General features: G+C 30.3%; 45 protein-coding genes and 3 tRNA genes (2 of these 48 running past the window's edge). 31 read left to right on the forward strand and 17 right to left on the reverse strand.

Going from position 1 to position 57,671, the window contains the following annotated elements; all coding sequences use genetic code 11:
• Together Lupro_RS12140 and Lupro_RS12145 are read right to left on the reverse strand one after the other, a co-directional pair.
• Positions 1 to 461: the 5' portion of an acyl-CoA dehydrogenase gene (locus Lupro_RS12140; RefSeq protein ID WP_068210755.1), read on the reverse strand. 682 nt of this gene lie to the left of the window's left edge; 461 of the gene's 1,143 nt are visible here — the first part of the coding sequence; its start codon is at positions 459 to 461; its stop codon lies beyond the left edge, outside the window.
• A gap of 118 nt (positions 462 to 579) precedes the next feature.
• A complete protein-coding gene (locus tag Lupro_RS12145) occupies positions 580 to 1,911 on the reverse strand; it encodes an aminotransferase class I/II-fold pyridoxal phosphate-dependent enzyme (RefSeq protein ID WP_068210758.1) in 1,332 nt (443 codons plus the stop codon).
• A gap of 206 nt (positions 1,912 to 2,117) precedes the next feature.
• Between Lupro_RS12145 and nhaD the strand changes: the two genes are divergently transcribed.
• The 6 genes from nhaD (at position 2,118) to Lupro_RS12175 (ending at position 7,032) form a co-directional block, all read left to right on the forward strand.
• A complete protein-coding gene (gene nhaD / locus Lupro_RS12150; RefSeq protein ID WP_068210761.1) occupies positions 2,118 to 3,509 on the forward strand; it encodes a sodium:proton antiporter NhaD in 1,392 nt (463 codons plus the stop codon).
• A 77-nt stretch (positions 3,510 to 3,586) separates the two neighbouring features.
• Positions 3,587 to 4,288: a MotA/TolQ/ExbB proton channel family protein gene (locus tag Lupro_RS12155; RefSeq protein ID WP_082703915.1), complete on the forward strand. Its 702-nt coding sequence runs from the start codon at positions 3,587 to 3,589 to the stop codon at positions 4,286 to 4,288.
• 96 nt (positions 4,289 to 4,384) lie between these two features.
• Positions 4,385 to 4,777 (forward strand): ExbD/TolR family protein, encoded by a 393-nt coding sequence (locus Lupro_RS12160; RefSeq protein ID WP_068210764.1) that lies wholly within the window; start codon positions 4,385 to 4,387, stop codon positions 4,775 to 4,777.
• A 2-nt stretch (positions 4,778 to 4,779) separates the two neighbouring features.
• Positions 4,780 to 5,661, forward strand: coding sequence for a hypothetical protein (locus tag Lupro_RS12165; RefSeq protein WP_068210768.1), 882 nt, complete (start codon positions 4,780 to 4,782; stop codon positions 5,659 to 5,661).
• A 4-nt stretch (positions 5,662 to 5,665) separates the two neighbouring features.
• Entirely contained in the window at positions 5,666 to 6,883 is a 1,218-nt protein-coding gene (locus Lupro_RS12170) for a bifunctional folylpolyglutamate synthase/dihydrofolate synthase (protein ID WP_068210771.1), read from the forward strand.
• 71 nt (positions 6,884 to 6,954) lie between these two features.
• Positions 6,955 to 7,032, forward strand: a tRNA-Val gene (locus Lupro_RS12175).
• Between the two features lie 345 nt (positions 7,033 to 7,377).
• Here Lupro_RS12175 and Lupro_RS12180 read toward each other — a convergent pair.
• Positions 7,378 to 7,569, reverse strand: a complete 192-nt coding sequence (locus Lupro_RS12180; RefSeq protein ID WP_068210774.1) for a cold-shock protein — start codon at positions 7,567 to 7,569, stop codon at positions 7,378 to 7,380.
• Positions 7,570 to 7,849: 280 nt separating this feature from the next.
• Here Lupro_RS12180 and Lupro_RS12185 point away from each other — a divergent pair, with 280 nt between their 5' ends.
• From Lupro_RS12185 to Lupro_RS12195, 3 genes are all read left to right on the forward strand, one after another.
• On the forward strand, positions 7,850 to 8,572 hold the full coding sequence (locus Lupro_RS12185) for a hypothetical protein (RefSeq protein WP_068210777.1): 723 nt from the start codon (positions 7,850 to 7,852) through the stop codon (positions 8,570 to 8,572).
• 80 nt (positions 8,573 to 8,652) lie between these two features.
• A complete protein-coding gene (locus tag Lupro_RS12190; protein WP_068210778.1) occupies positions 8,653 to 9,027 on the forward strand; it encodes a hypothetical protein in 375 nt (124 codons plus the stop codon).
• A gap of 21 nt (positions 9,028 to 9,048) precedes the next feature.
• Positions 9,049 to 9,840 (forward strand): serine aminopeptidase domain-containing protein, encoded by a 792-nt coding sequence (locus tag Lupro_RS12195; protein WP_068210781.1) that lies wholly within the window; start codon positions 9,049 to 9,051, stop codon positions 9,838 to 9,840.
• Between the two features lie 21 nt (positions 9,841 to 9,861).
• Here Lupro_RS12195 and Lupro_RS12200 read toward each other — a convergent pair whose 3' ends face one another.
• The 5 genes from Lupro_RS12200 to Lupro_RS12220 all read right to left on the reverse strand — a co-directional run bounded on the left by Lupro_RS12200 (position 9,862) and on the right by Lupro_RS12220 (position 20,102).
• Positions 9,862 to 10,563: a fibronectin type III domain-containing protein gene (locus tag Lupro_RS12200; protein WP_068210784.1), complete on the reverse strand. Its 702-nt coding sequence runs from the start codon at positions 10,561 to 10,563 to the stop codon at positions 9,862 to 9,864.
• 2 nt (positions 10,564 to 10,565) lie between these two features.
• Entirely contained in the window at positions 10,566 to 13,838 is a 3,273-nt protein-coding gene (locus tag Lupro_RS12205; protein WP_068210787.1) for an alpha-amylase family glycosyl hydrolase, read from the reverse strand.
• A 102-nt stretch (positions 13,839 to 13,940) separates the two neighbouring features.
• The gene (locus tag Lupro_RS12210) at positions 13,941 to 15,230 is read right to left on the reverse strand and encodes a SusE domain-containing protein (RefSeq protein WP_158499573.1); all 1,290 of its coding nucleotides are present in this window, start codon (positions 15,228 to 15,230) and stop codon (positions 13,941 to 13,943) included.
• 16 nt (positions 15,231 to 15,246) lie between these two features.
• Positions 15,247 to 17,133, reverse strand: a complete 1,887-nt coding sequence (locus Lupro_RS12215) for a RagB/SusD family nutrient uptake outer membrane protein (protein ID WP_068210792.1) — start codon at positions 17,131 to 17,133, stop codon at positions 15,247 to 15,249.
• Positions 17,134 to 17,144: 11 nt separating this feature from the next.
• Positions 17,145 to 20,102 carry a SusC/RagA family TonB-linked outer membrane protein gene (locus Lupro_RS12220; RefSeq protein ID WP_068210795.1) on the reverse strand — a complete coding sequence of 986 codons (2,958 nt, stop codon included), beginning with the start codon at positions 20,100 to 20,102 and terminating at the stop codon, positions 17,145 to 17,147.
• 398 nt (positions 20,103 to 20,500) lie between these two features.
• On the opposite strand from Lupro_RS12220, the gene Lupro_RS12225 reads away from it, so the two are divergent.
• From Lupro_RS12225 to Lupro_RS12275, 11 genes are all read left to right on the forward strand, one after another.
• A complete protein-coding gene (locus Lupro_RS12225; RefSeq protein ID WP_068210799.1) occupies positions 20,501 to 21,526 on the forward strand; it encodes a LacI family DNA-binding transcriptional regulator in 1,026 nt (341 codons plus the stop codon).
• Positions 21,527 to 21,740: 214 nt separating this feature from the next.
• Positions 21,741 to 23,105 (forward strand): MFS transporter, encoded by a 1,365-nt coding sequence (locus Lupro_RS12230; protein ID WP_068210803.1) that lies wholly within the window; start codon positions 21,741 to 21,743, stop codon positions 23,103 to 23,105.
• The gene (gene pgmB / locus Lupro_RS12235) at positions 23,106 to 23,762 is read left to right on the forward strand and encodes a beta-phosphoglucomutase (RefSeq protein WP_068210806.1); all 657 of its coding nucleotides are present in this window, start codon (positions 23,106 to 23,108) and stop codon (positions 23,760 to 23,762) included.
• Between the two features lie 4 nt (positions 23,763 to 23,766).
• Positions 23,767 to 26,073, forward strand: a complete 2,307-nt coding sequence (locus Lupro_RS12240; RefSeq protein ID WP_068210809.1) for a family 65 glycosyl hydrolase domain-containing protein — start codon at positions 23,767 to 23,769, stop codon at positions 26,071 to 26,073.
• A 10-nt stretch (positions 26,074 to 26,083) separates the two neighbouring features.
• Positions 26,084 to 27,937: a glycoside hydrolase family 13 protein gene (locus Lupro_RS12245; protein ID WP_068210812.1), complete on the forward strand. Its 1,854-nt coding sequence runs from the start codon at positions 26,084 to 26,086 to the stop codon at positions 27,935 to 27,937.
• 7 nt (positions 27,938 to 27,944) lie between these two features.
• Positions 27,945 to 28,913, forward strand: coding sequence for an alpha/beta hydrolase (locus tag Lupro_RS12250; RefSeq protein ID WP_068210815.1), 969 nt, complete (start codon positions 27,945 to 27,947; stop codon positions 28,911 to 28,913).
• A 3-nt stretch (positions 28,914 to 28,916) separates the two neighbouring features.
• Positions 28,917 to 31,319, forward strand: coding sequence for a glycoside hydrolase family 31 protein (locus Lupro_RS12255; protein WP_068210818.1), 2,403 nt, complete (start codon positions 28,917 to 28,919; stop codon positions 31,317 to 31,319).
• Between the two features lie 11 nt (positions 31,320 to 31,330).
• Positions 31,331 to 32,689: an alpha-amylase family glycosyl hydrolase gene (locus Lupro_RS12260; protein ID WP_068210822.1), complete on the forward strand. Its 1,359-nt coding sequence runs from the start codon at positions 31,331 to 31,333 to the stop codon at positions 32,687 to 32,689.
• 160 nt (positions 32,690 to 32,849) lie between these two features.
• A complete protein-coding gene (pfkA, locus tag Lupro_RS12265) occupies positions 32,850 to 33,836 on the forward strand; it encodes a 6-phosphofructokinase (protein WP_068210825.1) in 987 nt (328 codons plus the stop codon).
• A 30-nt stretch (positions 33,837 to 33,866) separates the two neighbouring features.
• Positions 33,867 to 34,868 (forward strand): type I glyceraldehyde-3-phosphate dehydrogenase, encoded by a 1,002-nt coding sequence (gene gap, locus Lupro_RS12270; RefSeq protein ID WP_068210828.1) that lies wholly within the window; start codon positions 33,867 to 33,869, stop codon positions 34,866 to 34,868.
• A 19-nt stretch (positions 34,869 to 34,887) separates the two neighbouring features.
• Positions 34,888 to 35,748, forward strand: a complete 861-nt coding sequence (locus tag Lupro_RS12275; RefSeq protein WP_068210831.1) for an N-acetylglucosamine kinase — start codon at positions 34,888 to 34,890, stop codon at positions 35,746 to 35,748.
• Here the strand turns inward: Lupro_RS12275 and Lupro_RS12280 are convergent.
• Together Lupro_RS12280 and gldJ are read right to left on the reverse strand one after the other, a co-directional pair.
• Complete coding sequence (locus Lupro_RS12280; RefSeq protein WP_068210834.1) at positions 35,734 to 36,996, reverse strand: UDP-N-acetylmuramoyl-tripeptide--D-alanyl-D-alanine ligase; 1,263 nt, start codon at positions 36,994 to 36,996, stop codon at positions 35,734 to 35,736. The two genes, Lupro_RS12275 and Lupro_RS12280, sit on opposite strands and share 15 nt — an antisense overlap.
• A 63-nt stretch (positions 36,997 to 37,059) precedes the next feature.
• Positions 37,060 to 38,766 carry a gliding motility lipoprotein GldJ gene (gene gldJ, locus Lupro_RS12285; protein WP_068210837.1) on the reverse strand — a complete coding sequence of 569 codons (1,707 nt, stop codon included), beginning with the start codon at positions 38,764 to 38,766 and terminating at the stop codon, positions 37,060 to 37,062.
• 171 nt (positions 38,767 to 38,937) lie between these two features.
• Here gldJ and porU point away from each other — a divergent pair, with 171 nt between their 5' ends.
• Genes porU through Lupro_RS12310 form a run of 5 tightly spaced genes read left to right on the forward strand, consistent with a single transcriptional unit; the run spans position 38,938 to position 45,920 of the window.
• Positions 38,938 to 42,741: a type IX secretion system sortase PorU gene (porU, locus tag Lupro_RS12290; protein ID WP_227807448.1), complete on the forward strand. Its 3,804-nt coding sequence runs from the start codon at positions 38,938 to 38,940 to the stop codon at positions 42,739 to 42,741.
• Between the two features lie 38 nt (positions 42,742 to 42,779).
• Entirely contained in the window at positions 42,780 to 43,919 is a 1,140-nt protein-coding gene (gene porV, locus Lupro_RS12295) for a type IX secretion system outer membrane channel protein PorV (protein WP_068210840.1), read from the forward strand.
• Between the two features lie 18 nt (positions 43,920 to 43,937).
• Positions 43,938 to 44,420, forward strand: a complete 483-nt coding sequence (cdd, locus tag Lupro_RS12300) for a cytidine deaminase (RefSeq protein WP_068210843.1) — start codon at positions 43,938 to 43,940, stop codon at positions 44,418 to 44,420.
• 10 nt (positions 44,421 to 44,430) lie between these two features.
• A complete protein-coding gene (locus Lupro_RS12305) occupies positions 44,431 to 44,814 on the forward strand; it encodes a group III truncated hemoglobin (protein ID WP_144439148.1) in 384 nt (127 codons plus the stop codon).
• Between the two features lie 32 nt (positions 44,815 to 44,846).
• The gene (locus tag Lupro_RS12310; RefSeq protein WP_068210849.1) at positions 44,847 to 45,920 is read left to right on the forward strand and encodes a 3-oxoacyl-ACP synthase III family protein; all 1,074 of its coding nucleotides are present in this window, start codon (positions 44,847 to 44,849) and stop codon (positions 45,918 to 45,920) included.
• 189 nt (positions 45,921 to 46,109) lie between these two features.
• Here the strand turns inward: Lupro_RS12310 and pafA are convergent, their stop codons facing one another.
• Positions 46,110 to 47,786, reverse strand: a complete 1,677-nt coding sequence (pafA, locus tag Lupro_RS12315) for an alkaline phosphatase PafA (RefSeq protein ID WP_068210852.1) — start codon at positions 47,784 to 47,786, stop codon at positions 46,110 to 46,112.
• A 129-nt stretch (positions 47,787 to 47,915) separates the two neighbouring features.
• Between pafA and Lupro_RS12320 the strand changes: the two genes are divergently transcribed.
• The 4 genes from Lupro_RS12320 (at position 47,916) to Lupro_RS12335 (ending at position 49,748) form a co-directional block, all read left to right on the forward strand.
• A complete protein-coding gene (locus Lupro_RS12320) occupies positions 47,916 to 48,656 on the forward strand; it encodes an MlaE family ABC transporter permease (RefSeq protein ID WP_068210855.1) in 741 nt (246 codons plus the stop codon).
• Positions 48,657 to 49,424, forward strand: coding sequence for an ABC transporter ATP-binding protein (locus tag Lupro_RS12325; RefSeq protein WP_068210858.1), 768 nt, complete (start codon positions 48,657 to 48,659; stop codon positions 49,422 to 49,424).
• Positions 49,425 to 49,486: 62 nt separating this feature from the next.
• Positions 49,487 to 49,559: transfer RNA gene (locus Lupro_RS12330), tRNA-Lys, on the forward strand.
• Between the two features lie 108 nt (positions 49,560 to 49,667).
• Positions 49,668 to 49,748: transfer RNA gene (locus tag Lupro_RS12335), tRNA-Tyr, on the forward strand.
• Positions 49,749 to 49,789: 41 nt separating this feature from the next.
• Here Lupro_RS12335 and Lupro_RS12340 read toward each other — a convergent pair.
• From Lupro_RS12340 to Lupro_RS12355, 4 genes are read right to left on the reverse strand one after another with little or no spacing between them, the layout of a single operon-like run.
• The gene (locus Lupro_RS12340; RefSeq protein ID WP_068210862.1) at positions 49,790 to 51,223 is read right to left on the reverse strand and encodes a DUF389 domain-containing protein; all 1,434 of its coding nucleotides are present in this window, start codon (positions 51,221 to 51,223) and stop codon (positions 49,790 to 49,792) included.
• 10 nt (positions 51,224 to 51,233) lie between these two features.
• On the reverse strand, positions 51,234 to 52,310 hold the full coding sequence (locus tag Lupro_RS12345) for a mannose-1-phosphate guanylyltransferase (protein WP_068210865.1): 1,077 nt from the start codon (positions 52,308 to 52,310) through the stop codon (positions 51,234 to 51,236).
• Between the two features lie 4 nt (positions 52,311 to 52,314).
• Positions 52,315 to 52,905 carry a SprT-like domain-containing protein gene (locus Lupro_RS12350; RefSeq protein WP_068210868.1) on the reverse strand — a complete coding sequence of 197 codons (591 nt, stop codon included), beginning with the start codon at positions 52,903 to 52,905 and terminating at the stop codon, positions 52,315 to 52,317.
• 3 nt (positions 52,906 to 52,908) lie between these two features.
• The gene (locus Lupro_RS12355) at positions 52,909 to 53,589 is read right to left on the reverse strand and encodes an SDR family NAD(P)-dependent oxidoreductase (RefSeq protein ID WP_068210871.1); all 681 of its coding nucleotides are present in this window, start codon (positions 53,587 to 53,589) and stop codon (positions 52,909 to 52,911) included.
• Between the two features lie 79 nt (positions 53,590 to 53,668).
• On the opposite strand from Lupro_RS12355, the gene Lupro_RS12360 reads away from it, so the two are divergent.
• On the forward strand, positions 53,669 to 54,949 hold the full coding sequence (locus Lupro_RS12360; RefSeq protein WP_068210874.1) for a metal-dependent hydrolase family protein: 1,281 nt from the start codon (positions 53,669 to 53,671) through the stop codon (positions 54,947 to 54,949).
• 33 nt (positions 54,950 to 54,982) lie between these two features.
• A complete protein-coding gene (locus tag Lupro_RS12365; protein WP_068210877.1) occupies positions 54,983 to 55,528 on the forward strand; it encodes a GNAT family N-acetyltransferase in 546 nt (181 codons plus the stop codon).
• A 14-nt stretch (positions 55,529 to 55,542) separates the two neighbouring features.
• Here Lupro_RS12365 and Lupro_RS12370 read toward each other — a convergent pair whose 3' ends face one another.
• Positions 55,543 to 57,060 (reverse strand): hypothetical protein, encoded by a 1,518-nt coding sequence (locus tag Lupro_RS12370; RefSeq protein ID WP_068210880.1) that lies wholly within the window; start codon positions 57,058 to 57,060, stop codon positions 55,543 to 55,545.
• A gap of 40 nt (positions 57,061 to 57,100) precedes the next feature.
• A protein-coding gene (locus Lupro_RS12375; RefSeq protein WP_068210883.1) for a glutaminyl-peptide cyclotransferase crosses the window boundary here: on the reverse strand, positions 57,101 to 57,671 show its 3' portion. The gene runs 464 nt beyond the window's last position; the window shows 571 of its 1,035 coding nt (coding positions 465-1,035); the start codon falls outside the window, past its right edge; its stop codon occupies positions 57,101 to 57,103.

Consider the following 57,671-nt stretch of genomic DNA (forward strand, 5'->3'; position numbering starts at 1 on the left):
TTTGTTCCGTTAATTAAGTAAAGGTCTCCTTTATCAATAGCTGTTGTACGTTGTGAAGTAGCGTCAGATCCTGCTTCAGGTTCACTTAAACAAAAAGCTCCAATTATTTCACCTTTTGCTAGTGGTACTAAATATTTTTGTTTTTGTTCTTCAGTGCCAAAAGTTTCAAGTCCCCAGCAAACGAGTGAATTATTTACAGACATTACAACTGAAGCAGATGCATCAATTTTAGAAATTTCTTCCATAGCTAAAACGTATGAAACAGTATCTAAACCGCTTCCTCCGTATTTAGGGTCAACCATCATCCCTAAGAATCCAAGTTCTCCCATTTTTTTGACTTGTTCGGTAGGGAATTGTTGTTTTTCGTCTCGTTCAATTACTCCTGGTAATAGTTCATTTTGTGCAAAATCGCGAGCGGCATCGCGAATCATTATGTGTTCTTCAGTTAAATTAAAATCCATAATTACTAACAGGTTTAAATAATAATTTAATTTTTTTCAAATATAAGCCTTTTATGACTTAAATTTTGCTAAATATGTAAAATCTTAAAGGTTATTGTAATTGGTTAAAATAGCCATTTTAGTTGGGGTAATGTTTGTGAAACTGTTTTAGCCTAAATTCTAAATCTTTAAACTGGGATGGTTTTGTTTGGGAAACACAAGCGCGTAAACCTTCAGTATGCTCACTTCCTGTAATAGCCAAGGAAATAGCTGAAATACCATAGTATAACAGCCTTTCTAACAATTCATCTCCATTCATGTTTTTATATGAAAATGTGAAATAAAATCCATCAGCTAGAGGTTTGTCTTCATCTTTATCATATACAATTGTAAACCCATTTTCAATAAATATTTTTTTCATAACCTTAGCTCTTCTTCCATATTCTTTTACTTGTTCAACAAAATTAAAAGAACCAATATTAACGGCATTCAACATTGCGGCTAAACCGTATTGAGCAGAGTGAGTTACACCAGAAGATAAAGCATATAATACTTTGTAAATGAGGTTATAACCAAACAGAGGGTTTCCTAGTTTTTTTTCTAACTGAGAGTATTTTTTATTAAATAGTTGGTCGCTTATAACCATCATACCAACGCGTTGCCCTGCGTAAGAAAATATTTTTGAACTTGAAATTAATAAAATCCAATTATTGGTGTAATTAGCTACTGATGGCTGATAAGGTGGTTTTCCTGGTTTTGAATAATCTTTTCTAAAATCCATGGCGAGATAAGCCAAATCTTCAATAACAATGATATTGTATTTAATAGCTAAATCAGCAATTATTTTTAGTTCTTTTTCTGAGAAACAAATCCAAGAAGGGTTATTAGGATTTGAATAAATAATTGAAGAGATATTTCCTTTCTTTAAATAGGATTCTAACTTTTCTTTTAATGCTTCACCACGAAAATTATACACATCAAAAGTTTCATATTTTTGTTCTAAAATTTCTAATTGCTGTTTTTGTACTGGAAATCCAGGGTCAATAAATAAAACAGTATCCTTTTTTTTATTTAATTTGTTTATCATTAAAAAGGAAGCAAAGCCACCTTGCATAGATCCAACCGTTGGAATACAACCCTTTCTATCTACATCAATATTTAAAAAGTTTTTAACAAAAAGAGAAATTTCATCTTTCAAATGTGCAATTCCATCAATCATAGGGTATTTAGAAGCAACGCCATTTTTTAAAGCCGTTATTTCGGCATTTGTGCCAATTGTGGGAGATGCTAAACCAGGGACCCCCATTTCCATTCTTATAAATTTTTCATTAGAGTTGTCTTCAATATTATTAACTAATCTAACTAGCTCTCTTATAGATGATTTGCCAATATTTTTAATCCCAGATATTTCAATTTCAGCTTTTACAATATCATAATTTATAGGTGTATATTTGTTTTTTATAAGAGTCATTTCAGCTTGATTTAAAGAGAGTGTTAATGCTTTGTAAACTTTTAGTGTAAGTTTAAGGAATTAACTTTATATTTTCAATCTTTTACTGAATTATTTAATAAATAATATACAGTTAACAAGTATTAGATTATTTATGGAATATAGAAAAATTATAAAGGTTCTTTTCTCTAAAATTTTATATATTTATCGAAATTTAAATTTAAATTATGACATCAATAATTATACTTGTTTTTGTATTGGGTTATTTATCCATTACATTAGAGCATCCTTTGAAATTAGATAAAACGGTTCCAGCATTATTTATGGCAGCCTTTATGTGGGCTTTATTAGCAATTGGTTTTCATCAGGGTTGGTTAACTTTAATAGATGGGCATGAGGAAACTTTTAAAGCCGTAAATGGTGTTATTGATGAACATGCAGAGGAAGGGTTTGCTAATTTATTATTGCATCATTTAGGAAAAACAGCTGAGATTTTAGTGTTTTTAATTGGAGCAATGACTATAGTTGAAATTATTGATTTACATAGAGGTTTTGAAATTTTAAAAGGTTGGGTTACTACCAAAAGTAAAACAAGGTTACTATGGATAATTGCTGTATTAGCTTTTTTCCTTTCAGCTGTTATAGATAACTTAACATCCACAATTGTTCTTGTAACCCTACTAAGAAAACTAATACCAAACAAACAAGATCGTCTTTGGTTTGCAGGTTTAATAGTTATTGCTGCAAATGCAGGTGGAGCCTGGTCTCCTATTGGTGATGTTACTACAACAATGCTTTGGATTGGAAAACGCACTTCGGCATTACATTTAGTTGAACGGTTATTTTTACCATCATTAGTAAACCTTATTGTGCCAGTAGCATTAGCAACTATGTTTATACCTGCATTTAAAGGGAAAATAAAAGAAGTAAAAATTAGTGAAGAGGAAAAAGCATCAGAAAATTTATTGAGTAGTAAAACTATGTTATTTCTTGGAATAGGAATGATATTATTTGTACCTGTTTTTAAAACTGTTACACATTTACCACCATATTTAGGAATGATGTTGGGATTAAGTGTTGTTTGGCTTGTTTCTGAATTTATACATCCTGAGGAGGATTTTTCTAAAGAAAGAAGACATTTATATTCTGCACATAAGGCGTTATCACGTATTGAAATGTCAAGTATTTTATTTTTCTTAGGAATTTTAATGGCAGTAGCGGCTTTAGAATCATTAGTTTATGGAACTGTTATGATTGATGGGCAACTTACTTCTGTTGGCACATTACGCTATTTGGCCGAAATGCTTAATCAAGCTATTCCAAATCAAGCTATTGTGATATCTATTTTAGGAGTTCTTTCAGCAATTATAGATAACGTACCCTTGGTAGCAGCTTCTATGGGTATGTATGATGCGCCAATGGACGCAAGTGTTTGGCATTTAATAGCTTATGCTGCTGGTACAGGTGGTAGTATGTTAATAATTGGTTCTGCAGCAGGTGTAGCTGCAATGGGAATGGAGAAAATTGACTTTATTTGGTATATGAAAAAAATATCTTGGTTGGCAGTTGTGGGTTACGTTCTAGGCTATATATTGTTATTATTTATGGAGTCCTTATAAATTTAACTTTAAATAGATTGTACAATTTTCGAAAGAATCTATCGTTTCATACTTTATAGAATTTAAAAAATTATTATATGCTTATTGGTATTCAGCAGATGGCTAATTCTTCACAAAATATTGTTGAAGATGAAACATCTCAAGAGAAAACATTGTCTATTTACAACCTAATAATGGATGGAGGTTTAGGAGGTCAAATTATTATTGCGTTATTAGTTGTTTTATTAGTTGTTGCACTTTACATTTATTTTGAACGCTTTTTTACTATAAAAGCAGCTTCAAAAACCGATAGCAATTTTATGAACAAGATTAGAGATTATGTTATTCACGGAAAATTAGATGCAGCAAAAGTTCTATGTGCACAGGTAAATTCACCCGCTTCTCGTTTAATTGAAAAAGGTATAACACGAATTGGAAAACCTTTGGCCGATATTCATACCGCCATTGAAAATGCAGGGCGATTAGAAATTTATAAATTAGAAAAAAATGTAAGTGTATTAGCAACAATTGCAGGAGCAGCTCCTATGATAGGTTTTTTAGGAACGGTAATTGGAATGATTGTTGCCATTCATGAAATTGCGAATGCTGGAGGACAAATAGATATTAAAATGTTATCTGATGGGTTATACACAGCAATGACTACAACTGTTGCGGGACTTGTTGTAGGGATTATTTCATATGTTCAATATAACCATTTGGTGGTAAGAACCAATAAAGTTGTTTATGAAATGGAAGCTAAATCGGTTGAATTTCTAGATTTATTGAATGAACCTATTTAATTTATGTGTAATTGTTTAAAAGTTGAAATGTTTAACAAGCAATTCAGCAGTTATATTTAAACGATTAAACAAATAAACACTTCAACAAAAATAAGTATGGATATTAGAGGTAGAAATAAAATAAATCCAAATTTTAATATGTCGTCTATGACGGATATTGTGTTTTTGCTACTCATATTTTTTATGATTACTTCAACGTTGGTTACAACAAGCGCATTAGATATTTTATTGCCTAAGGCAAGTGGTAAAACAGAAAATAAAAAATCTGTTTCAGTAAGTATAACCAAAAAATTATTGTATTATATTGATAATAAAAAAGTTAAAGAATCTAAATTGGAGCAAAACTTGTTGAAGTTATTATCAAAGAAACAAAATCCAACCATAGTTTTAAGAGCTGAAGAAGGTGTGCCCATTGAAAAAGCAGTAAAAATTATGGATATAGCAAACCGTAATAGATATAAAATAATATTGGCAGTTCGTCCTAAATAAAAATGAATCGATTTTTAAATACAAAAAATAAAAGAAAATCAGCAGCACTTACAAGTGTAATAATGAGTTTATTATTAGTTTCTATTTTTTTTCTTGGGATGACTTATTTAGATCCTCCAGAAGAATATGGTATTGCTATAAACTTTGGAACATCAAATGTGGGTATGGGAAATGTTCAACCTAAAGAGCCTTTAAAAAAAGTTTCAGAAGAAAAAATAATTGAGGTAGCGGAAAAACAAGAAAAAATAATTGAATCTGAAGCTACAGAAAAGGAGCCTGAAGTATCAGAAGAAGTAGTAACTCAAAATAATGAAGAAGCAATTGCTATAAAGAAAGCAAAGGAAGCAAAAAAAAAGGCTGATGCAATTGCAAAAAAAGTCCAATTCGAAAAAGAAAGAGTTGAAAGAATTAAGCAAGCAGCTATTGCTAAAAAGAAAGCTGAAGAAGATGCCAAAAGAAAAAAATTAGATGCTCTAATAGGAGGAATTAACAATTCTAATGGAACAGCAACAGGAGGAGAAGGAAATGATAATAAAGCTGGAGATAAAGGCAACAGTAATGGAGCTCTAAATGCCAATGGATATTATGGAAATGGCGGCGGTGGTGGAAATGGAGATTACAATCTAGGAAATAGAAAACCTATAAATCGTCCAAAGCCTAACTATATTTGTAATGAAGAAGGTTTGGTAGTAGTTAGAATAGAAGTTAATACTTACGGGAAAGTTATAAAAGCAACACCAGGAGTTAAAGGATCTACAAATACAGCTCAATGTTTATTAATTCAGGCTAAAGAAGCAGCTTTAAAAACAACATGGCAGCCAGATACCAATGCGCCTTCAAAACAAGTAGGTACCATAAAATACAGGTTTTCACTTTCTCAATAATTTTATGAAATATATAGAAACTATTGATTGGATGTTTTCACAATTGCCAATGTTTCAAAGGCAAGGTAAAACAGCATTTAAAAAAGATTTAACCAATAGTTTAGCTTTTTCAAAACATCTTAATTATCCTGAAAAAAAGTTTAAGTCAATTCACGTGGCAGGAACTAACGGAAAAGGATCTACAAGTCATATGATAGCTTCTGTACTACAAGAAGCAGGTTATAAAGTAGGTTTATATACTTCACCTCATTTAAAAGATTTTAGAGAGCGTATTAAAATTAATGGAAAAGTAATTCGAAAAATTGATGTTATAAATTTTATCAAAAAGAATAAATCTTTTTTAAAAAGTAACAAACTTTCTTTTTTTGAAATGACTGTGGGTTTAGCATTTGATTATTTTGCAAAACAAAAGGTTGATATAGCACTAATTGAAGTAGGGTTAGGAGGAAGGTTAGACTCTACAAACATTATTACTCCAGAAGTATCTGTTATTACAAATATAGGGTTAGATCATACACAGTTTTTAGGGGAAACATTACCTGAAATTGCTTTTGAAAAAGCAGGTATTATTAAACAAAAAATTCCTGTTGTAATAGGAGAGTTTCATAAAGAAACATTTCCTGTTTTTAAAAAAATTGCACAAGAAAAAAAGGCATCTTTATTTTTGGCTTCTTCTACAATTAAAAAGATATATCCATCTGATTTAAAAGGAATTTATCAAATTCATAATATTAAAACAGCTATCAAAACTTTAAATATTATGAAGGATAAAGGATATATTATTTCTGAAGAAAATATTAAAAATGGGATGCAAAATATTACTGTAAACACTGGACTTTTAGGTAGGTGGCAACAATTAAGAGCACACCCAAAAGTAATATGTGATACAGGACATAATAAAGAAGGGTTACTATATGTTTTTAGACAGTTAAAACAAGAAATATTTGAAAAACTTCACATTGTTTTAGGAGTTGTAAATGATAAAGATTTAACTACAATATTACCTTTATTCCCAAAAAATGCAATGTACTATTTTTGCAAACCAAACATACCACGAGGATTTGATGCTGAAACATTAAAAAGGGAATGTTTAAAATTTAAATTGAAAGGTGAAGCTTATATTTCGGTTGATGAAGCATACAAATCTGCTTTGAAAATTGCTGGAAGTAACGATTTAATTTTTATAGGAGGTAGCACTTTTGTTGTTGCAGAAGTCGTTTGATTTTTTATTTCAATTTTTTACAAAAAATCGTTGTGTAATAAGAAATCAAGTTATATATTTGCATCCGCTTAGGGCAATTAGCTCAGTTGGTTCAGAGCACCTCGTTTACACCGAGGGGGTCGGGGGTTCGAATCCCTCATTGCCCACCAAGATTTAAGCTTCCATTTATGGAAGCTTTTTTTATACATTAAATTTAGCTAAATTATTGATTTTGATAGAAATTAATTTTTACAATATTTCTTAAAATATACAATTTGCTTTAGAATTAGATACCCAGAAAAGCATCAAAAAAAAATACAATTCTGAATACATATAAAATAAGAATACTGTTTCTTTTAGGTAAAACTAAAAATTAACAAACAATGAAAATACCTATTGACTAACAAAAATAGAATCACACTATTTTTAGTGAGCTTTTTTTTGCTTAAAATTTAATAAAAAAAAAGCCTATCAATTACGACAGGCTTTTTTACAAATAAGTTAGAAGTAATAAATTAAATTACTTTAACATTTATTGCGTTCAATCCTTTTGGGCTTTCTTCTACATCAAAGCTAACTTTGTCTCCCTCATTGATTTCATCAATTAGCCCATTTACATGTACAAATACATCTTTGTTACCTTCTTCTGGGGTAATGAATCCAAATCCTTTAGAATTATTAAAAAATTTTACTGTTCCGTTACTCATAATTAAAAATTTTATTTAGGGTACAAATATATAGTTTTGTATCTAATTTTATTGCATTGGGAGTAAGTTATTTAAAAAGATGAATGATTTTTGTAATCTTTCATTGCTTATAGGTTAGAAGTACTGCAAGAAATTACGTGATTTTTTATACCCAAAAATCACCGAATAATGAATGAGAGTATCAATTTATATACACTTAATTATTGAGATGATAAAAATCACTAACTATTAGGTTAAAACTGTTTACATTAGGATTTAAATATTAAAAAAATAAAATGTTATGAAAAAGATAATGATATTTCTATTGGCTATATCAATGTTAATTCCCAATAAAGCTGAGGCTCAAAAAAAAGGCACAGGTGTTGCTATTGCAGCAGCAGGACTTCTTGCTATAGGAGCCGGAATAGCTGCGGTTAAACAAATGCAGGAAAGAGCAGAATTAACAGCAACTCAATGGGTATTGTCAAATCGGCCAAAATTGACTAGTTTTTCATTAAAAACACTTGATTTTGAAGGTAAAAAATTAAAAGATATGTCTTCTGTATCTGTAATTTTATTTAATATTCAAGAGTTTGAACCACAAGATAAACCAATTTTAAATGGTAAAAAACAGGTTCTATTTGGTTTTACAAGCCATGGATGGATTAGTGAACAGGGGATTAATTTTGAAAAAGTTAGGTGGTATTTAATTGATGAAACTGAATGGATGAATATGATGACTTCATATGTAAAAGTAGCATCCAATGAGAAAGATATGAATACGATTAAAGCAATATTAAGGACAGGGAAAATTGTAAATAAAGGAGTGAAAACTAGAAGTAAACTTTCTATACCATTTTTTAAATTATCTGGTGATATGTATGTTGTAACTGACTATTCAGATGCAATGAAACTTATATATAATGAAAAATCTTTAGGTATTTTTCTTAAAGAAACAAGAGATTTAGTTCAGATAGGAAGAAGTGAAATTATTAAAATACACAACTTCTTTTTTGATGATTAAATTAAATATTAAATGATGTTTTTATATTTATTAAAAATAATGTAAATTGTAAAAAAAAAATTAATACAAAATTTTATTCTATGTTAAGATTAAATTTTTTTGCTAGAAAAGGTTCTTTTAAATTATTAGTATTGGGTTTCCTATTTATTTTGTTCCAAGGGTGCAAAGTTTATGAGGATTCTATCACTGTTGATGAAGCCGCTAATAGTGAGAAAAAGAGCTATTTAAAAATAACAATGCTAAACGGAGATAAATATATTTATGATGCTATAGAATCAATAGGTGATGATTATTATGGTATTTATTATAAGGAAGAAGAGAAATTGAGAACACTCCTTAAAACAACCGAAATAAAAGATGTACAGTACCACAATGAAAAAGTATCAGCAGGTAATAATGTTATAGGTATTGGTATTGGTGTGTTATCTTTAGCTGCAGGAATTTTGATGTTTTAACTTAAAATCATATACTGATTTATGCAATATTTTTTTATTACTATTATTAGCTTGTTGTTTATTTCTTGTAATCTTTCTTCTAAAAAGAAAGACCTTAAAATAGTTAATAATGGAATACTAAAAGAACAAGAAACTCCTAATATTTACATAGTAAAAACAATTATTTATGCTACTAAGGATAGCTTACCAATTACAGCTGATATTTATGAGGTAAATAATATAAAACCAACCATTTTGTTATGTCATCAAGCAGGGTTTAGTAGAGGAGAATATAAAGAGACTGCATTGAAATTAATGGAATTAGGTTTCTCAAGTATTGCAATTGATCAGAGGTCAGGAAAAGAGGTAAATGGAGTTGTAAATGAAACTGCATTGGCGGCTAAAAATAGAAAATTACCAACAAATTATTTAGATGCAAAACAAGATATTGAAGCAGCCATAGATTATATGTATGAAATAAATGACCATCAGCCAATTATTCTTGTAGGTAGCTCATATTCAGCTACTTTAGCATTGTTAATAGGAGGTGCTTCTAAAAAAGTAAAAGCCATTGTTGCCTTTAGTCCAGGTGAATATTACAAATCTATTGATGTTAAAAACGCTATTAAAAATATTGACAAACCTATTTTTGTTACTTCTTCAAAAAAGGAAATACCCAAACTAGAAGTGTTAGTTTCTTTAATAAAACCTATAAATGTGACTCATTACAAGCCAATTGTTAATGGTATTCATGGCTCAAAGGCACTGTGGAGTTCAACAGTTGGGAACGAAAATTATTGGCAGTCTTTTAGTAGTTTCTTAAAAGAACAATAGGGTAAACATAACCTATAATTATCAGTCGGTTACAAAGTTCCAGATTTGCCCAATGGTTTGGCCTCCTTTATCATCTTTTACTACCACTTTCCAATAGTAATTGGTAGAAGCTGTTAAACTTACATTTAAGCTATTTGTAGTTAAATTTGAAGACTCCATTGTCACAGGAGGGTTAACCGTATCAAAATAAACATCGTATGTTAAGGTATCTGAAGTATCAACGTCACTTGCAGTCCATTGTAATGTTGTAGTTGTGCCTGTTTCTGTTGTATTTAAACTTGGTGATACCAGTACTGGTGAAAATGGCAAGTAATTTGAAACACCATTACCCTCTGTATAGAATTGGTTCGTACTTGAGTAATCACTTGATAAATTTTTACTATCTGTAGCCCTTACTCTCCAATAATAAGCAATCCCTTTTTCTAAAGAAAGTGTTCTTAGTGTATTAGTTTCAGATACCGTATGTACTATTTGTGTAAAATTAGCATCTGTTGCTACCTGTACCTGATAAGTAATAGTATCTCCCTCAGGATCTGTTGCGGCATTCCAATTAAAATCCAACACATTATTAATACACAATAAATTATTTGTTGGATAAACCAATGTAGGTGTTGTTGGTGCTTTGTTTGCAGGAGGTGGTGGTGGAGGTGGAGTATCTCCTCCGCTTCCGCCACAAGACCATAAAACTGTACCTAATACAAGTGTGAATATAAATTTTTTCATTTCTATTGTTTTATAATTTTAAGGGTTACAGGTTTATCTAATTGTACTTTTACTATATACAACCCTATTGGTTTGTTTGCGATATTTAACTGTACTTTTCCATTTATTATTGGATATACCTTTCTTGATATTAATTGTGAATGGATACTGTACAAACTTATTGTTACCTCTTTCTGTGAAACTGGTAAGGCTATCTCTAAAACACCACTTGTTGGATTTGGATATGCAACAATACCTTCTAATAATGCTATTGTTTTACTGTAAACCCCCTCACAAGATTTTGACGTTTTTACCTCTAATAAATCTCCGTGTTTTACTTCAACATTAAATACCGGTGAGTTTGTTTCCAATACCTCTTGCCCATTTACATAAATAATAAATGGTGCCGTGCCTTCTGCTATCTCTATGGTGGCTCTATTTGAACTTACGCTTGATTTTCCCGATACGGTAACCCCTGCTATAACTTCCACAACAAAACACTGCTCATAGGTTTCTCCTGTAACGGTAATACAAAAATTATACATTCCCGGAGCTAAACTATCAACGGTTAAACTATCGGTAAAAGTATAAGCTGTACCATTAATTGTTACGGCATAATTTTGAACTGTTTGAGCTGTGATAACTAACTGGCCGTTGTTTTTATCTGGACAGGTTTCACTAATTACTTGAACATTAAAATTGTCCTCGGGTAAACTAAAAATAGGACATCCCGTTGTATTTACAGCTATTCCTGTTGGGGTATTAGGACATAGATCTTGTGTATCAACAATACCATCTCCATCACTATCATCAATAGCTGTTCCCCCTCTTGGGTCTAACAATCTTACTGTAGAATATAACCTGTATTCTCCAGGGTTTAATGTTACTGATTCAGAAGTATTAGATATCTCTTTTTGAACTCCTGTAAAATATTCATACCAAGTGCCTGTTTGAGTAAATTGCGGGGTTATAGTTTTAGTAACAATATCAAAATTCCCCACAATAACTACATCCATTGAAGCATCTCTTAATACAATAGATTTTGTTAAATTCCCAACGTTTAAGCTAAAATCAACTGAATTAAATACTGGTTGTTTCTTTTTGAATGCAATAAGTGTTGACCAAACATTATATATATTTTTTCTATTAACATCATCAAAATATTCCCAGTGTATTGGTTTTCTTCCAGTTCGCCCATTTTCATCTATACTAATTTCGTAGCCGAGTTCACCAAATTGCCATATCATTTTTGGTCCAGGAATAGTAAAAAGGAACATTCCAGCTAATTCTTCTCTAGCTAAGGCAGTATTTAAATTTTTGACATTATAGTTTTCATTACTATTACCAAAGTTCAGGTTTTTGAACATCAATCGTTCTTCATCATGACTTTCCATATATCCTACAAGATTTGGATTATTCCACCCTCTTTCTTGATAAGACATTGAACTAATATCTGAGTCAGATGCATAACCCATAGTATTTTGGCTGTAATTATGGTTGCTATTGCCCCATAATAGAAATCCGTAATTTGCTAAAACAGTTTCTTCAGAATTATCTGCAAAATGTTCTAAAATTAAATAAATGTCAGAGGAAGTATTTGTCCAAATATCAGTTGCATAATTTTCTAAAATCGCAATTCTGGACGCATCATAATTACCCCAAGCAGCAACATCAGTAGGGTTATTTGTTTGGGTAAATCCTTTAGATAAATCAATTCTAAAACCATCAATTTTAAATTCGTTTATCCAATGCTTCATTGTTTGTTTTACATAATTTTTTGTATAAATACTTTCATGATTAAAATCGTTACCAACACTAAAAGGATGTGTTGCATCAGTATTTAACCAAGGATTATCTGCTGCGGGTTTATTATTTGCACTATCCCAATACATTTGAGCTAATGGGCTTTGTCCAAATGCCTGATTATATACAACATCAAGTATTATGGAAATACCTCTTGCATGGCACTCATCTACAAATTTCTTGAAATCATTTTTTGTTCCATAAGCTTTATCTAATGCTCCATGAAAAGAAGGATTGTAACCCCAACTATCATTTCCTTCAAATTCGCTTATAGGCATTAATTCTATAGCATTTATACCTAATGATTCTAAATAATCTAGGCGAGTTAAGGCTTCATTATAGGAGTCAGATTCGGTAAAATCTCTTATGTGTAATTCATAAATGATTAAGTTATCTTTTGCTGGTTTCTCAAAATTAGTAACATTCCAAGTATATATAGGTTCATTAATTATAAAAGTAGATACTATTCCTGTGGTTAAACCAGCAGGGTAGCTTTTTAAATTAGGATATGTTGTGGAAGGTATGTATTGGTCGTTATTTGGATCTAATATTTTTTCTGAATAAGGATCAGCCACTTTAATGGTATAGTCTACCAAATATTGATAAGCAAATTCTGTATTAATATCTAAACCAGTTAAAGTTATCCAAAAGTCATCACCATCTTTGGCCATTTGGAAGGAATTATCTAAAGTCCAGTTATTAAAATCACCCAAAAGGAGAACATCTGTTTTTTGAGGAGCTTGCAATAAAAAAGTAACCGAATTATCAGTATTTTTATTTAAGCCATATTTTAAACCAGTTGGTTTTGTACTATTTATTGTTGGCGTTTTTACATATACAGTAATGCTAGTTTCTTTTGTTTCTCCATTGGCAGTTGCTATTACTTTTATAGTTTGAGACCCTGAAGAATCTAAATTATAAGTTACTGATATTGTAGTTGTTGCAGTAGCGGTTTGTTGTGAAATATTATTTACAAAAAGTTCTAGATTAGCATCAATAGAAGATACAGCGGAGATTGTAATAACTTCATTCAAATTATAGACACTTTGATTTGATGGATTTGTAAATGCAACGTTTAATCCTTCGGCATAAATAGCTATAAAAATATCAGGATTTGTTTGTTTTGTTCCATCAGAAGATCTAAAAACAAAGCTCAATTCTGTTACAGTATCAGAAGTTGAAACTCCATAAAATGTAAAAACATCAGGAGAGATAAGAAGCGTATATAAATTAGGGTTTGAACCATCTCTTGTAAGTTGTGGTTGCGTAGTATTATCACCCCAAGAACCAATTACATTTTGCCATTGATTACCGTTTACTGTGGCACCTGTGTGTGCATAAATATCACCGGTATAGCCATCTAATCCAGTTCCAGTAGCATCAAATATAATAGTAATTTCACTATTTACTATAGGTATAGTTGGGTTGGTTGTTATTTGCGAGAAAGTAAATATAGGTAGAACAAGAAGAAATAGGATTAGTTTTATTTTCATACTGTATAGTTTAAGAGATTACAAATAGAAATAAAGATAAATAAAAATCTGCATAGATTATCTATGCAGATTTTTATTTATTATTTAAAATGAATAAACATTTTAGTTTATTGTATATGTGGGCGCATCAGGATTACTAAAATCTAAAACAATGTTGTAAGTTCCCGCAGAAACAGGGATATTTGCACCATTTTGTTCCAATGTTCCATCATTACCATCATCGCCATAATTTACATCCCAGCTATCATTAGTTCTAAATTTAATTTCACCATCGGTTAGTGTTATTCCATTTAAAACCCAAACGCCATCTGTACTATAATCAGGTGTAAATTTAACATTTGGCCCACCCCATCCGTTTGGTGCTGCAGAGCCAACAATACCCCAAATATCTATAGGTTCAATGCTGTATTCTAAATTGTTTAAATCTAGTGTTACTAAATAATTTCCAGCAGAAACAGCAATATTAGCTCCACCAGGCTCTAAAGACCCATCACCTCCATCGTCACCATAATTAAGTCCCCAGTCATTATTAAATCTAAATTTAATTTCACCACCACCTAAAGTAACTACTGCTTTCCAAGTATCTGAAAATGAATCATAAGCTAAAGGCATATCAGGACCACCCCAACCGTTTGTTGTGGCGTCACCTACTAATCCCCAAGAATAAGCTTCAATAGTGTATGTTAAGTTGGCGATATTAAATACTATTTTGTAATTTCCAGCAGAGACGGGTATATTAGCACCACCAGGTTCTAAGCTACCATCATTACCATCATCACCGTAATTTACAGTCCAATCATTATTTTCACGAAACTTAATTTCACCATCATTTAAAGCAACATAAGCAACTAATTCATCGGAGTTACTAGTTCTATAAAAAGGCATATCAGGGCCATTCCAACCATTTATAGTTGCACTACCAACAACTCCCCAACTTGTAGATAAATCTAATTTATCTACATAGGCAGTTGCTGTTAAAGATGTTGTGTTAGACTCTAACTCTTTGTACTCACTTAAAATAGCTTTTATTTGTATTGAGACAAGAGTTGGCACATTTCCTTCTAAACCTAAATTAAGAAGAATTTTGTTTAATTCAACAGTTTCAAATTCTTTAAATAATGAATTGCCTACAGCCACTGAATTAGAAAACTCACCATTGGTAAAAATTATTTTATAGTCTACTGCAGCACTAAAACCGTAATTTGGATCATCCCAAGAAACCGTCAACGCAGTTTGTCCAGCATTATCTTTATCTAGTGCTACTTCATCTACAGATAAACTTACTGTAGTAGAAGCACTAGGGTTTAATACTGTTAAATCGTCTTTACTACACCCTACTAAAAAAATAGTAGTAGCGAATAAAATTAATATGTTATTTAAAAATATTTTCATTGTTTCTTTTTTAATATTAATACCCAGCATTTTGTGTTAAATTAGGATTTGCATTTAAGTCTGTGGCAGGTATAGGTAAAAGGTTTAAATAACTTGGAGTGGAAGTACCTTCCATAACTCCGCCTTTCCATGGCCATACATAATTACCATCAGTAAATTTTCCAAATCTAATTAAATCAGTTCTTCTGTGCCCTTCCCAAAATAATTCTCTAGCTCTTTCATTTAAAATAAAGTCTAAATTAATAGACGTTACTTTACCAAAGTTACCTGCTCTATCTCTTAATTCATTCATATAAGAAACAGCAGTTGCTTCGCTACCTCCACCACCTCTTAGAGTTGCTTCAGCGTACATTAAATATACATCAGCAATTCTAAATAATGGAAAATCAGTATCTGTAAAATTACCGCTAGTATCAGATCCTGGCATACCATTTCTATCAACATTTTTAAACTTAGTAACAGCATATCCATCAGTAAAAGTACTTATAGATTCAATTTCCAATGTTTGTCCGTCTGTATGGAACATTGCTCTAGGATCTTGTTCAATAGTATATGTTAGGTTTCCTAAATCTAACGTAATTTTATACAAACCTGCCGCAATTACAATGTTAGAACCTCCATCTTCTAAAGTTCCATCAGCTCCATTGTCTCCAAAATTGAAGCCCCAGTCATTATCTCTTCTGAATTTTATTTCACCATCTGATAAGTTAAAAAATCCAGCATATACATTAGCTGTCCCTGTTTGGTGTAAAGACATATCAGGTCCTCCCCAACCATTAGCAGTTGCAGAACCAACTAATCCCCAGTTTGAAGCAGCTCCAATAGCATTGTTTGATGCATTTGTATCAATTCCAGAATTAAATGCATTTACCAAAGCGCTGGTTGCTCTATTTCCTCCCCAACCACCGTTGATACCAAAATCAGCAGGATTCATACTTCCACCAACAGAGGCGTGGATTAAAAATGTTGTTCCGCCATAAGATTGTGTACGAAGACCATCAAAAGCAATAGGGAAAATTACACCACTAGCAGTATTGTTGTCTGCCAAAAATAAATTTTCATAAGAAGGCTCTAAACTATAACCTGCATTTATAACTTTAGACGAATAAGTTACGCAATCACTATATCTTGCAGAACCAGTATATACTTCAGCATTTAAATATAATTTAGCCAATAATGTCCAAGCTGCTGCTTGGTCAGCTCTAGCGTATTCATTAGATTTTGGTGCAACCATACCATCTTGTATGGTTAATAATTCACTTTCTACAAAACTAAATAAATCAGCTCTACTTTTTTGTTCTGGAAAGAAAAATCCAACTTCATCATTTTCTGTTACAAACGGAAAATTACCAAATAAATCTAATGCGTGATAATAACTTAAGGCTCGTAAAAAACGAGCTTCTTTTTTATAAAGTTGAATATCAGCTAATAGTTGTCCTGAAACACCTCTTGAATTTAATTTTTCAGGAGTAGTTTCTCTTAGGAATGCATTACAAGAAGTTATTTGATAAATAATTCTATTGTATAAGGCCGCAACAAATTCGTTACTTGATGTCCAATCATGTTCATGGTAATCAGGTAAACTACCATCAGCCCAACCAATAACAGCCTCATCAGTTGTTACTTCTTGTGCTAACCAATATTGTCTTAAGTATTGACTAAAACCTTCATCAATACCTGTAATATCAGGTAAACCTGCGGGTCCTTGTTGACCACTAATGGCTAAACCGGCATACAATTTAGCTAATACCTGTTTGTATGCAGCTGGATCATTAAATAACTCATCAGCCAATACAATATCTTTGTCTTTAGGAAGTGTATCTAAATCATTTAGACACGAAGTCATAGTAAATAAACTTACTATTATTCCTATCATTAATATTTTAAAAGAATATTTTTTCATTTCTTATTTAATTAAAAGTTTAAATTAACACCAAGCATATAAATTTTTGGTCTAGGGTAAATATTATAATCAATACCTCCACTTACTTCAGGATCTAAACCTTTATAATCAGTAATAGTAATTATATTTTGGGCTGATCCAATAATTGATAAATTAGAACCTTCACTTAATACATTACCAAAATTATAGCCTACGCTAATATTATCTAATTTTAGGAATGAAGCATCTTGTATATAGTAATCTGATAAATATCTTTCAGCTCCACCGTTTATAAATCCTGTTTCTAAAACATTCTTAACACCATTTGAAATCACATTTGGAAATGCTGCATTTAATAATTGATGATTGAAACCTAGATTAGAATCAACATTATTGTATGCATAGTTTCCTAGGCTACCTCTCCAGGCCATATTAAAATTCCATTTTTTATAATTTAAGTCTGTCGTAAATCCGAAGGTGAAATCAGCTGCGGGTTTTTCATTTCTGTATTTATCAGCAATAGTTATTACACCATCGTTATTTCTATCAACATAAACACCTTCAATTGGTTTTCCAGTTGAATCATATACTTGTTGATATACAAAGAATGCACTAGGCGCATAACCAACACTGTGAATTTGAACGGTATTACCAACACCTCCACTAAAGATACCTACAGGAACACCTTCGTAATCTGGACCATCATTAGTTGTTAATTGTGTTATTTCAGTATCAGCATATGTAAAGTTTAAGCCTATGTTTAAATTTAAATCATCAGTTCTAATAGGTTTAATATTAAGCATAAGTTCAACACCTTTATTTTCCATTTTACCAATATTAGCATCTCCTGCGTTTGATAAAGAAGAACCTCCTGGGAATGGAATAAAGTTTAATAAATCTTTTGTTCTTCTGAAGTAAGCATCAATAGAACCTGTTAAGTAATCATCAAATAATCCAAAGTCTAAACCTGCATTATAAGTTTCAGTTTCTTCCCATTTTAAGGTTGTATTAAATGGTTCAGCTCTAAATGTTGTGATATATGAACTGCCAAATTGATATTGAGCTGTATTGGTACCAGCCAAATAAGTTGCAATTGCTGGGTAATAACTACCTATATCTTGTTGACCTGTGATACCCCAACTTAAACGAAGTTTTAAATTAGAAAACGTTTTAGAGTTTTTCATGAAATCTTCTTCATAAATTTTCCAAGCTAAAGCTGCAGCAGGGAAGTTAGCCCATCTGTTTTCTTTGCTAAATCTAGAAGATCCGTCTCTTCTATACGTTAAGGTTAGTAAATATTTATCAGCAAATGCATATTTAAGTCTTCCAAAAAACGATTGTAAATTTAATTCGTTATAGTAATCAAAAGTTTCTGTTAAAGTAGGATCTTGAATATTATTTGTATTAAACCCTTCATTAGTAAAGTTTTGGTAAGAATATCCTGCCATAACATCAATAGAACTATTGATTGATTTTAAATCTTTAGCATAATTTAAATAAAAATCTGATAATATATTCTTTTTACTTTGTTCATAATGAGTTATGTTACCTAGTTTTGCTAGTTCAACTGAACTTGCTGTAGCAGAGTTAAAAGTAGTATCATCTCCGTAACTATTTGATATATCATATCCTAAATTTAGATTAGCTCTTAATTCAGGTAAAAAATGCATTTTATAATCAAATTGAATATTTCCAATACTTCTGGTTGCATTTGAAGAATTATTTCTTTGTTTTAATAAAGCTACAGGATTTTTAGGAGCTCCAACAGCTACAGGGTTTCCATCAGGTTGAAGCCATTGAAAATAACCTCCGTATGGTGAAGCGTTATCGTAAACAGGTTTTGTTGGGTCAAAGGCAATAGCATTGCTAATAGCTCCTGTGTCAGCAAACCGGTTATTAATCATAGAAACTTTGGTGTTTAGATCTATTTTTAAGTGATCGTCTAATAGTTTTGAAGCAACACTTAATGAAAATGTTGATCTTTCAAGTTTGGAAGTTAATAATGTACCTTCTTGGCTTGTATATCCAATAGATCCTCTAATTCTTAAATTTTCAGTACCACCTCTTAAACTTAAATTATGGTCTGTACCATATCCTGTTCTAAATATTTCATTTTGCCAATTTGTATTTGCATTACCTAATAAGGCAATATCACTTGGTAATCCATTTGCATTTACATAATCTCTAAATTGATTTACCGAAAGAACATCAACAGTACTTATATTTTCGTTTACAGAAAAGTTAGAGCTATAAGTTCCTTTAAGCCCATCAGCAGTTCCTTTTTTAGTTGTAATAATAATAACACCATTTGAAGCTCTAGAACCATAAATTGCAGTTGCAGAAGCATCTTTCAAAATAGTATATGATTCAATATCATTTGGATTAATTGTGTTTAAAGGATTTCTTAATCCAGAAATACCCTCTTTATCTACAGGCACACCATCAATAATAAATAAAGGGTCATTGGAAGCATTCAATGATGCTCCACCTCTAATTCTAATTGTAGATCCGCTACCAGGAGCACCACCATTCGATATTACTTGAATACCAGCAATTTTACCAGTTAACATTTGATCAGGTGATACAATTACACCTCTATTTAAATCTTTTGGTTTAACTGTTGTAATTGATCCTGTGGCATCTTTTACAGTTGTTGTACCGTAACCAATAATTACAACTTCATTTAATGTTTCTGTATCTTGCTCTAACGCTACATTAATAGTAGTGTTATCTCCTACAGTTATTTCCAGGGTACTAAACCCAATATAAGAAAATACAAGTACATCCCCCTTCTTTACGTTTTCTAAGGAATATTTTCCGTCAAAATCAGTTGAGGTTCCCTTTGTAGTCCCTTTTATAATAATACCAACTCCTGGTAATTCACTACCAGTAGCTTTTTCTGTTACTTTACCGGTTACTGTTTGTTGTGCAAACAAACTAATAGGTAAAAATACAATAACAGTCAATAGAAAAAGTTTGAAATTTTTCATCTATTTTAAGTTAATTAATAATTAAGTTTTTAAATAATTTGTACTATTTTCATTACATTTCACTGTGTGAAGTTAAGAAGTTAACATTTGTTTAACAATGATTACTGTCACTTTTAAAAATACGCAAACGTTTTCGTGTTCATAACTTTTCAACTCAAACGTTAAAGTAAATTAACTTTATGAGTACTTTTTTTTTATAAATATGGATTTTTCAGTATTTTATTGTGTTTCGGATGAATCTTTCAGTCTATTTTTATATTATATGACTATAAATTTTATCTTTGTAACAAGGGAAAGTAAGGCCTTGTTTATTTAAAATATACGGATATCAATTTCTTGTATAGATAAACTATTACAAGTGAATTCATTCTAATTAAAAAAAGCAATAAAAACGACATATGAAACCAAGAATTACTTTAAAAAAAATAGCAAAAGAATTTGGAGTATCTATATCAACGGTTTCAAAAGCGTTAAAAGACAGTCATGAAATTAGTGAAGAAACAAGGGGAAAGATAAAAGCCTTTGCAGATTATTATAATTACAAACCTAATAGTTTGGCACTTCAACTTCGCAATCAAAAAACATCAGTGATAGGTGTTATAATTCCTGAAATTGTTCATCATTTTTTCTCTACAGTTATCAATGGAATTGAGCAGTATGCTAATGAAAAAGGATACAATGTAATGGTCTGTTTGTCTAACGAATCCTATGAAAAAGAAGTTTCAAATTTTAGTGTACTAACAAATGGTAGTGTTGATGGGCTAATTGTTTCTATAGCAAGAGAAACTCAAGAAAACGAGGGATATAAACATTTTGATGCTATTATTTCTGATGATTTTCCATTGGTACTATTTGATAGAATAATTGATGAATTAAAATGTGACAAAGTAATAATTGATGATATTGGGGGAGCATTTAAGGCAACAAACCATTTGATTGAAATTGGAGCAAAACGTATTGCATTAATAACTACTCAAGATTTTATTACGGTAGGTTCATTAAGAAAGCAAGGCTATTTAAAGGCGTTGAAAACGAGAGGGATAACTATTGATGAAAATCTGATTTATAAAATTGATGATACTAAAGATTTATACAAACAAATTGAAAAGGTTATTCAGGTTAAAAACCCACCAGATGCAATTTTAGCTGTAAATGAAATTTATGCAGCTATTGCCTTAAAAATAGCTAAAGAAAAGGGGTTGTCTATACCTAAAGATATTGCTATTATAGGCTTTACAAGCGGTTTAATATCTGAATTTACAGATCCAGCATTAACTTCAGTTGAGCAACATGGTGATTTAATGGGAAAACAAGCAGCGGAGTTGTTAATAAATAGAATTGAAAATACTGCACCAAGTGAATATCAAAAAGTAGTAATATCATCAAATTTAAAAATTAGGAAATCTACTTTATCAGAGAACTAGTGTTAAAAAAAAATCTATATAACTCAAAGGTTATAGTACTTGATTTGTAGGGTTCTAACTAAAATCTTCTTTCAAAAAAAATTAAACTTCATTTTTTTTATTTATATTTGTCGGGTAAAAGACAATTTTACAACATACTATTTTTTCACACTTCACGCGAAACATTTAAAGCAGTACTGCTTTAAGCTGTTTGTTTATTATAATAGAAATATTTATGGAAAAACGGAAACTTAGTTTCTGGGAAATCTGGAATTTAAGTTTCGGATTCTTAGGAATTCAAATGGGTTTTGCTTTGCAAAATGCCAATGCAAGTAGAATATTACAAATTTTTGGTGCTCATGTTGAAGAGTTATCATGGTTTTGGATAGTTGCTCCGCTTACAGGATTAATTGTTCAGCCTATAATTGGATATTACAGTGATAGAACATGGACTCGTTTAGGTAGAAGGCGTCCTTATTTTTTAACAGGAGCAATTTTAGCTTCTTTAGGACTTATTTTTATGCCAAATGCAGCTATGTTTACAGCTTTTTTACCTGCTTTATGGGTAGGTGCAGGTCTGCTAATGATAATGGATGCATCTTTTAATATAGCAATGGAACCTTTTAGAGCATTAGTTGCTGATATATTACCATCAGATCAAAGAACCTTAGGATTTAGTATTCAAACTATTTTAATTGGTATTGGAGCAGTTGTTGGTTCGTGGTTACCGTATGCTTTAACTAATTGGTTTGGTATTGCAAACACGGCTCAGTCAGGAGAGGTACCTTTAAACTTGCTATTATCTTTTATAATAGGTGCAATTGTACTATTAGTAAGCATAATAGTTACAGTAGTTACTACTAAAGAGTATTCTCCAGAAGAAATGGCGCAAATGCAATTAAGTGAAGAAGGCAATATTGAAGAAGAAGAGAAAGAAGAAGAAAAATCAAGTATCTTGGATATTTTTTCTGATTTTAAGAAAATGCCATTGACTATGAAACAATTGAGTTTTGTTCAATTCTTTTCATGGTTTGGTTTATTTGGTATGTGGGTTTTTTCTACCCCAGCTATTGCTCACCATATTTATGGACTACCATTATCAGATTCTAGTAGTGAAGCGTATCAAAATGCCGGAGATTGGGTAGGAGTTTTGTTTGGTGTATATAATTTGGTTTCAGCCATATATGCCTTTTTCTTACCTGCAATTGCTAAAAAAATAGGTAGAAAAAGAACACATGAAATTTCATTAGTTATTGGAGGTTTAGGATTGGTGTCAATATTTATAATGCCAAATCAATATTGGTTAATTTTATCTATGGTTGGAGTAGGAATTGCTTGGGCAAGTATTTTGGCTATGCCATATGCAATTTTAGCAGGTTCAATTCCAGTTAAAAAAATGGGGGTTTATATGGGTATTTTTAACTTTTTTATTGTAATTCCTCAAATAATAAATGCTTTAATTGGTGGGCCAATTGTAAAATACCTATACGGAGGCGATGCAATTTATGCATTAATAGCAAGTGGTGTCTCATTTTTAATTGCCGCAATGTTAGTATCAAGAGTAAAAGATGTTGATGATAAAGTAGTTATAGTTAAATAAATGAAAAAAGAAATAGGTTTTATATTCGATTTAGATGGTGTTATAGTTGATACAGCAAAGTATCATTACTTAGCCTGGAAAAATTTAGCAAATTCATTAGGTTTTAATTTTACTGAAAAACAAAATGAGCAATTGAAAGGAGTTAGTAGGGTTAAATCGCTTGAAATATTGCTAAAATATGGAAATGTTAAGCTATCTGAAGAAAAAAAACAATCTTTATTACTCGAAAAAAATAAAGAATATTTAGAATATGTTTATAAAATGACACCCAAAGAAATTCTTCCGGGAGTAAACCAACTATTAACTTTTTTGGAAACAAACAATATAAAGTTTGCCTTGGGTTCAGCTAGCAAAAATGCACCATTAATCCTGGAAAAAGTTGAATTGTATAAGAGGTTTACTGCAATTGTTGATGGTAACGATGTTTCTAAAGCAAAACCAAACCCGGAAGTTTTTTTAATAGGTGCCAAAAAATTAGGTATGAAACCTGAAAATTGTATTGTAGTTGAAGATGCAATAGCAGGAATTCAGGCCGCTAATGCAGCTAAAATGATAAGTATTGGAATAGGAGATAAAAAAGTATTAAGTGAAGCAGCTTATGTTTTTAAGGACATGACGGAAATTACTCCAGATTTTTTAAAAAATCTAATCAATTAGAAAAATGAATAAAAATTATATAGTTCCAAATGAATGGTCAATTGTAGAGGAAGTTTTTGACACAAAAAATGTCAAAGCTTCTGAAAGTCTGTTTAGTATTGGGAATGGATCAATGGGGCAACGAGCCAATTTTGAAGAAGATTATTCAGGCGAAACACTACAAGGAAGTTATATTGGAGGTGTTTATTACCCTGATAAAACTAGAGTAGGTTGGTGGAAAAACGGATACCCAGAATATTTTGCTAAAGTGTTAAATGCTCCCAATTGGATAGGCATCCATATACAAATTAACGGTACTAATTTAGACTTAAATTTGTGTGAAGTTGCTAATTTCAGAAGAGAGCTAAACATGAAAGAAGGTTGGTTAAGTCGCTCTTTTAAAGCAACACTAAAAACAGGAGAACAAATACTAGTTAAAACCAAAAGATTAATAAGTATTGAATTAAACGAAGTTGGAGCTATAGAATATAGTATTACAGCAGTTAATTTCTCAGGAGAAATCACCTTTTCACCTTATATTGATGCTGGTATCGTAAATGAAGATTCAAATTATAATGAGTATTTTTGGGAAACATTGCAGATTGTAGAGGGAGAAAATAAAGGAAGTATTTTATCTAAAACTCTGAAAACAGAATTTCATGTAGCAACAGCAATGAATGTTTCTTTTACATTAAATAATCTAAAGTTAGAGGTTTTACAGGAAACCAACATAGAAGAAAAATCATTAACTTATAGTTATAAAATCGATGTTTCACAGGGGGATGTAGCTACAATTTATAAATATGGAAGCTATGTGAGTTCTCTTAACTATAAAAATAATGAATTAATTGAAGCCTCGTTTCAAAATGTTCAAACAGCAAGTGAATTAAGGTTTGAAGATTTGTTGAACCTTCAAAAGCAATCATGGGCAACAATTTGGCGTACAGCTGATATAGTAATTGAAGGAGATATAAAAGCGCAACAAGGAATACGGTTTAATATTTTTCAATTAAATCAGACTTATATGGGGACTGATGCCCGTTTAAATATAGGTCCAAAAGGATTTACAGGAGAAAAATACGGAGGAAGCACCTATTGGGATACTGAAGCTTATTGTATTCCTTTTTATATGGGGACAAAAGATGCCCAAGTTGCAAAGAATCTTTTATTATACAGATACAATCAGTTAGATAAAGCTATAGAAAATGCTCAAAAATTAGGATTTACAAATGGAGCCGCATTATACCCAATGGTTACTATGAATGGTGAAGAATGCCATAACGAGTGGGAAATTACTTTTGAAGAAATTCATAGAAATGGAGCCATGATTTACGGAATTTATAACTATGTAAATTATACAAATGATTTTGAGTATATTCCTAAATTTGGATTAGAAGTTATGATTGGTGTTGCGCGTTTTTGGTATCAAAGAGCTAACTTTTCAGCAGTAAAAAACCAATACGTAATTTTAGGAGTAACAGGACCAAATGAATATGAAAATAATGTAAATAATAATTTTTACACCAATTATTTGGCAAAATGGTGTATAGAATATGCTGTTGAATCTTTGCAAAAAGTTAAAAACGAATATCCAGAAGATTATAGTAGAGTATTTGCTAAAGCAAGTTTAACAGAAACTGAAACTAAAGAATGGTTACAAGTAGCCAATAATATGTATTTTCCCTTTAGTGAAAAACATAATGTTTACTTACAACAAGATGACTTTTTAGATAAAGAATTAATTCCAGCGGCAGAATTATCAAAAAAAGAACGTCCAATAAACCAAAAATGGTCATGGGATCGTATTTTACGTTCATGCTATATTAAACAGGCCGATGTTTTACAAGGAATGTTCTTTTTTGAAGATAAATTTACAAAACAAGAATTAGAACGCCATTTTGATTTTTATGAGCCATTAACGGTTCATGAATCTTCACTTTCTCCTTGTGTACATTCTATCTTGGCAGCTTCAATTGATAGAATGCCAAAAGCATACGAACAATATGTGAGGACTGCTCGGTTAGATTTAGATGATTACAATCATGAAGTAGATGAAGGTTGCCATATCACTAGTATGGCAGGTACTTGGATGTCAATTGTTCAAGGTTTTGGAGGTATGAGAGTTTCTGAAGATGGAAAATTAGTATTCAACCCTCAAATTCCTAAACAGTGGAAATCTTATTCATTTACAATTAACTTTAGAAATCAAATTCTAAAAATAAAAGTAAATCAAGCCAAAACTATTTTTGAACTTGAAGGGACACATGAATTACAAATTAAAGTAAATAATAAAACAATTATTGTTACACCCAATAATTTGGTAACAGTTTAAAAGCATTTATATGAAAAAAATTAGTCTTTTTTTAGCATTAATAATTATTAATTTTTCTATTAAAGCTCAAAAAATTAAAAAAATAGAACCCCCATTTTGGTGGGCAGACATGAACTATAATCAACTTGAATTGTTAATTTATGGAGATAATATTGCTAGTTTTACTCCTTCAGTTGAAAATGAAGATATTCTAATTACAGGGGTTAAAAAAACGGAAAACAACCGTTATTTATTTTTAGATTTAGATGTATCAAAAGCACAGGTAGGAACGTTTAAAATAAATTTTACTAAAAAAGGAAAAAAAAATAATTTTTCAGTAAATTATGAATTAAAACAACGAAGTTCAAATTCAAAATTCAGAACAGGTTTTGATAGCTCTGATGTGGTTTATTTATTAATGCCCGACCGGTTTGCTAATGGTGATGTTACAAATGATTCTTCAAGTGAAGTTATAGAAAAAGGGAATAGAAGCTTAAAAGGAGGTCGTCATGGAGGTGATATCCAAGGAATTATTAATCATTTAGATTATATTAAACAATTAGGTGCTACCGCTATTTGGAGTACACCTTTATTAGAAGACAATCAATCAACCTATTCGTATCACGGTTATGCAATTTCCAATCCTTATAAAATAGACCCTCGATATGGAACTAATAAATTATATAAAAATTTAGCTGAAAAAGCACATGAAAAAGGCTTGAAATTAATTATGGATTATGTTACAAACCATTGGGGAAGTGCTAACTGGATAATTAAAGATTTACCAACTAGAGATTGGATTCATCAGTTTCCTAATTTTCAACGTTCAAATTATAGAATGACTACTCAATATGATCCTTATGCTTCTAAAATTGATACTAAATTGTGTATGAATGGATGGTTTGATACTACTATGCCAGATTTAAACCAAAACAATCCTTTAGTTTTAAATTATTTAATTCAAAATGCTATTTGGTGGATTGAATATGCCAATTTAGACGGACTTAGAGTAGATACTTATTCCTATAATGACAAAGAAGGAATTTCAAAATGGACAAAAGCAATTATGGATGAATATCCTAATTTTAATATTGTTGGAGAAGTTTGGATGCATAATCAGGCCGCTATTTCGTATTGGCAAAAAGATAGTAAAATAGGAGCTATTGAAAGTTATAATTCTTATTTGCCAAGTGTTATGGACTTTACGTTGCACGATGCACTTACAGCAATGTTTAATGAAGATAATGCAAGTTGGAATGACGGAATGATTAAAGCTTATAATAATTTTGCTAACGATTACTTATATTCGAATAGTAATAACTTGTTGGTTTTTGTAGATAATCATGACACCCAGCGGATTAATGAAATTTTTAATGGTGATATTCATAAATATAAATTGGCACTAACACTAATCTCAACTGTGCGTGGTATTCCTCAATTGTATTACGGAAGTGAAATAGGTATGAGAGGGAATAAAAATAATGGAGATGGTGATATCCGTAAAGATTTTCCTGGTGGTTGGGAAAACGATAGCAATAATGCATTTATTAACTCAGGAAGAACAAAAAAGCAACAAGAATATTTTAATTTTACCAGTAAGCTACTAAACTGGCGTAAAAATTCTAAGGTAATTCAAACCGGAAAAACAACACACTATATTCCTGAAAATAATGTATATATCTATTTTAGATATAATGAAAAAAAATCTGTAATGGTGGTTATCAATAACAACCCTAAAGAGCAAATAATACCATTAAAGAGATTTGCTGAAAACTTAAAAAAATACACTTCCGGAATAGATATTTTAACCAATACTAAATTTGATTTAACCCAAAAAGAGATATCCGTTCAAGGAAAAACAGCCTTAGTTATTGAATTAAACTAGCGTTTATATGAAATTCATAAAAATATTTTTATTGATACTAATTAGTGTTGTTTTTTATAATTGTAAAAATAATAAAACAAAAAAACCAACAAATGAAGGTATTAAAGTGATTGCTGTTAAGGCAGTGTTATCTTCAGGTAAATTAGAACGAGTAGTTAATTTTCCATCAAAATTTGTACAACCAAGAAATGTAGATATTTGGCTACCAAATAATTATTCTTCTAAAAATAAATATGCTGTATTGTATATGCATGATGGTCAAATGTTATTTGACAGTACTAAAACGTGGAATCATCAAGAATGGAAAGTGGATGAAATTGTTGGTAAGTTGTTAGCTGAAAAAAAAATAAAAAACACTATTGTTGTGGGTGTTTGGAATCGCCCAAAAAATCGTCATACAGATTATTATCCTAAAAAGGCTTTTGAGTTTTTGCCCAAAAAATTTAAAGATTCTATTTTTAAAATTACTGAAAAGCAATATGTATCGGATTTTAAAGTTTTACAATCTGACAATTATTTAAAGTTTATTGTTAAAGAAGTAAAACCTTATATTGATTCACATTATTCAACCTTTACTACAAAAGAAAATACCTTTATTGCTGGCTCTAGTATGGGAGGCTTAATTTCGTGGTATGCTTTATGTGAATATCCAAATATTTTTGGAGGAGCGGCTTGTTTGTCCACACATTGGATTGGTTTTAAACCGCAAGGAAATAGCCCAGTGCCAAATTCTTTTTTTACTTATTTAGAACAAAATTTACCTTCTTCAAATAATCACAAAATATATTTTGATTATGGTACAAAAACGTTGGATAAATTTTACTTACCGTATCAACACAGAGTAGATGAGATTTTAAAAACGAAAGGTTACAATGAATTAAATTCAAAAAATTTAAAATTTGAAGGATTGGATCATTCAGAAAATTCCTGGAATCAACGTTTTCAAATCCCTGTTGAATTTCTTTTAAAAAAATAAATTATGAAGCTTAAAAATATCTTCTTATATCTTTTTGTAAGTATTTCAACTGTAGTTTTTACTCAAAATACAGGTAGAAAGTTTGTGAATATTTCTTCAAATAAATCTTTTGTAAAAATACAAACAAATGATGGATGGTATAGAATACAGCCTTATTCTAACCACATAATTGAAACTTCATTTATTCCAACAAACGAAACCTACAATCCACATTCTGAAGCGGTAGTATTAAAACCTAAAAATATTCCATTTAAAATTACAGTAACCAATCAAAATATTACTATTTCAACTAAAGGAATCAAAATAATTATCACCAAAAACCCTTTTCAGATTAGCTATTATTACAAAAACAATTTTTTAATTTCTGAACGAAAAGGATATAAAAAAACAGATAAATATGAAATAATTGATTTTAACTTAAATGCTACTGAAGTTTTATATGGAGCAGGGGAACGTGCTTTGGGAATGAACAGGAGAGGTTATAAATTGCAATTGTATAACAGAGCTCATTACGGTTATGAAACGCATTTGGAGTTGATGAATTATTCAATACCACTAGTTTTTTCCTCCAAAAAGTATGCAATTTTATTTGATAATGCGCCTATAGGATATCTAGATTTAGATAGTAAAAAAGATAATTCATTACAATACGAAACCATTAATGGAAGAAAAACATATCAAATAATTGCAAGTGATAGGTGGACTGATTTGGTGAGCCAATATGTTACTTTAACCGGTAAACAACCTTTAATTCCTCGTTGGGCTTTGGGTAATTTTGCAAGTAGGTTTGGGTATCATTCCCAAAAAGAAGTTGAAACTACTGTTCAAAAATTTATTGATGATAAAATCCCTGTGGACGCAGTAATTATTGATTTATATTGGTTTGGGAAAACCATAAAAGGAACTTTGGGAAACCTTGAATTTTATAAAGATTCATTTCCAAATCCTAAAAAAATGATTGCCAATTTAAATAAAAAAGGTATTAAAACTATTTTAGTTACAGAGCCTTTTATTTTAACCACATCAAACCGATGGAAAGAGGCAGTAGATATTGATATTTTAGGAAAAACGAAAGAAGGTAAACCATACACCTTTGATTTTTATTTTGGACATACAGGTTTAATAGATATTTTTAAACCATCTGCACAAAAATGGTTCTGGAATATTTATAAAAATTACACTAAAAATTATGGTGTAGCTGGTTGGTGGGGAGATTTGGGAGAGCCAGAAGTACATCCATCCAATTTAATACATGTGAATGGAACAGCCGATGAGGTACATAATATTTATGGACATAATTGGGCTAAATTAGTATATGAAGGTTATCAGAAAGATTTTCCAAATCAGCGGCCATTTATTTTAATGCGTGCTGGTTATGCGGGTTCACAACGTTACGGACTTATTCCATGGTCAGGGGATGTTAATAGAACTTGGGGCGGGTTCCAATCTCAACCAGAAATTGCTTTACAAATGGGAATGCAAGGGTTGGCTTTTGCACATTCTGATTTAGGAGGGTTTGCAGGTGCAAATTTAGATGATGAACTTTATACGAGATGGTTACAATATGGCGTTTTTCAACCAATTTTCAGACCTCATGCGCAAGAAGAAGTTCCATCAGAACCTGTTTTTAGAACATCTAAAACTAAAGAGTTAGCTAAAAAAGCTATAGAGTTACGGTACCGTTTACTTCCATATAATTATACATTAGCATTTGAAAATCATGTATACGGTACTCCGTTAATGAAGCCTATCTTTTTTGAGGATACTACTACTACTACTACTACTACTACTACTAATCTTTTAACGTACGATAAGTCATATTTGTGGGGGAATAGTTTTTTAGTAAGTCCGGTTTTAAAACCTGAAATTAATAGTCAAGAAGTTTATTTTCCAGCAAACTCCAATTGGTTCGATTTTTATACGGATGAAAAAGTAATGGGAGGACAAACTAAAAATGTAGTTTTACACAAAAATTACATTCCAACTTATGTAAGAGGAGGAGCTTTTGTTCCAACCATAAAAACGATTCAAAACACCACAAAGTATAGCTTAAAATTGTTTAATTTAAACTTCTATTTTGACGAGTCCGTTAAAAAAAGTAAAGGAACGTTATACAATGATGATGGCAAAACTCCACAAGCTTTTGAAAAAGAGAATTATGAAATTTTAAATTTTGAAAGTACATACAAAAAAAACAGATTGACTATTGAAATTGACCCAGAAGCTGGGGAAAATTATAAAACATCAACTAAATCTATCAATTTAATAATTCATAACTTTTTTAAAAAACCTAAAAAAGTTAAAGGTTATCAATACCATTGGGATTCAGAAAAACATATTTTAAAAATAGTTATTCCAAACATTAATATTAAAGAAAAACAGGTTACCATAAAATTAAGTAAGTAAATATAAATATCATGAAAAAATTAATAGTACTAATAATCCTTATCAGCATTGTTTCTTGTAATACAAAAGGGCAAAACAAAAAAGAAACAAGTGAAAACAAACAAAGTGTACATACAATTACAGATTCAGATTTAGAAACCGCTGTAATTTACGAAGCTAACATTCGACAATATTCACCTGAAGGAACTTTTAACGCATTTACTAAAGACATTCCTCAATTAAAGCAGTTGGGAGTCAAAATAATTTGGTTAATGCCCATTTCTCCAATTTCAAAAAAAGACAGAAAAGGACCGCTTGGTAGCTATTATGCAATTCAAGATTATACGAAGGTGAATCCTGAATATGGAAATTTAGAAGATTTAAAAAAATTGGTTGATACAGCTCATGAAAATGGCATGTTTGTAATTTTAGATTGGGTAGCAAACCATACAGGTAGAGACCATCACTGGTTAACAGAACATCCAGATTTTTATGTTAGAGATGATAAAGGAAGTCCTGTAGCTCCTTTTGATTGGACGGATGTAGCAAAACTAGATTATTCAAATCCAAACCTTAGAAAAGAAATGATAAGTGAAATGCAATATTGGTTAAAAAATGCTGATATTGATGGCTTTAGGTGTGATGTAGCAGCCCAAGTCCCTGTTGATTTCTGGGAAGATGCTGTTAAAAAATTAAAGCAAACAAAGCCTGTATTTATGCTTGCTGAAGCTTGGGAGCCTAACCTTTTAGTTAATGCTTTTGATATGGATTATGGTTGGGATACACACCATATATTTAATAAAATTGCTCAAGGAAAAGAGACAGTTAAAGCTTGGGATAATAGGATGAAACAAGTAGATACACTATACCAAAAAGATGATATTTTAATGAATTTCGTGACCAATCATGATGAGAATTCGTGGAATGGAACCGTAAAAGAACGTATGGGAGACGCTTCTGAAGTAATGTTAGCATTGTCGTACTGTGCACCAGGAATGCCATTAATTTATAGCGGTCAAGAATATGATATTGACAAGCGACTTCGTTTTTTTGATAAAGATACTATTCAAAAAAACAAAGGTAAAGTTTGGCCATTGTTAGAAAAATTAGGAAAGTTAAAAAACACGAATAAAGCGCTAAATGGAGGTAAAAAAGCTGCTTCATATACCAAAATAAATTCTTCAAACAACAATCAGGTTTTAATTTTTAAAAGAGAAAAAGAAGGAGAAAAATTAATATTTATTGCAAACTTGTCGGATAAAGATGTAACATTTACAACCGATTTATTCGGTGAATTTTTAGACTACTTAACTCAAGAAAAAACAACTATAAACAAGAACCAAAAGTTGATGTTTAAACCTTGGGAATATAAAATACTATTAAATAAATAGCAATTTAAGTAACTGGTAATAAGCTTGTTATTTTGTTAAAAAGGGGTTTTGAATAAAACTCCTTTTTAAGTATTTATTACGAAATCGTTTTAGTGAATAAAGGCTATTTTAGTAGGAAAAAAAGCCATTTAAAAGTAATTTTGAACTTATATTTTTATAGATGAATGAACCAATAAAAAAGATTGCAGTTTTAACATCTGGAGGAGATGCTCCGGGCATGAATGCAGCTATTAGAGCTGTAGTTAGAGCCTGTACATATTATAGAATTGAATGCATTGGAGTTTATAGAGGATATCAAGGTTTAATAGAAGGTGATTTTGAATCACTTTCGGCAAGACACGTTAGTAATATTATAAATAAAGGAGGAACAATACTAAAGACTGCTCGTTCATTAGAATTTAAAACGAAAGAAGGAAGAGAAAAAGCCTATAAAAATTTAAAAAAAGCTGGTGTTGGAGCAATTGTAGTTATTGGAGGAGATGGAACTTTTACAGGTGGTTTAAAGTTTATTAAAGAGTTTAATTTTCCTCTTGTTGGAATTCCGTGTACAATAGATAATGATATTTATGGAACTGATAATACAATTGGGTATGACACCGCTTTAAACACTGTTGTTGAAGTAATTGATAAAATTAGAGATACGGCAAGTTCTCATAATAGATTGTTTTTTATTGAAGTTATGGGAAGAGATGCCGGTTTTATTGCATTAAACACTGGTATTGGAGCAGGAGCAGAAGAAATTTTAATTCCAGAAAAAAACTTAGGTCTAGATAGGTTGGTTGAATCTTTAAATAAAAGTAGGGAAAGAGGAAAAACATCAAGTATTGTTGTTGTTTCAGAAGGAGATAAAATAGGTAAAAATGTTTTTGAATTGGCTGATTATATAAATGAAAATTTTCCAGATTATGATATTAGAGTATCCGTTTTAGGACATATGCAACGTGGAGGTTCTCCAAGTTGCTTTGATAGAGTATTAGCAAGTAGATTAGGAGTTGCAGCAGTGGAAGAACTGTTAGATAAGTCAACAGGCATTATGGTTGGTTTTACGAACAAAAAAATATCTAAAGTGCATTTAGATAAAGCCATAAAAATGAATAATGATATTAATAAAGAATTATTAAAAGTAGCTGAAATAATTTCAGTATAATATAGAATGATAATAATAAAAATATAAATAATGGCAACAGTAAAAATAGGAATTAACGGCTTTGGTAGAATTGGAAGAATTGCATTCAGAGTTGCAGTAGATAGACCAAACGTTCAAATAGTTGGAATTAATGATTTATTGGATGTAGAACATTTAGCGTACTTGTTAAAATATGATTCAGTTCATGGGCAATTTAACGGAACTATTGAAGTGAAAAATGGAAATTTAGTGGTTAATGGAAATGAAATTAGAATAACTGCAGAGCGTAATCCAGAAGATTTAAAATGGGATGAAGTAGAAGCAGAAGTTGTAATGGATTGTACCGGTATTTTTACAAATTTAGAAGGAGCTCAAAAACATATTACAGCAGGAGCTAAAAAAGTTGCTATTTCAGCACCATCTGCAGATGCTCCAATGTTTGTAATGGGAGTAAATCATACTAAGATTAAAGCTACAGACACTATTGTTTCTAATGCTTCTTGCACTACAAACTGTTTAGCACCAATAGCTAAAGTTATCAATGATAAATTTGGTATTGTTGAAGGATTAATGACAACAGTTCATGCAGCAACAGCAACTCAGTTTACGGTTGACGGTCCATCAAAAAAAGATTATAGATTAGGACGATCATCTTTAAATAACATTGTTCCTGCATCTACTGGAGCAGCAAAAGCTGTAGGTAAAGTAATTCCTGAACTAAATGGTAAACTAACAGGTATGGCATTTAGAGTGCCAACTGTTGATGTTTCAGTAGTTGATTTAACGGTAAGGTTAGAAAAAAGTGCTTCTTTTGAAGAAGTAAAAGCAGCAATTAAAGATGCTTCAGAAAATGAATTAAAAGGTATTTTAGGCTATACTGAAGAAGGTGTAGTTTCTCAAGATTTTGTGTCTGAACCAAGAACTAGTGTTTTTGATGCAAATGCGAGTATTGGTTTAAATGATAATTTTGTTAAATTAGTATCCTGGTATGATAATGAATTTGGATATTCAACAAAATTAGTTGATTTAGCAACTTATATTCATTCAATTTAATAAATGTAAATCATAAAAAATGATTCTAATAGCTGATGGAGGTTCAACTAAAGCTGATTGGGTTTTGCTTAAAAAATCAGGAGAAGAGTTGCTTAGAACAAGAACTGGAGGGTTAAACCCTGCTGTTTTTGATGAGGAATTGTTAGCAAAAAGAATTCGAGAAAATACAGATTTGGTAGCCTATAAAGATGAGGTTACCCATGTTTATTTTTATGGTGCTGGTTGTGGAACCGAAAAGCCTACATCACAACTAAAATCAATATTCGAATCATTTTTTATAAATGCAGCAGTAGATGTTAAAGAAGATACGTATGCGGCAACGTATGCTGTAACTACAGAGCCTGGAATTGTTTGTATACTAGGAACAGGATCCAACAGTTGTTATTTTGATGGGGAAAATGTGGATGTTAGAATTGCTTCATTAGGATATATTTTAATGGATGAAGCTAGTGGTAATTATTTTGGGAAAAAGTTAATAAGAGATTATTACTATCATAAGATGCCAGTAGATATTGCAAAACAATTTGAAGAGCAATTTGATATTGATGCAGACACAATTAAAAAAAATATTTATAAAAAGGATAATCCAAATACTTATTTAGCCCATTTTGCAGAATTTATTTTTAAGAATGAACGCAATGTGTATTTTAATAAAGTTTTGCATAAAGGGATGAAAGATTTTTTTAAGAATAAGATATTGCCTTACAAAGAGTCAGAAAGTGTTCCTGTACATTTTGTAGGCTCAATAGCCTATTTTGCTCAAGATATTATTAAAGATGTTGCTAGATTTAATATGATTAAACTGGGCAATATTGTAAGGCGCCCTATAGATGGTTTAATAGATTATCACAGAAAAAAATTAAAGTTAGAGAAGCTCTAAAATACGTTCTAACTCCATTCTACGAGAACCTTTGATAAGAATTGTAGCAGGGCTATTAAATTTTAAATTTTTAGTTGAAGTTTTAAAAGCTTCAAAAGTTGTGTAAACTAAAATATTTTTCACCTTGGTTGTTGCAAACTCTTTCCCTATTAAATAAACTTTTGAAAAGTTGTATTTGGTTAGTAAATCTGCAATCTTTTGGTGCTCTATTTTGCTGTCTTTACCCAGTTCAAACATATCACCTAGAAAAACAATTTTATGAGAGCCATTTAATTGATTAAAATTTTCAAGAGCGGCAAACATACTAGTTGGATTAGCATTATAAGCGTCTAAAATAACTGTGTGAATTCCTTTTTCTATTATTTGAGAGCGGTTGTTTGTAGGTGTATAGTTTTCAATAGCACTCTTAATATTTGTTTTAGAAACGTTAAAATAATCTCCAATAGCAATTGCAGCAGCAATATTAGGGTAATTGTATTTCCCTATCAAATTACTTTTTATTTCTGTATTTTTAAATTGAGTTTTTACGAAAGGATTCGATTCTACGTATTTTATAAGATTCTTGTCAAAATAAATTGAGTTAACTCCAATTGATTGTTTCATTTGAATTTCATCATCCTTATTTACAAAAGCAAATCCTTGTGTTTTTTTTATAAAATTATAAAGTTCAGATTTACCTTTAATTACCCCTTCTACACTACCAAAACCTTCTAAATGTGCTTTTCCAAAATTTGTGATATAACCAAAATTAGGTTGTGCAATTTGGCATAAAAAATCTATTTCATTTAAATGGTTTGCACCCATTTCAACAATACCTATATCAGTATTTGGAAGCATAGACAGAAGAGTTAGAGGTACTCCAATATGGTTGTTTAGATTACCTTCTGTGGCTATTGTTTTGTATTTTTTACTCAATACAGCCTTTACTAGTTCTTTGGTTGTGGTTTTTCCATTGCTGCCAGTTAAAGAAATTATTGGAATATTTAATTGTTTTCTATGAAAATTAGCTAAATTTTGAAGTGTAATCAATACGTTTTTTACTAGAATGGTATTTTGAGATTTCTGATATTTTTCTTCATCAATAATTACATAACGGGCACCATTTTTTAGAGCTTCATTAACAAATTTATTTCCATTAAAGTTTTCGCCTTTTAAAGCAAAAAATAAACTTCCTTTTCGAATTTTTCGAGTATCAGTATCTACTTTGTAATTTTCAGTATATAAGCTATATAATTGTTCTATATTCATTGTCTAAATATAAAAAAACCTCACTGAATTTACAGTGAGGTTTATATTTTATTTTAAATATTTTTAATATCTAATTTTTGTTGTAGTTGGTTTTCTTCTTTTATATGTCATAGGACCCAATCTATCTGTAGCACATCTGAAACCAATATAATTTGTAGCCATATATTCTGGTAAATATCTTCGTTGAGAAGGATCTAACCAATATTCTCTATCTCTCCAAGAGCCTCCTTTGTAAACACGTGATTTGTCACTAATTAACGTGTTTCTTTTTTTAGTGTCATATTGTTGTTGTATAAAACCACTCTCCCCAATAACTCTAGGTTTAACAGGTGAATTATACATGCGTGGCTTTGTCTCTAACTCATCTTCATCTTTATCATAAAGTTTTGTTGAAGCTAAATCACCATCTCTTGCATCTACATTGTAGGCTTTATCATAATTATTTCTCATATAAGCGTCACGCTTAGAAACAGGAATGTATTTTATGCTTCCAGGTAAGGCCTTTGGAACTATTTTTCCGTTATCTAATGTGTCATATTCAACTGAAGCATCATCTACCATAACAACTCTACCATCTGCATCAATCATTTTTTTAGTAAAAATATTACCTCTGAAATAGTTAAAATCATTGGCATCATTATCTATTATAGGTCTGTAAACATCGGCAACCCATTCAGCTACATTTCCAGACATATCATAAAGGCCAAAAGCATTTGGGTTATAAGATCTTACCTGAATTGTAATATCAGCTCCGTCACTACTCCATCCAGGAATACCACTATAATCACCTTTGCCTTGTTTAAAGTTAGCTAATTGATCACCTCTAAACTTTTTAGACTTATTTCGAGTATATTTTCCATTCCAAGCATATTTTTTTCTACCTCTAATGTTGTTGTACTCTCTGTTTTCTACAATAGCTTTTGCTGCATATTCCCATTCAGCTTCTGTAGGTAATCTAAATTTAGAAGTTAAAATACCGTCAGATATTTTCACATGTCTTCCTGTAAATGAACCTCTTGAAGGTTTAGGTGCTCCTTTTTTTCTTTTTGCATTTGAAGGTAACCCTTTTCTGTAAATAGTAGAGTCTCCATTAAAAAGTAAATTAGGGTTAGATAGATATGTATCAGTATTAAAATTGTTTTGCCCTATAACTTCAAGTGAATCACTTCTAAATAAGGGATTTAAAACACCTTTATCCATTAATATTTTTTCATTAACTCTATCGGTTCTCCATTTGCAATATTGGTTTGCCTGTACCCAACTTACACCAACAACAGGGTAGTCTGCGTATGCAGGGTGTCTTAAGTAATTTTCAGTTAGTAGCTCATTAAAACCTAAAACATTTCTCCAAACAAGTGTATCAGGTACAGCAGATAAATAAATATCTTTATAGTTTAAATCATTTGGAGGGAAAACTTTTTCCATCCATTGTAAATAAAATAAATATTCAGAATTTGTCACTTCTGTTTCATCTAAGTAAAATGAACGAACTTGTTGCTTTACAGGGGTAGTATTCCAATCAAATAACACATCATCTTGTACATGTCCCATAGTAAAAGATCCTCCTTCAATTAAAACCATTCCTGGAGGAGCTTGTTGTCCTTTGAAATTTTTGTTAGAAGAAAAACCTCCAGCAGCTTTATCTTTTGATGACCAGCCAGTTAATGAAGATTTGTTGTCGTATGTTCTGTTGTGGCAGCTCGCAAATAATATTGTTGCAAACACCAATGTTAAAAAACGTGTTACATTAAATAAATTTTTTATAGTCATTTTTACTTAATTAGGGTTTTAATGTCTCGCAATTTACATTAAATAAATTTTTTCACAAGAAATAATTTTAATAAAATATCTTATTATGTTTTTGTAACGATTGTTTTTGTTCTTTATTATATGTAATGTTGTATTATATAAAAAATAACAGCAAAAACTCAAGGTTATTTAATGAATTATTTAAAACGGAATTTAATACTTTTATTTATTATTGTTGGTAATTTGTTATTAGCTCAACAAACTAAAATTAAACAATTTCAGTTAAACTGGATTGATAATGTTGATTTTACCATTAATAAAGAACTTAGAATTAAAGTTAGTTTAGTTAAAAATAACTTAATAGATGAAAATTTAAATCCTACTTTTACTTCGAGTTGGGATATTGGAAACGGAGTAGAGATAGGTAGTTTTTCTATTAAAAATATACAATATGAACCTATTAATAATTCCAATTTATACGGTGTTAATTATATCCCTAAAACATTAGATGTAAAATTTAACATTGTTAAAGCTAGAAATAAAAGTACTGTAATTTTAAATATGATGCCCCTTTTAAAAGAGGGTACTACAATAAAAAGAATAATATCTTTTGATCTTGAGTATAATATGGTTTCTAATAAGAAAAGTAAAAAGGCTAAAAGATCAACTGTTAAAAATTCTGTATTAGCTTCAGGTAATTGGTATAAATTTGCAGTAGACACAACAGGAGTTTTTAAAATCGACAAAAAATTTATGGAAAATTTAGGAATTGATGTAAAATCAATAAATCCTAAAAACATCCAAATTTATGGTAATGGAGGTCAAATGCTTCCCTTTAAAAATAGTGATTTTAGATATGATGGTCTGCAAGAAAATGCGATACTTGTTATTGGAGAAGAGGATAACAGTTTTGATAGTAATGATTATATATTGTTTTATGCAAAAGGTCCGCATACATGGAAAAACACGAATAGCGCAAATTTAAGCGAAGTTGAACACCAATATAATATCTTTTCAGATAAGGCTTATTATTTTATTACCATAGCAGATACTGCAGGAAAAAGAATTGAAGAACAAACAAAAATCATCAATACAGCCAATCAACAAGTTACCACATTTTACGATTATACTTTTTATGAAAAAGATGAAATAAATTTGTTTGCAGTAGGGCAACAGTGGTTTGGAGATAGTTATAATATTGAAAATATACACTCCTATACAATACCATTTAATAATATAGATTCTTCAGGAAATATAATTGTTAGAGTGAGAGGAGTGGTAGAATCATCACTTACATCTCAAATGAATGTTAAAGTAAATAATCAAAATTTGTTTGATGTAAGTTTCTATGCAAAAGGAGGGTTAACAAAAGCCGTTGCAAATAAGAATAGTGGTTCTATACAATTATCAGGTAATTCGGTAAATATTGAAATAACATACAATAATAATGGGAATCCGTCGGCTAAAGCCTATTTAGATTACATAGAAATTTTAGGTAAAAAAAAGTTGGTAGGAAATGAAAAACAGTTTTCTTTTAGGAACTTTGATGTTGATAAAACAGCAGGTGTGTATGAATATTTAATTGAGAATGCTTCATCCATTAATGCGGTTTGGGATGTTACTGATGCAATAAACCCCATGGTAATATCAAATGAATCTACCACTAATAATTTTATATTTAAAGCGGTAGGAGGTATCCCAAAAGAATATATTGTTTTAAATGAGAAAGACTATTATGTTCCTCAAAAGGTTGAAGATACCCAAATTGAAAATCAGAACTTACATAGTTTAAATAACATTGATTATGTAATTATTACGAAAGATTTTTTAAAAGGACAGGCACAACGATTGGCAGATTATCACATTCAAAATTCAAATTTAAAAGTACAGGTAATTTCATTACATGAAATTTATAATGAATTTTCATCAGGTTCACCAGATATAACAGCTATAAGAGATTTTGTAAAACATTTATACGATAATGCTACAACTAATAAAATTAAATATGTATGTTTATTTGGAGATGCATCCTATGATTATAAAGATAGAATAGGAGGGAATAATAACATAGTTCCTGTTTTTGAAGCATATACAAGCTTTAATTTAGCAACTTCCTTTGTAACCGATGATTTTTATGGAATGATGGACTCCAATGAAGGAGAGATGAATTTATTTGAACGACAAGATGTTGTAACAGGGAGAATACCTGTTTCTGAACCCCTTCAGGCAGAAAAAGTAGTAGATAAAATTTTAAGCTATTACAATCCTAAATCTTTTGGAGATTGGCGCACTCAAATAACTTTGGTGGCTGATGATGTTGATGCATTAGGTGAAGAAGTATTACAAAATGAGATGGAGGAAATAGCTGATACAATTTCAGCAAATAAACCTGTTTTTAATCTAAAAAAAATATATATGGATGCCTACAAACAGCAAACTTCATCTGGAGGGAATAGGTATCCAACAGTAAACACCGAAATAACAAATCAAATAGAAAAAGGAACATTATTAATTGATTATTTTGGGCACGGAGGAGAGGATGGTTGGGCAAGTGAACGAATTTTAGAGGTGTCAGACATTCAAAGTTGGAAAAATGATTATAGACTTAATTTATTTATTACAGTAACTTGTGAATTTTCTAGGTTTGATAATCCACTTAGGAAAACTGCAGGGGAATTTGTTCTTTGGAATGAAAATGGAGGAGCAGCATTATTAATCTCAACAACAAGAGAAGTTTATATAAGTGTTGGACAAATTTTTAATGAACAACTTATAAAACCATTGTTAAATTTTAAGAACGAAAATTATACAATTGCAGAAGCATTAATGCATGTAAAAAACCAATTTACTACAACTCAACGATATTTTGTGTATGCACTTGGAGACCCAGCGATGAAATTAAGTATTCCAAAGCCAACAATTGAAATAACAAAAATGAATGCTATAGATATTACCCAAAGCATAGATACAATTAAAGCCCTTTCTTATGTTAAATTTGAAGGAAATATAACAAATTTGAGCGGTGCAATCTTAAGTAATTTCAATGGAGAATTAGACGTTACAGTATATGATAAACCTATAATTAAGAGTACATTAGATAATGACAATAGAAATATTACAATGCAGTTTGAAGCTATTGAAAGTAAAATATTTAAAGGAAGGTCAAAAGTTGAAAATGGTAAATTTAGTTTTGATTTTGTTGCTCCAAGAGATATAAAAATTGCCTACGGAAAGGGAAAACTTAGTTTTTATGCTTCAAATGAATCAATAGACAAGGCTGGTTATAGTTTTGATGTAACTATAGGAGGTATAAATGCAAATGCTCCTGAAGATAATGATGGTCCAAAAGTACAATTATACATGAATGACCAAAATTTTGTAAATGGAGGAAATACCAATGAGTCACCTCTATTTATTGCAGTTCTTGAGGATGAAAGTGGTATTAATACTTCAATTACAGCTGTTGACCATGACATTGTAGCAATTTTAGATGAAGACCAATCAAATCCAATTATATTAAATGATTTCTATCAAACAGAGCTCAATGATTATAGAAAAGGGAAAGTAAATTATCAATTTAGAAATCTTTCAGCAGGCTTACATACCTTAACTTTAAAAGTTTGGGACACTTACAATAATTTATCAGAAACTACGTTTACGTTTTTTGTAGTTGATGACAGTGATTTAATATTAAGTAATGTTTTAAATTACCCAAATCCGTTTATAAATTACACAGAGTTTTGGTTCAATCACAATAAACCAAATGAGTCATTAAGTGTTCAAATACAAATTTTTACCGTGTCAGGTAAATTGGTAAAAACAATTAATGAAACAGTACAAACTGAAGGTAATTTATCAAAATCAATTAGTTGGAATGGTTTGGATGATTTTGGTTCAAGGATAGGAAAAGGAGTTTATATATATAAATTAAAAGTAAAATCTAATAATTCAAATGCAAAAGCAGAAAAAGTTGAAAAATTAGTTATACTTCAATAATAAATTAAGATATTTGTTAAGTTAAATTTACCCAATTAATGAAAAAAATAATCGTATTAATACTTATCGTTTTTACAGCATTTTCTAAAATGAATGCACAAGAACAAAATACAATAACAACAGCAGCCCCATTTTTATTAATAGCTCCTGATGCAAGAGCTGGAGGTATGGGAGATATTGGAGTAGCAACATCACCTGATGCTAATTCGCAACATTGGAATGCTTCAAAATTTGCATTTATGTCATCTCAATACACAATAGGAGTTACGTATACACCTTGGTTACGAGAATTAACAAATGATGTTTTTTTAGGTGGTTTTTCATTCGCTAATAGAATAGATGATAGAAGTGCTTGGGCAACGAGTTTGAAATATTTTAATTTAGGTCAAATAGATTTAACAGATATTAATGGACTTCCACAAGGTACTGAAAAGTTAAATGAATTTTCAATAGATGCTTCATACTCATTGAAACTAAATGAAACATTTGCAATGGGTGTTACCATGCGTTACATTCGATCAGATTTAGGAATTGAATCTGCAAATTCACCAGTACAACCAGTAAATACTTTTGCAGTTGATATTTCTGGTTATTTTCAATCTGATGAACGTAATTATGGAAATTTTAATGGAATTTGGAGAGGAGGATTTAACATCTCTAATATTGGGCCAAAAGTATCCTATTCAGATGATGGACAAGATAATTTTATTCCAACAAATTTAAAAATTGGAGGTGGTTTTGATTTTATTTTGGACAATTACAATAAAGTAAGTGTAAATTTAGAGTTTAATAAGTTGCTTGTGCCAACGCCAAGTGTTTCAATAGCAGGTGATGGTACACCACCGTACGAACAAGATGATGTTAGTTTTTTTAGCGGTATTTTCTCATCGTTTGGTGATGCTCCAGGAGGTTTTAGTGAAGAACTAAAAGAATTTACTTGGGCTTTAGGTGCTGAGTATATGTATGATAATTCATTTGCAATTAGGGCAGGTTATTTTAATGAAAGTGACCTAAAAGGCGCTCGTAAATATTTTACATTAGGTTCAGGGTTTAACTTTAAAAGTTCAAAAATTGATATATCATATTTATTCAATGCATCAGATATTAATAATCCTTTAGAAAATACGCTTCGATTTTCATTGTCGTTTGATTTTGGAGAATTATTTGAAATTAACTAAAATAGCTTATAAATTTTAATGAGAAAAATTGAAATAAAAACTCAAATTACTGTTTTTGAGACCATTGAAGAGCTTTCAATATTGGAAAAGAAATTGATGAATAAAGCTATTGAAGCAAAACAAAGTGCTTATGCTCCATATTCAAAATTTAAAGTTGGAGCAGCGTTGCTTTTAGAAGATGGTACAATTGTTACAGGTAATAATCAAGAAAATGCAGCTTATCCATCTGGAATGTGTGCAGAACGAGTTGCTATTTGGAAAGCTTCTTCTGAGTTCCCAAACCACAAAGTCTTAAAATTAGCTATTTCAGCAGGCGCATCAACGCATGTAACTAAAGAACCTGTGGCACCTTGCGGAGCTTGTAGGCAAGCATTATCTGAATATGAAATTAAACAAAAAGATAAAATAGAAATTTATTTTATGGGAGAAGTAGGACAAATTATTAAAACGAATTCATTATTAGATTTACTCCCAATTGCTTTTGATAAAACTTTTTTATAAGGCTGTATTAATGAAAAAAGATATTGAAAATAGAGAAGATATTTATTTGTTGGTTAAAGAATTTTATGTGAAGTTGATGAATGATGATTTAATGCATCATTTTTTTGAAGATTTTTCAAACCCTATTCTCTTAGAGAGTCACTTACAAACGTTGGTTGATTTTTGGGATAATGTTATTTTTTATTCCGGTGAATATCGTAAAAATGCCATGGAGCCACACTTAAAATTACAACAAACAAAACCATTTAGTTCTAAGCACTTTAAGTCTTGGTTGTCAATGTTTAACAGTACAGTTGATGAGTTGTTTGAAGGTGATAATGCACATGCAGCAAAGTCGAGAGCACTATCAATAGCCACCGTAATGGAAATTAAAATTTCATCACTAAATAAGTAATTGATTTTAAATTTGGATATTAATTTTTTATAATGAAAATACAATCAGTAATTACAGGAGTAGGAAGTTACATTCCAACAATTGTAAAAAAGAACTCAGATTTTTTAAATAATCAATTTTTAAATGAAGACGGATCTCCTTTAGGATATCAAAATGAGGTGGTTATTGAGAAATTTAAAGCCATCACAGGTATTGAAGAAAGAAGATACGCAAAGCCTGAATTAACTTCTTCAGATTTAGGTTATTTTGCAGCTCAAAAAGCGATTGAAGATGCGGGTATAAATCCTGAAGAGCTAGATTATATAATATTAGCACATAATTTTGGAGATGTAAAAAGTACAGCCATCCAAAGTGATATTTTACCAAGTTTGGCATCAAGAGTTAAACACAAATTAGGTATTAAAAATCCTAATTGTGTTGCTTACGATATATTATTTGGTTGTCCAGGATGGATTCAAGGAGTTATACAAGCAGAAGCGTATATTAAATCTGGGATGGCAAAAAAATGTTTAGTAATTGGAACTGAAACATTGTCAAGAGTTTTAGATGACCATGACAGAGACTCTATGATTTATTCAGACGGTGCAGGAGCCACAGTTATTGAAGCTAGTACTAATAAAAATGAAACTTCTGGTATTCTTAGCTATGCTGCACAAACCAACACTTTAGATGAATGTTATTATTTGTTTTTTGGGAAATCATTTGATAAAAACAACAATACAAATCAGCGATATATAAAAATGTATGGTCGTAAAATTTATGAATACGCCTTAAATAATGTCCCATTAGCAATGAAAGAAGCTCTGGATAAAAGTGGTGTTAACATATTAGATGTTAAAAAGATATTTATTCATCAAGCGAATGAGAAAATGGATGAAGCAATTGTTAAACGCTTCTATCGACTATATAAAATGCAATTACCTAAAGATATTATGCCTATGAGTATTCATAACTTAGGGAATAGTTCTGTTGCTACAGTTCCTACATTATTTGATTTAGTTAAACGAGGTCAAATAGAAAATCAGGAAATAAATAAAGGAGATATTGTAATTTTAGCTTCTGTAGGAGCAGGTATGAATATCAACGCCATTGTATATAAATACTAATTTTTTACTTTAGAATATTGCAATAATAGCATTTGTTAATTTTTTTTTACACTACCTTAAAAAGCGTGTAAACTTAAAAATATAGTTATAAATTGAATTTAAAATAAATTCCTATGGCTATATTTCGTGAACTGATACGGTTTTTAAAAGAATAATTTTATTATCCTAAAAAGGAATGTTGGAATTATCTTATTCTAAAATTTCATAAATTAATTCATTAGTACTTCCACTAGGCTCAGTAATACGCAAAAAATGTGCTAATGTAGGAGCAATGCTTGTGATTGGATAGTATTTGTTTGTTTTTCCTTTTTGAATTCTATTTCCGTAAAATATTAAAGGAACATGTGTATCATAATTGTAACCAGACCCGTGAGAAGTTCCTTTCTTAGAATGCTTAATAGTTGAGGGTTCTAAAGAAAAAAGAATATCTCCAGACAACTTTTGATTGTACCCATTTTGAATTGTTTTTAAAATGCCAGAAGTAAAGCTAGTGGTTTGAAGGGTATGCGCTGTTACACTTTTATAAACTTTGTCAAAATTAATTATTTCATCAGCAATAATTTGAGATACATTGTGTACATTTAAATTTAAAGATTTTACCTTTTCTTTATTTAAGAAAATTTGATAATTTGAAATATTTTCAATCAACTCACCTGAATTAAAATAGTTTAAAGTAATTTCATTTACAAATTTTTCAAACTCTTTTGACTCAAAATAGCCTCCAGGTATTTTTATGGAGTTTAAATATGCAGGTACAGGAACTACAGCATGGTCAGCTGTTAAAAACAACATGTAATTATTTTCACCAACTTGATTATCTAAAAAAATCAATAATTTTTCAAGTTCTTTATCTAATCTAATATAAGTATCTTCAAGTTCAATAGAGTTTGGCCCAAATAAATGACCTACATAATCTGTACTTGAATAACTAATAGTTAAAAAGTCTGTAAATTTTGTTTCCCCAAGGTTCTCACCAATAATAGTAGCCTCTGCAAAGTCAGTAGTAATAGCATTTCCTTGAGGCACAGCCTTCAGCAAATCATAGTTATTATTTAATTTTCTTAACACCGCCAAATTATAGGGAAAAGTAGGCGTATTTTTACCTTTATACAAACCTTCATAAGGGTTGTTATCAGCTAATGATTCAGTATAAGTTGAAATATCGTAATAGGTATTCCAAGTTTCATTTAAGTAAGTATTTGCTTTTCCTGAGTTGTTAAATGCAATTACCCAACTAGGAAGTTCATTCATATAAAAAGTACTCGTAATAAATTTACCTTCATTATTCCCTTCAAACCAATAAGCAGCCGTTGCTGTATGACCAGCAGGTAAAATGGCCGCTCTATCTTTTATAGCAATACCAATTGTTTTACCCTTCATGTTTTGAGATAATCGAAGCTCATCGGTTATGGTAGTAGTTAGTATTCTTTGAGGAGATTTATTACCTCCAGATTTTGCACCTACAGTACTATATCTATCATCATCAGCACAATAAATATATTTTTTACTAAATTTATCATACCAATTGTTTGAAATAATACCGTGGGTAGCAGGTGTGGCACCTGTGTAAATTGATGTATGCCCAACGGCAGTATATGTAGGAATATAATTAAAATGTACATTCTCTAAATTATAACCTTTATTCATCAACCTTTTAAAACCTCCATCGCCATATTTGTTATAAAACTTGATTAAATAATCATAACGCATTTGATCTATTACAATACCAACAACTAGTTTTGTTGGGTTTATTTGTTGGATGTTATTTGATAAAGAACTAACTGGGGTTGTAGTAGTTGTAGATTTAATAGCAATACATTGTACTAAACTTAAGCTGATAAATAATAAAAAAAATAGTTTCTTCATTTCTATATTAAAAAGTTACAATTTATAGATTTCAAAATTACTTTATTTTTAGTATTTAAAATGATTTTTATGTTACAAAAACATTATTAGGTAGTATTAATTTAATATTTTAGCCAAAAAGAAAATTAAATGAACTACTTAAAGCATATTGGAAAGTATTTTATTATGCTAAAACAGGTTTTTAAAAAACCTCAGAAATGGTCGGTATTCAGAGAGGTTTTATTTAGAGAGATTGAAGATTTAGGTTTAAAATCAATGGGTATTATTATGTTTATTTCGTTTTTTGTAGGCGGTGTTGTTGCCATACAAACAGCTATGAATATTGAGAGCCCTTTTATACCAAAATATTTAATAGGTTTTGCAGCAAAAAGATCTATGATTTTAGAGTTTGCACCAACTTTTATGTCTATAATTTTGGCCGGAAAGGTAGGCTCTTACATAGCGTCAAGTATTGGAACTATGAGAGTTACGGAACAAATTGACGCCCTTGAAGTAATGGGGATAAACTCTTTAAATTATTTAATTTTACCAAAAATTATTGCTGCCCTTTTCTTTTACCCTTTACTCATTTTATTAGCAATGTTTTTAGGTATACTTGGAGGGTATTATGCAGGTATTTTAACCGATTTGTTTTATAGTGAAGATTATATTTATGGAATTCAATTAGATTTTGACCCTTATTATATAAAATATGCGTTAACTAAAACAGTAGTTTTTGCTTTTGTAATAGCAACAATTCCCGCGTATCATGGGTATTATGTTAAAGGAGGATCTTTAGAAGTTGGAAGAGCAAGCACACAAGCTGTGGTTTGGACTAGCATTGTTATTATTTTATTAAACTACTTTTTAACTCAAATGATTTTAGGATAAATGATTGAAGTAACAGATTTACATAAAGAATTTAATGGTGTTCCTGTTTTGAAGGGTATTTCAACATCGTTTGAAAAGGGAAAAACAAGCATGATTATAGGGCAAAGCGGATCTGGTAAAACAGTTTTTTTAAAATGTTTACTTGGTTTATTTGTTCCAGAAAAAGGAATAATTTGTTTTGATGGAAGAAAACATACTGAACTTAGTATTAAACAGCAGCGGCAATTAAGAAAGGAAATTGGCATGGTTTTTCAAGGAGGAGCTCTATATGATTCTTTAACAGTTGAAGAAAATATAATGTTTCCTTTAAAAATGTTTACTAATAATAAGCCTTCAGAAATGTTACACCGTGTAAATGCTGTTTTAAAAAGAGTAAACTTAGAAAATGTAAACAAAAAGTTTCCAGCAGAGTTATCTGGAGGTATGCAAAAACGTGTTGCTATAGCAAGAGCAATTGTGATGAATCCCAAATATTTATTTTGTGATGAACCCAATTCAGGTTTAGATCCAATTACTGCTACTGTTATTGATAATTTAATTCAAGAAATTACAAAAGAATACCAAATGATAACTATTATTAATTCGCATGATATGAATTCTGTAATGGAGATTGGAGAAAAAATTATTTTTTTAAAAAATGGTATTAAGGCTTGGGAAGGAACTAATAAAGATATTTTTAAAACTGAAAATGAGACGGTTGTAGATTTTGTGTATTCATCTAATTTATTTAAGAAAGTTAGAGAAGCTTATTTAAATGAAACAAAATAGAAAAGAAGTTTGTTTTTGTAAAATTTACAGTTATATTTGCACCCGCTAAAAAGAAAAAGAATGACCTGGTAGCTCAGTTGGTAGAGCACCTCCCTTTTAAGGAGGTGGTCCTGGGTTCGAGCCCCAGCCAGGTCACATTTGGGATGAAAATTTTATGGGCGAGAAGTTTATGCTGAGCGTAGCCGAAGTAAGCCCAGCCAGATTACAAAAACTTCTCAAATTTGAGAAGTTTTTTTAAATTTTGGTGAGATACTCAAGTGGCCAACGAGGGCAGACTGTAAATCTGCTGCGCAAGCTTCGAAGGTTCGAATCCTTCTCTCACCACAAAAAAGCAAGCGAACTAGCTTGCTTTTTTCTTTTCTAAATTACTCGGATTTAACTATTAGGGTATCTAGATTTAAACGTGTTTTTAGCCATTTTGTTAGTAATAGTTTCTGTTGAGAGGTATTTGGAACAGAATCGTACCATTTAGCATTAAAAACAGTAATAGTATCTGTAGTATTAAAGTTTGTTCTCACCATTTTAGCATAACTTAAATTTGATAAGCCATTATAGTTAATTTGGGCTTCTTTGCTAATTTGAAGAAACGGAATTTGATTTTCATAATATTTTGTTAGTTCATTTTCTAACAATTTAATTTTCTGCTCTTTCTCTTTTATTGATTCATCTCTTGACGTAATTATTTTTTGATTATGAGTATATAAATCACTTAAGTTTTTTACTTCATTACGCAAATCAGAATCATCCATACCTTGTTGTAAAATTAATTTTGTATCATTTAAGCCATATTCAGGAAGTTTAGCATTCCAATAATCTTTATCCTCTTTAGATAATTTGTTACCATAAATAACAAGTTTTATACTTCTATTTTTATAGTTTATATTTTTGTCTTCTTCATCAATAATGCTAATTTTACTCTTTTTAACATCATTAATAAAGTGTTGGGCAGCTCGTTTGAACTGGTTTTCTTTAAATAAATTAAAAAATAAAAAAATACTACCAGCAAAAACCATCAACGCTACAAAAGAGGCTATTCTTGCAATACGTTTTCTTTTGGTTGAATTAATATATTTAAGCATTGGAAATCGTAAAAACTTAACAATTACAAATGTAGCTAAAGCTATAAAAATGGTGTTAATGGTAAATAAAAACATAGCACCTCCAAAATAATTAAAATTCCAAGTTGCTAATCCGTAACCAGCTGTGCAAAGTGGAGGCATTAGTGCAGTTGCAATGGCAACACCCGCAATGGTATTGGTTTGTTTATTTCTTCTACTCAAAGCAATTATTAGAGCTAAGCCACCGGCAATTGCTATAAAAACATCTCTAACATCTGGTGACGTTCTTGCTAAAATTTCAGGAGTTTCATCTCTAAAAATAGGAATTAAAAAGAATAGAAATGAGGTTACTAAACTCAATCCAATCATAACTCCTAAATTTATTAAGGAACGCTTCAAAGTATCAATGTCATTAATGCCAATAGATAAACCAATACCTAAAATAGGCCCCATTAAAGGAGAAATAAGCATAGCACCAATAACAACAGCAGTAGAGCTAATATTTAACCCTATAGATGCTATTAAAATTGAGAAAACCAGTACCCATGCTGTATGACCTTTCATGGAGATATTAGCTTTAATATCTTCAATGGTGCCATCTTTATCTGTATCAAGCCTAATATCTAACAATTCAAAAATAAATTGTTTTATGGTAAACCAAGCTCCTTTAACTTCATCTTTAGTTGGAGGGTTATTTACAACTGATTTTTTTTCGGAGTTATTAGATTTAATGTTTTCCATTTTTAATTATTTAAATAAATTCATCTCCAAATTTAATCTTAACATCTTTTGTAATTTCTTTTATTTCCTGCTCTTTACTTTTTGGACAAATAAGCAATACATCATCTTTTTCAACAACAATAAAATTATTTAACCCTTGAATTACAACACGTTTTCCAGATTGGGTTCGTACTATATTGTTTTTAGAGTCTCTAAAAATTACATTACCGCCAATAGTTGCATTCTGTTGTTCGTCTTTGTCTAATTTACTGTAGAGAGAACCCCAAGTTCCAAGATCATCCCATCCAAATTCAGCAGGTAAAACATATACATTTGAGGCTTTTTCTAGAATTCCAAAGTCAATTGAAATATTTTCAGATAGCATATAATTATCTTCTATAAAAAGAGTTTCTAAGGAAGTGTTGTAACTATTTTTTCCTTTTGAAAGTAAGGTATACATGGTAGGTAAGTTTGTTTTAAAAGCCTTTAAAATACTTTTTACACTCCAAACAAAAATACCCGCATTCCAAAGGTAGTTTCCTTCTTCAATAAATTGTGTTGCTTTTTCTAAATTAGGTTTTTCAGTAAAATTAATAACTTTTTTAATGTTGTTTTTTGAATGTTTATATTTAATGTAACCGTACCCTGTGTTTGGAGAAGTTGGTTTAATTCCAAGAGTCATCAACGTATCATTTTTATCACAAAAATTAAAGGAGGTTTGTATATTTTTTAGAAATTCTTTTTCATCACTAATGGAGTGATCAGAAGGAGCAACAACCATAATGCCATCAGGATTTTTACTGTGAATTTTCAAAGCACTGTACAAAATACAAGGTGCGGTATTTCTCATAGCAGGCTCTAACAATAATTGTTTTGAGGAAACTTCAGGAAGTTGTTCTTTTACTAAATTTTCATATTTTTTATTGGTTGCAATTAAAATATTCTCAGAAGGAATTAAATTGTTAAAACGATTAAAAGTTTGTTGTATTAAGGTATTTCCAGTACCTAATAAATCGTGAAATTGTTTTGGTAATTGTTGGGTGCTTACTGGCCAAAATCGAGATCCAACTCCACCGGCCATAATAACAGCATAATAATTTTTATTCATTGTGTTATTTTAAAATAATTACTTCAGCATTTTGATTGAATAAATAGGTTTTATTACTACTTAATTCAACACATTCAAATCTAGTTCTTCTTATATTTCCTTTTTTATAAGATTTATTATTAAATGTAAAAATGCTTCCGTGTTGTAGTTCAAATATAAAATTCTTTCCTGACATTTCATCGTACTGTTTTAAAGCGTACGTTAAATTTACATCTGAACTTGTACTTGCTTTTGGGTTTTTAAGGTAATTTGCTAGCACTGGGAGTACATTGTTAGGGAAAATAGTTGGTTGTAAAAAGGGGAGCATTAAATACTGAAAATTTTGTTTCCATTCATAGCCATGAGGTTTTGTCCTTTTATAGTGTTTGTACGTAACTAAATGTGCAATTTCATGAATGAGTGTTAGTAGAAATTGATATTTATTTAAATCTTTATTCAATGTAATTTGAAGAGAACCATTCTTTAATTTTTTAAAATCACCATGTTTTGTAGTTCTTCTGTTTACAATTTTGATATCAATAGGGTGATTTATTAGAATTTCATGCACTAATTTAACAGCTTCTTCTGGAATATATTTTGAAAGAGTATCAATCATATATTATGGTGTTGTAGTTGAAACTTGTAATATTTTACCATTGTAAAATTTATTCCCAGTCAAGGCAAAGTTAAAAATATAATGAGCCATTTCATTTGCTGAAACTGAAGCTTTATAGCCAGGAAACGCTTCCTCTAACATTTCAGTTTGTACGGCACCTAAAGCTAAAACATTAAAAGAAATTTGTTGTTCCTTGTATTCTTCAGCTAATAACTCGGTAAGTGTTATTAAAGCTCCCTTTGAAGAACTGTAAGCTGCCAACCCAGAGAATTTTAAACTACCTTGAACACCACCAATACTACTAATATTTACTACGTGACTTCCTTTTTTTAAAAAAGGAATTAATTGTCGAGTTAATTCGGCTACACTAAATATGTTTACTTTATAAATCTCTAAAAAATAGGAAGTTGTTAATTCTTTAAAAGGTTTATGAATTAATTTGCCAGCGTTATTAATTAAGATATCTACAGTTTTCCAATTTAAAGAGATAAAATCAGTTACTTTTTCTATTTCATTTTCTTTAGATAAATCAATTGAAATAGTTGTGATATTTTTGATATTAAGTATTTCTAGAGGTGTAGAGTTTCTAGATAAAGCCAAGACTTTATGACCATTTTTTGCAAAAAGTTGAGCCAACTCAAAACCTATTCCTCTACTAGTTCCAGTTATTATAACATTTTTCATCTTTAAATTTTTTTAATAAATCAAACTTATAAATAATTTGATATATTTGGCTAAAATAAATTATTTACACTATCTAATTATGAAAAATCAAATCATTTTTTTAAGCTTCTTTTTTTTAACAACTATTTTATTTGCACAAAATACCTATTTGCATTGTGGTAAATTAATTGATACAAAATCAGGAAAAATTTTAAATGAAATGACTATTGTTGTTTCAGGGAATAAAATTATAAATGTTAAAAAGGGCTATATTCCTACTAAAAATAAGGAAGATAAGCTTATTGACTTAAAAAATAAAACGGTTATGCCTGGATTAATTGATATGCATGTTCATATAGAAATGCAGATGAAACCATCAATTTACTTAGATAATTATACGTTAAATGAAGCCGATATAGCCTTTAACTCGGTTAAGTATGCTGAAGTTACTTTGTTGGCTGGGTTTACTACGGTTAGAGATTTAGGAGGAACAGGTGTTAATGTGTCTTTACGTAATGCCATTAATAAAGGAAAAATTATGGGGCCAAGAATATTTTCTGCAGAAAAAGCTATTGGAACTACAGGAGGGCATGCAGATCCAACAAATGGAGCTAGCAGAAAATTAATGGGTGATCCAGGACCTAAAGAAGGTGTTGTAAATAGTGCTGCAGATGCAAGAAAAGCTGTAAGGCAAAGGTATAAAAACGGAGCAGACGTAATAAAAATTACTGCCACAGGAGGTGTATTAAGTGTTGCAAAAAATGGACAAAACCCTCAGTTTACAATTGAAGAAATTAAGGCTATAACCGAGACGGCAAAAGATTATGGAATGCATGTTGCTGCTCACGCTCACGGTGATGAAGGAATGAGACGAGCTATTTTAGGCGGTGTTAAAACAATAGAGCACGGTACCTTAATGAGTGAAGAAACAATGGATTTAATGATTAAATACGATGCTTATTTAGTACCAACAATAACTGCAGGAAAAGAGGTTTCAGATAAAGCTAAAATTAAAGGATTTTATCCTGAAATTATTGTGCCTAAAGCTCTTGAAATAGGTCCTAAAATTCAGAATACTTTTAGAAAAGCCTACAAAAAAGGTGTTGGAATTGCTTTTGGAACAGATGCAGGTGTTTATGACCATGGTAAAAATGGAAAAGAATTTGGATATATGGTTGAGGCAGGAATGCCAGTAATAGAAACAATTCAAGCTGCTACCATTACAAATGCTAAGATTTTAAAAGAAGAAAATAATATAGGGACTATTGAAAAAGGAAAATTAGCTGACATTATAGCTGTTGATGATGATCCAACTAAAAATATACACACTATGGAAAATGTAACTTTTGTTATGAAAAATGGTGTGATATATAAGCAGTAGAAAGGATGTTTGGTTAATAAGTGATATGTATTTGTGGGTGTATTTTTTGAAACAGGTAGGTTAATTTTACGTGAATTTGAATTAAAGGACATGCAAGCGGTTTATAATTTTGCTTCTGATGTTGATGTTCTAAAATATACCGGTGATGCAATTTTAAATAATTTAAATCAAGCAAAAGAGCTTATCGAAGATGTATGGTTTTCTGATTATAAAAAGTATGGATATGGAAGATGGGCAGTTGTGTATAAAGAAGAAAATAAAGTTATAGGATTTGCCGGACTTAAATACTTGCCAGAACTAAAAGAAACAGATATTGGATTTCGGTTTTTACCAGAATATTGTGGAACAGGAATTGCAACTGAAGCCTCAAAAGGAATTATTAAGTACGGCTTTGAAGTCTTAAAACTAAACAGAATAATTGGTGTTGCAATGCCAAAAAATGTTGCGTCAAACAAAGTGCTTAAGAAAATAGGATTGATTTTTTATAAATTTGATTTGTATGAAGGAGAAGATGAACGTAAAAAATATAACTGGTATAAAATGGATAAAAAGATATATTTAGACTTATACGGTAGATAACTTGTTTTAGATATTTAAAAATCTATATGCTGATATGCACCAATATCTGCAGGAATATCTCTTAAAACGCCTAAAATATCATTTGGCACTTGTGAGGTTCCTTGTGTGTTAGCTTTTTGATTGGCATCTGAATTTTTACCTATAATTAAATCATTGTCTACAGGAGATTTAAAGTTAGGATTTCCATTCAAAACATTGTCTAGATAGTAATTTGTGTCTTCAAAATTATATTCGGGAATTTCAGAATAGGAATTATTTAAATCATTGAATTTCAATAAATTATTTTTAAAATAATAATTAAAATTAGCTCCTTCAACTTTGTCTAAAGCTAATTCTACATTGTTATTTCCATCAATAATGCAATTGGTAAAATTGGCAGCATTTAAATCTCTTGTCTCAATAATTTGTGTATTATTTTCTGTGTAAGTAAAAAAGTTGTTGATTAAAACAGTTGGGTATTGTCGTAAGCTATAACTCCAAAAATTACCAAAGGATGAATGTGTAAAATTATAAGTACCTCCAATAATACAGGCCAAAGATGATTGTCCACTATTATTAATCACCAAATTTTCACCTTTAATATTGGTTTCACGTGCTAATATCCCAAAGTTAGAGCTGTTATAAATTTGAGTATTTTTAATAGTTAACGTAGGAGTAGAGTTACTTCCAATAGAATCTATAATAATTCCTGCGGAAGCATTTTTAATAATTGCATAATTTATGTTGTGATTTTTACTTCCTGCACGTAACCAAATAGTTCCCCATTGGCCAGGAATATCACTAAATTTAGTTTCAAGCCTATCACCTTCAATTAATACTTCATTGTTAAGTTCTCCCTCAATAATTAAGGTGGCATTTTTGTTGATAATTAATCCTGAGTTTGAGTGAAAGTGAATATTTGTACCAGCTTCAATAGTTAATGTTTTGCCTTCAGGAATTGCACAATATCCATAAATAACATACGGCTTTTCATTGGTGAAAGTAGTGTTCTCATTTAAGTAAAACCCATTTACAGTTACTTCTTCTCCAGTAGCATCAATACCAATATTAATGGTTTCAATAAGTCCATTTAAATCTTTTGAAGGGTATAAGAAATACGCGTCTTTAACCAATGTAATTAGCTGAATTTTTTGTGAATTATCTTCGGTATCAAAAATAATTTCATCCGTATAAATAGGATCAGTAACTAAGTTGTAATCTATCGTAGTTTCAATAAATATATAAAGACTGTCATTAGCTAAAATTTCGATATTTTCAAATGTTTTCCCAGGAGTACCATCAACATTTAAACGATATAAAGAATTTTCACCTTTGCCTAATTGAACAGAAGGAATTGAAATTGCCTTATTGCTTTTATTGTACACTTTTAAATTGTAAGTGCTAGAGCCAATATTGGAGAATATAGTATCTAAATAAACAGTATCTTTTGAAAATTGGAGGTTTCCAGTACTCAAACTTGTTGAAAAATCTTTTCTACATGAAGAAAAAAATACCAATGTAATTATAAGAAGAAAAGTTAAATAATAACGCATTAAGGTTGTTTTTGTAAATGTAAAAATAATTTAATGAAGATTATTTTTTTATAAATTCAACTTCATATAATTTACTCCAGTGTTTTCCAGTAATAAAAATGCGATTATTTTTCTTGTCAAAAGCAATACCATTTAATACTTCATCACTATCATCTAATGTTTGTTCTTGTTGTATTTTAGCTTTTAAACTATTTAAATTAACAACTCCTTCAACTTTTCCTGTTGAAGGATTAATAATTAATATTGAATTTAATTGCCATCTGTTTGCATAAATTTTACCATTTATGTACTCTAACTCGTTTAATTTTTCAACCTTTTGTTTATTGGTATATGCTTCAATATAATTTTCTTCAAGAAGCGTGTCAGGATTTAGAAACCAAATACGTTCTGTGCCATCAGTTTTTATTAATTGTTTGTTATTATTTGTCAATCCCCAGCCTTCAAGGCTCTTAGTATATTTAAAATCTTTTTCTTTTTTAAACGTTTCTAAATTGTAAATAAAACCAATGCCTGATTGCCAAGTTAATTGATATAGTTTATTTTTGAAAATGGTAATTCCCTCACCAAAATATTCTCGGCTTAAATCGTATTGTTGTAAAACCTCTCCAGTT

Origin of the sequence: Lutibacter profundi (assembly GCF_001543325.1) — a bacterium.
GTDB classification, from domain to species: Bacteria; Bacteroidota; Bacteroidia; order Flavobacteriales; family Flavobacteriaceae; genus Lutibacter; species Lutibacter profundi.

What these genes read in the sequence shown, in the direction of transcription:
- Lupro_RS12145 (WP_068210758.1), bottom strand. Translation starts at nt 1,911, where the DNA reads ATGACTCTTATAAAAAACAAATATACACCTATAAATTATGATATTGTA.
- nhaD (WP_068210761.1), top strand. Translation starts at nt 2,118, where the DNA reads ATGACATCAATAATTATACTTGTTTTTGTATTGGGTTATTTATCCATT.
- Lupro_RS12155 (WP_082703915.1), top strand. Translation starts at nt 3,587, where the DNA reads ATGCTTATTGGTATTCAGCAGATGGCTAATTCTTCACAAAATATTGTT.
- Lupro_RS12160 (WP_068210764.1), top strand. Translation starts at nt 4,385, where the DNA reads ATGGATATTAGAGGTAGAAATAAAATAAATCCAAATTTTAATATGTCG.
- Lupro_RS12165 (WP_068210768.1), top strand. Translation starts at nt 4,780, where the DNA reads ATGAATCGATTTTTAAATACAAAAAATAAAAGAAAATCAGCAGCACTT.
- Lupro_RS12170 (WP_068210771.1), top strand. Translation starts at nt 5,666, where the DNA reads ATGAAATATATAGAAACTATTGATTGGATGTTTTCACAATTGCCAATG.
- Lupro_RS12180 (WP_068210774.1), bottom strand. Translation starts at nt 7,569, where the DNA reads ATGAGTAACGGAACAGTAAAATTTTTTAATAATTCTAAAGGATTTGGA.
- Lupro_RS12185 (WP_068210777.1), top strand. Translation starts at nt 7,850, where the DNA reads ATGAAAAAGATAATGATATTTCTATTGGCTATATCAATGTTAATTCCC.
- Lupro_RS12190 (WP_068210778.1), top strand. Translation starts at nt 8,653, where the DNA reads ATGTTAAGATTAAATTTTTTTGCTAGAAAAGGTTCTTTTAAATTATTA.
- Lupro_RS12195 (WP_068210781.1), top strand. Translation starts at nt 9,049, where the DNA reads ATGCAATATTTTTTTATTACTATTATTAGCTTGTTGTTTATTTCTTGT.
- Lupro_RS12200 (WP_068210784.1), bottom strand. Translation starts at nt 10,563, where the DNA reads ATGAAAAAATTTATATTCACACTTGTATTAGGTACAGTTTTATGGTCT.
- Lupro_RS12205 (WP_068210787.1), bottom strand. Translation starts at nt 13,838, where the DNA reads ATGAAAATAAAACTAATCCTATTTCTTCTTGTTCTACCTATATTTACT.
- Lupro_RS12210 (WP_158499573.1), bottom strand. Translation starts at nt 15,230, where the DNA reads ATGAAAATATTTTTAAATAACATATTAATTTTATTCGCTACTACTATT.
- Lupro_RS12215 (WP_068210792.1), bottom strand. Translation starts at nt 17,133, where the DNA reads ATGAAAAAATATTCTTTTAAAATATTAATGATAGGAATAATAGTAAGT.
- Lupro_RS12220 (WP_068210795.1), bottom strand. Translation starts at nt 20,102, where the DNA reads ATGAAAAATTTCAAACTTTTTCTATTGACTGTTATTGTATTTTTACCT.
- Lupro_RS12225 (WP_068210799.1), top strand. Translation starts at nt 20,501, where the DNA reads ATGAAACCAAGAATTACTTTAAAAAAAATAGCAAAAGAATTTGGAGTA.
- Lupro_RS12230 (WP_068210803.1), top strand. Translation starts at nt 21,741, where the DNA reads ATGGAAAAACGGAAACTTAGTTTCTGGGAAATCTGGAATTTAAGTTTC.
- pgmB (WP_068210806.1), top strand. Translation starts at nt 23,106, where the DNA reads ATGAAAAAAGAAATAGGTTTTATATTCGATTTAGATGGTGTTATAGTT.
- Lupro_RS12240 (WP_068210809.1), top strand. Translation starts at nt 23,767, where the DNA reads ATGAATAAAAATTATATAGTTCCAAATGAATGGTCAATTGTAGAGGAA.
- Lupro_RS12245 (WP_068210812.1), top strand. Translation starts at nt 26,084, where the DNA reads ATGAAAAAAATTAGTCTTTTTTTAGCATTAATAATTATTAATTTTTCT.
- Lupro_RS12250 (WP_068210815.1), top strand. Translation starts at nt 27,945, where the DNA reads ATGAAATTCATAAAAATATTTTTATTGATACTAATTAGTGTTGTTTTT.
- Lupro_RS12255 (WP_068210818.1), top strand. Translation starts at nt 28,917, where the DNA reads ATGAAGCTTAAAAATATCTTCTTATATCTTTTTGTAAGTATTTCAACT.
- Lupro_RS12260 (WP_068210822.1), top strand. Translation starts at nt 31,331, where the DNA reads ATGAAAAAATTAATAGTACTAATAATCCTTATCAGCATTGTTTCTTGT.
- pfkA (WP_068210825.1), top strand. Translation starts at nt 32,850, where the DNA reads ATGAATGAACCAATAAAAAAGATTGCAGTTTTAACATCTGGAGGAGAT.
- gap (WP_068210828.1), top strand. Translation starts at nt 33,867, where the DNA reads ATGGCAACAGTAAAAATAGGAATTAACGGCTTTGGTAGAATTGGAAGA.
- Lupro_RS12275 (WP_068210831.1), top strand. Translation starts at nt 34,888, where the DNA reads ATGATTCTAATAGCTGATGGAGGTTCAACTAAAGCTGATTGGGTTTTG.
- Lupro_RS12280 (WP_068210834.1), bottom strand. Translation starts at nt 36,996, where the DNA reads ATGAATATAGAACAATTATATAGCTTATATACTGAAAATTACAAAGTA.
- gldJ (WP_068210837.1), bottom strand. Translation starts at nt 38,766, where the DNA reads ATGACTATAAAAAATTTATTTAATGTAACACGTTTTTTAACATTGGTG.
- porU (WP_227807448.1), top strand. Translation starts at nt 38,938, where the DNA reads ATGAATTATTTAAAACGGAATTTAATACTTTTATTTATTATTGTTGGT.
- porV (WP_068210840.1), top strand. Translation starts at nt 42,780, where the DNA reads ATGAAAAAAATAATCGTATTAATACTTATCGTTTTTACAGCATTTTCT.
- cdd (WP_068210843.1), top strand. Translation starts at nt 43,938, where the DNA reads ATGAGAAAAATTGAAATAAAAACTCAAATTACTGTTTTTGAGACCATT.
- Lupro_RS12305 (WP_144439148.1), top strand. Translation starts at nt 44,431, where the DNA reads ATGAAAAAAGATATTGAAAATAGAGAAGATATTTATTTGTTGGTTAAA.
- Lupro_RS12310 (WP_068210849.1), top strand. Translation starts at nt 44,847, where the DNA reads ATGAAAATACAATCAGTAATTACAGGAGTAGGAAGTTACATTCCAACA.
- pafA (WP_068210852.1), bottom strand. Translation starts at nt 47,786, where the DNA reads ATGAAGAAACTATTTTTTTTATTATTTATCAGCTTAAGTTTAGTACAA.
- Lupro_RS12320 (WP_068210855.1), top strand. Translation starts at nt 47,916, where the DNA reads ATGAACTACTTAAAGCATATTGGAAAGTATTTTATTATGCTAAAACAG.
- Lupro_RS12325 (WP_068210858.1), top strand. Translation starts at nt 48,657, where the DNA reads ATGATTGAAGTAACAGATTTACATAAAGAATTTAATGGTGTTCCTGTT.
- Lupro_RS12340 (WP_068210862.1), bottom strand. Translation starts at nt 51,223, where the DNA reads ATGGAAAACATTAAATCTAATAACTCCGAAAAAAAATCAGTTGTAAAT.
- Lupro_RS12345 (WP_068210865.1), bottom strand. Translation starts at nt 52,310, where the DNA reads ATGAATAAAAATTATTATGCTGTTATTATGGCCGGTGGAGTTGGATCT.
- Lupro_RS12350 (WP_068210868.1), bottom strand. Translation starts at nt 52,905, where the DNA reads ATGATTGATACTCTTTCAAAATATATTCCAGAAGAAGCTGTTAAATTA.
- Lupro_RS12355 (WP_068210871.1), bottom strand. Translation starts at nt 53,589, where the DNA reads ATGAAAAATGTTATAATAACTGGAACTAGTAGAGGAATAGGTTTTGAG.
- Lupro_RS12360 (WP_068210874.1), top strand. Translation starts at nt 53,669, where the DNA reads ATGAAAAATCAAATCATTTTTTTAAGCTTCTTTTTTTTAACAACTATT.
- Lupro_RS12370 (WP_068210880.1), bottom strand. Translation starts at nt 57,060, where the DNA reads ATGCGTTATTATTTAACTTTTCTTCTTATAATTACATTGGTATTTTTT.